Source organism: Tsukamurella asaccharolytica (assembly GCF_007858435.1).
GTDB lineage: Bacteria > Actinomycetota > Actinomycetes > Mycobacteriales > Mycobacteriaceae > Tsukamurella > Tsukamurella asaccharolytica.
Map to the genome: position 1 here is coordinate 111,254 of NZ_VIGW01000004.1, position 56,446 is coordinate 167,699.

Here is a 56,446-nt window from a genome sequence, read left to right on the forward strand (position 1 = left end):
GGGCTGTCGATCCGGCACGTCGGGCCGTCGGCCGCGCGCGCGCTCGCGCAGGAGCTCGGCAGCCTCGACGCCATCGCGGAAGCCGATGTCGATCGGCTGGCCGAGGTCGACGGGGTGGGCCGCACGATCGCCGAGGCGGTGATCGACTGGTTCACGGTCGACTGGCACCGCGAGATCATCGAGAAGTGGCGCGCCGCCGGCGTGCGCCTCGAGGATGAGCGAGACGAATCGGTGCAGCGCACCCTCGAGGGCATGTCCATCGTGGTCACCGGGTCACTGCAGAACTACTCGCGCGACGAAGCCAAGGAGGCGATCCTGGTGCGCGGCGGCAAGGCCGCGGGCAGCGTCTCGAAGAAGACGGCCTTCGTGGTGATCGGCGATGCGCCGGGCTCCAAGGCCGAGAAGGCGGAGCAACTGGGGGTGCCGATCCTCGACGAGGACGGCTTCACCACATTACTGGCGGAGGGGCCGGACGCGGTGCGGCTACCCGCCGCCGACGAGCCTGAGGCGTAATGAACGCCGGGGATCAGGCCAGGTCGCCCGCGACGCGCTCCGCGGCCCCGACGAGCGCGCCGGAGGCGGCGAGTTCGACGACCGCCTCGATCTCGGGGGCGAGGTACCGGTCGGTGCCGGGGCCCTCGACGCGGCTGCGGATGAGGTCGCGGACGGCGCCGGTCGCCGCAGCAGGGTGCAGCGGGGCGCGCAGGTCGATCGCGCGGGCCGCGGTCAGGGCCTCGATCGCCAGGACGCGGGTCAGGCCGTCGATCGCGCGGCGCAGCTTGCGCGCGGCGGACCAGCCCATCGACACGTGGTCCTCCTGCATCGCGGAGGAGGGGATCGAGTCCACCGACGACGGTGCCGCGAGCCGCTTGAGCTCGGAGACGATCGCGGCCTGGGTGTACTGCGCGATCATGTGGCCCGAGTCGACGCCCGGGTCGTCCGCGAGGAACGGGTTCAGCCCGTGGTTGCGCGCCTTGTCGAGGAACCGGTCCGTGCGCCGCTCGCTCATCGACGCCACGTCGGCGGCGACGATGGCGAGGAAGTCCAGGACGTAGGCGACCGGGGCGCCGTGGAAGTTGCCGTTCGACTCGACGCGACCGTCGAGCGTGATGACGGGGTTGTCCACGGCGCTGGCGAGCTCGTACCCGGCGACGGCCTCCGCGTGCGCGACGGTGTCGCGGGCGGCGCCGGCGACGATCGGGGCGCAGCGCAGCGAGTAGGCGTCCTGCACCACTGCGGTGTCGTTGCGATGGCTCGCGACGATAGGCGAACCGTCGAGCAGGCGCGCCATGTTCGCGGCCGCGACGGCCTGCCCGGGCTGAGGCCGCAGGGCCTGCAGGTCGGCGGCGAAGACGCGGTCGGTGCCCAGGAGGCCCTCGACGGTCATCGCCGCGGTGATATCCGCGAGTGTGAGGAGGCCTCGCAGGTCGTGGCAGGCCATGACGAGCATGCCGAGCATGCCGTCGGTGCCGTTGATGAGGGCGAGTCCCTCCTTCTCCTCCAGCACCACGGGGGTGATCCCGGCGGCCGCTAGGGCCTGCGCGGCGGGGACGAGCGCATCGTCGGCCGTGCGAACCGTGCCCTCGCCGATGACCGCGAGCGCGCAGTGCGCCAGGGGCGCGAGATCGCCCGAGCAGCCCAGACTGCCGTACTCGTGCACGACGGGGGTGATACCCGCGGTGAGCAACGCGGCGTAGGTCTGCGCGACCTCCGGGCGCACGCCGGTGCGCCCGGTCGCGAGGGTGGACAGGCGCAGCAGCATGAGGCCCCGGATCACCTCGCGCTCGACCTCCGGCCCGGAGCCGGCGGCGTGCGACCGGATCAGGCTGCGCTGCAACTGCTTGCGCAGTTCGGTGGGGATGTGCCGGGTGGCCAGCGCGCCGAAGCCGGTGGACACGCCGTACACGGGATCGGGACTGTCGGCGAGCGCACGGATGTGCGCGCGGGTGGCGGCCATCGCGTCCAGCGACTCCTGTGACAGCTCCACGGCGGCGCCCTCGCGGGCGACCCGCAGGACGTCCTCGGGGCTGACGGGGCCGATGCCGACGGTGACGGTGGTCATCAGATCTTCTCCAGTTCGACTGTCGGAGTGCGGCGGGTCACACCCCGGTGGATACGGCGCTGTCTATACCAACGCGAAAGACTGTCTCGGCCGATGCCGGCCTCGCTGCACCTAGCGGACCAGCACCGTCGCCACGATGCCTGCGAGGTAGCCCAGCCGTGCCACCTCGGACGGGCGGAAGTCCGGGCCGCCGGGCCGGCCGACGAGCACGACCTTGCCGATCGCGCCCAACGGTGCCGCGGCCAGCTTCGTGTCGACCTGCTGCCAGGCCTCCGGTACCCAATCGGCCTCGGCATCGAGGACGACGGGTCCGTGGAGCGGCAGGAAGTCGAGGTGCGCCGGCGGCGTCTCCGGCAGGCCGGAGGAGCCGAAGACCGGCCAGGGCGTGTCGGAGGTATTGCCCAGCACGGCGCACCAGCCCACCCGCAGCACACGCGGCACTTGGTCTGCGAGCAGTTGCAGCTGGTCGCGGCCCGCCGCGGCGACGTGATCGATGAGTTCCAGCTCGCGATGGGTGTCCAGCACGTCGGCGTACGGGCGGATCGAATCGACGGTGATGCCGTCCAGGGACTCCGCGGCGGTGATCAGGGTGTCGGGCAGCGACTGCGGCCCCAGGTCCACCACGATGTCGTCCACCGCGTAGCCGTCGCCGCGCTCCACGACGTCGAGCGAGAGGATGTCGGCGCCCACCGAGCCGAGGGCCACGGCCAGAGAACCCAGGCTGCCGGGGCGGTCGGTGAGGCGAACGCGCAGGAGATAGGACACTCCCCGATTGTGGCACCCGGGCCATCGCCGCGCTGATCCTGCCCGGTCTCGGTGCGGCAATCCCGGCGCCCCGGCAGGGCGTCGGCAAGATCACACCGCCACGGTTGGTGTCACGGGCCGTCGGCCCCGACACTGGTGCACATGCCCCACACCGAGACCCGGTCGGAGGCAGAAGAGGCTCACAAGGCCTCGCTGACCTCCGTCGCCCGACGTATCGCTCCCGGCCGCGAGCACGAATTCCTGGCCTGGACCGAAGCGGGGATCGCGCTGGCCCGAACCTATCGCGGCTTCCTGGGCGGCGGGTGGGTCCGATCCGCGGACGACCCCGAGCTCTACTTCGTGATCTACCGCTTCGCCTCCGACGAGGAGTTGAACGACTGGCAGCGCTCCCGTGTGCGCAAGCACTGGCTCGAGCGGTGCGAGGGCCTCGCCGTCGAGACCGCCACGCACCGGCTGTCCGGGATCGAGGGCTGGTTCGAGCCGCAGGCCGACGGTGCCGGCCCCGTGGCTTCCCCGGTCACCGCGGTGCCGCCGCGGTGGAAGCAGGCCGTCGCTATCTGGCTCGGCTTCCTCCCGCTGTCGCTGCTGATCAACTTCCTGGTGCTGCCGCACCTGACGTTCCTGCCCGCGCACGGCTGGGGCCTCGTCGGCCGCACCGTGATCGCGACACTGATCAACACCCCGCTCATGGTCTTCCTGGTCCTGCCGTGGGTCACGGCACGACTCAAGCCGTGGCTGGAGCGGCGCTCGCTGACCTGACGAAGTAGCAAGAACGGTCAAGCGGCGGGGCGGCTCCACGGTCGATACTGGTTCCCATGCCCGAACCCGTCGACCCGCTGCGCCGACTCCTCGAGTCCGTCCTCGCCGATGCGCACGACAGCCTCGACGCGATGGCCACCGGCGCGCACAGCTCGCTGCATCACTTCGCCCGGCAGGTACGTGCCCGCGCGGGCGAATCGCCGGTCGCGCTGCGTCGCCGGGTCCTGCTCGAGCGCGCCGCCTGGGAGCTGCAGCGCGGGTCGACGGTGACCGACGCCGCCTTCGCCGCGGGATACGAATCCGTCGAGGGCTTCATCCGTGCTTTCGCCCGCGCCTACGGGCATTCGCCCTCGCAGCTCCCCGCCACCGTCGGGCACTGGCTGCCGTCGCCGAACGGCCTGCACTTCCACTCGCCGACGGTGCTGTACGTCGAGGGCGGGAAGGAGGAATCGACGGGCGACGTGCTCGCGCTGCAGATCCAGCACGACGCCGCCGACATCGGTGCGCTGCTCGATGCGGTGGCGGAGCTGCCGGACGAGGAGTACCGGAGGGTGCGGCTCCCCGGATCGACCCCGCGGCACTGGGACGGGCCGGACGAGTCGCTCGCCCAGGTGATGTGGCACCTCGTGCACAGCACCGGGCCGTGGCTCGCGACGATCGCGGGCGACCCCGAGCCCCGGCGCGATCCCGACGCCGCTCCCGATGTTCTTCGCGCCCACCACGAACGGATCTCGCCGCGGTGGCTGGGACTGATCCGCGACATCGAACGCCGTGGGGCGTGGGGCGATCGGGTGATCGACGCGCTCTGCGATCCGCCCGAGTCCTTCCTGCTCTCGCAGATCGTGGTGCACGAGCTGACCTTCTCCGCGCACCGTCGGCTGCTGGCGCGCTGGATGCTGGCCGATGCCGGCGTCGCTCTCGACACCCCCGAACTGGACCCCGATCCCATCATCTGGCACCGACGCATCACCGGAGGAGCACCATGACCGCCTACTCGTACTACACCGCGTCCACGCTCGACGGCTTCCTCGCCGACGAGAACGACAGCCTGGACTGGCTGCTGAGCCAGCCGATCGACGACGGCGGGCCGATGAACATCGAGGAGTACATGGCCGGAGTCGGCGCGATCGTGATGGGCTACACCACCTACCAGTGGGTGGTCGATCGGGTCGAGGCCGGCGACGAGCCGTGGTACTACGGCGACTACGCGGTGTTCGTCTTCACCCACCGGGAGCTGGAACCGATCCACCCCGGGGTGCGCTTCGTGGCGGGCGCCCCGGCCGAGCTCCGCGGGACGATCGAGGAGGCCGCGGGGGAGAAGGGCGTGTGGGTGGTCGGTGGCGGTGATCTCGCGGCCCAGTTCGCCGAGGCGGGCATGCTCGACGAGGTGGTGATCAGCTACGCACCCGCCACCGTCGGGTCCGGGCGGCCCTTGTTCCCGCGCGCCTTCGACTTCGAGCTCGTCGAGTGGGCGCGCAACAAGTCCTTCCTCTGCGGTCGCTACCGGGTGGTGGGCGCGAGGACGGCCGCGCCGCCTAGGATCTAGGGCATGTCTGCCATCTCCCGGGACGAGGTCGCCCACCTGGCGCGCCTGTCGCGCCTCGCCGTCACCGACGAAGAGCTCGACGTCTTCGCCACGCAGCTCGATTCGATCCTCGAGCACGTCAAGGTGGTGACCGAGGTCGGCGACGCGGACGTCGCGCCGCTCAGCCTCCCGGAGGGCAACGTGAACGTGAACCGCGCGGACAGCCCCGTCCGGAGCCTGACGCCGGAGGAGGCGCTCTCGGGCGCCCCGAACCGCGAGGGCGACCGCTTCGCCGTGCCGCGCATCCTGGGGGAGGAGTGACCGTGACCGATCTGCGTGCATCGAACGAGATCACCGGCGCGAACGCCGCCGACCTGGCCGCGAAGATCGCTTCGGGTGACCTGAGCTCCGTTGAGGTCACCCAGGCGCACCTGGACCGGATCGCCGAGGTCGACGGCGAGCTGGGCGCGTTCCTTCACGTCTCGGGCGAGGAGGCCCTCGCGGCCGCCCGCGCCGTCGACGAGGCCCGCGCCCGCGGCGAGCAGACCGCGTCCGCGCTCGCCGGCGTGCCGCTGGCGCTCAAGGACGTCTTCACCACGACCGACGCGCCCACCACCTGCGGCTCGAAGATCCTCGAGGGCTGGACGGCGCCGTACGACGCGACCGTCACCGCGAAGCTGCGCGCCGCGGGCATCCCGATCCTCGGCAAGACCAATATGGACGAGTTCGCCATGGGGTCGTCGACGGAGAACTCCGCCTACGGCGTCACCCGCAACCCGTGGGCGGCCGACCGCACCCCGGGCGGCTCGGGTGGCGGCAGCGCTGCCGCGCTCGCCTCCTACGAGGCGCCGCTCGCCATCGGTACCGACACCGGTGGCTCCATCCGGCAGCCCGCGTCGCTGACGGCCACCGTCGGCGTGCGGCCGACGTACGGCGCCGTCTCGCGCTACGGCTTGGTCGCCTGCGCCTCGTCGCTGGACCAGGGCGGGCCGTGCGCGCGCACCGTCCTCGACACCGCGCTCCTGCACGAAGTGATCGCTGGGCACGACCCGCGCGATGCCACCTCGCTCGACGCCGCCGTGCCCGGCGTGGTGGCCGCCGCGCGCGCGGGTGCCTCCGGCGACCTGAAGGGTGTCCGCGTGGGCCTGGTCAAGGAGTTCGGCGCCGACGGCACCGAGGCCGGCGTCCAGGCGTCCTTCGAGAAGGCCGTGCAGCAGCTGCGCGACTTGGGCGCCGAGACGGTCGAGGTCTCGCTGCCCACGCTGCAGTACTCGCTCGCCGCCTACTACCTGATCCTCCCGTCGGAGGTCTCCTCGAACCTCGCCCGGTTCGACGCCATGCGCTACGGGCTCCGGACGGGCGACGACGGCACGCACTCGGCGGAGGAGGTCATGGCTCTCACCCGCGAGGCCGGCTTCGGCCCGGAGGTCAAGCGGCGCATCATGATCGGCACCTACGCGCTGAGCTCCGGCTACTACGACGCCTACTACGGCAGTGCGCAGAAGGTGCGCACCCTGCTCGCGGAGGACTTCGCGCGCGCCTACGAGCAGGTCGATGTGATCGTCTCGCCCACCACCCCCACCACGGCGTTCACGCTGGGGGAGAAGGTCGGCGATCCGCTGGCGATGTACCTGTTCGACCTGTTCACGCTGCCGACGAACCTCGCCGGCCACTGCGGCATGTCGGTGCCCTCGGGGCTGTCGGCGGACGACGGGCTCCCCGTCGGCCTGCAGATCCTGGCGCCCGCGCAGGCGGACGACCGGCTCTACAAGGTCGGCGCCGCGTACGAGGCCGCCCGCGGCCCCGTCGCCTGACAGCGCCCTGACCCCGCCCTCCGCGGCACCACTGGGTTCTTCCCACTTCCCGACTTAACAGCGTTAGTCCAGAGGGCTTCCTGCGGAAACGTCTGCACCCGGTGCTAGCTACCTGTCGGTAGCTGGAAGTCGTGGTCGGCGAGAGCTCGGCGGACGCGGCGAAGGAGGACGTCCGGGCGGTTCGTCAGCGGCCCCGAGGTGACGATGATGAGGTTCCAGCCGAGGTCCTTCTCGAGCACGTTCCAACGCTCGACGTCGGCGGCGTGTTGCCTCGCGTCGCGATGGTAGGCGCCGTCGTATTCCACGGCGACCTTGTGCTGCTCGTCGGCGAGGTCGAGGAAGTACTCGCCGTCGAGCACGGGGACCTGCGGGATCATGGTCGTCAGTCCGGCGCGATGGAGCGTCAAGCGGGAGAAGGTCTCCCACGGCGATTGGGCGCGACCGTCGGCCTCGTCGAGAACGGCCCGGATGCGGGTGCCCCGCCACCACTCGCGTCGCGCGAGCTCGGCCTCGATCTGCGCCGCGGTCGCCATCGCCGGGCGCGACACCCAGGCCGGACGGTGCGCCGTCGCCGGCCTGCCGAAAACGCGGAGGCACTGGTCCGCGGCGGCGATGCCCTCGTCGCCGGCGGTGTAGCGAAGGAGGTCCATCGTCGTGCGGAGCGGTGAGGTGCACGGCAGCCCGTAGCGGACGACGATGTCGCCCGCGTCGAATTCGGCGGTGCGACTGATCACGCCGCGTCGGCGGATCTGCTTCGGCCCGAGAATTTCGACGGACTCCCGGGACTTCGCCATCGTGTGCAGGTGCAGTCGGGCCGCCGTCCAGCCGCACAGCACGGATCCGGGGTACTGGCGGATCATCGCCGTCGCGAGGTCTCCGACCGCGCCGCCGGTGCTTCCGCGCGGAACCCGGAAGCCGGGTGTGACGCAGAGGTAGTCCTTCTCCGCCGCATACCGTCCCACGGCGGCGATCAGGTCCGCCGACCGATGCACCTCGCGCTCGAAAGCCCCCATGTTCATTGGACGCGTGAGCCCGTGTCGTGGTTCCTCTTGATCGGTTACCTGCGGGTAGCTAGCGACCGATGCAGGAGAAGTCCCAGGAGGAGACCTGGGCTAACGCTGTTAAGTCAGATATTTGGGAGTGGTGCCGCTGCTCGCGCGACGAGGTCCGCGACCAGCTCAGATCCCTGCCGCTCGTCGTAGCGGTGCCCCAGGCCGGGCGGCGGCGCGGTGGCACCCAGCAGGTCGACGGTCGCCTGGACGAACGAGAGCACGGGCAGCCACGGCGGCCGCGGGGTGGCGCGCCCCGAGCCCGACGCGGCCCGCTCCGGCGGTGCGACCAGCAGCCGCGCCGACCAGATCCCGACCGGATCGGAGGCGTTGAGCTGGGCGGGCCCCGCAAGCGCCACGCCAGCGGGCGTGCCCACCTGCAGCGTCGCGGCGACGGGGGTGCCGAGCTCGGCCGCGCGCCGCTGCGCCGCGAGCACCCCCACCGTTCCCAGGCTCTGCCCGTACACCCGGACCCGGGTCGACGGTGCCCGCCGGTGCAGCTCGTCGATCAGCGCGGCCGTGCTCGCGGCGGCGGCGTCGCGATACAGGACGAACGACTGCCAGCTCGGCATCTCGGTGTACTGCACCGCCACGATCGCGCTGTCGCCGTGCAGCGACTCCTCCACGCCGCGGACGAAATGCGGATCCACCCAGCCGGATCCGGTGGGCACCGCGATCACCACCGCCCGCCGCGCGAGGCCGCCCGCGGCGATGAGCCGGTCCACCGCCACCGCGGCGCGCGCGGAAGGGGTGGCGCCGTCGGTCAGGGAGGCGTACGCCCGCACGCCCGGTGCCGAGGACTCGATACCCGCGAAGCGCTCCGCGTACGACGCGGCCTCCGCCGAGGTCGCCGTTGCGGGCCAGGCGATCCCGGCCGTCACCGCGACACCGGCCAGCACCGCGACACCGGCCAGCACCGCGACGGCGGCCCGGGCGCGCACGGGCCACAGCGCGCCGCCCGCCAACGGCGCCGCCATGACGGCACCGGCGAGCGTGGCGAAGGCAACCGGCCCCACCGGTTCCGCACCGGCCGCGACCCGAAGGTGGTTCTGCCACAACACCCACCCCACCAGCGCCGCCGCCAGCAGGTACATCGCGAGGCGGCCGCCACCGTCGGACGGCTCCCGCCGGCGCACGACCACCCAACCGGCCAGCGCCCCGATGGCGCCGAACAGTAGGCTCACCGCGAATTGGACCGCGACGGCGCGCGGCAATTGGTTCGGGGACAGCGCGCACGCCACTCCCACGGCGTAGCCGGTGAGCACCCCGCCGCGGAGGTGCGGCCGGGCGATCACAGCCGGTCTCCGCCCGTGAGCCAGCTCGTGACGAGCTCGCGTGCGGACTCGGCGCGCGGCGGACCGTCGTGTTGGCGCCAGGTGTTGGCGCGCACCGCCAGCACCGCCAACCCGGCCACCTCGGTGCACTGGCGGCGCTGCGCCACCGGACGCGCCGCACAGGCTGCGGCCAGTCGGTCGGCGAAGGCATCGTCGATCCGGAGGCGGGCCCACCCGCCCAGGGGTCGCCCGGCGGCGTCGGCGTGGCGGAGCAGGTCGTAGCCCAGGTCGTGCGCCTTGCACGGCGCGTCGAAATCCGCGGGCAGCCGCACGACGGACGAGCAATCGCCGTGCGGGTTCACGGCGTAGCCCGGGCCGGCCGCCGCGGCGTACCCCAGGCCGCGCGGCACCGCGCGGACCTGGGCGGCGGCGTCGAGCGCGGGGTCGGTGACGGCGCGGACCGCGGCCGCGGTGGCGGGGTCGTCGCGCTCGGGGGTGTCGCCCGCGGCGGCGGGGAGGGAGATCCCGAACGACAGGGGGACGGCGAGTACGGCTGCGGCGGCGAGCATGCGACGGTTCATGGACAGCGACGCTAGGAACGCCGGACCGGCCTCCGGATCGGCTGCGCGAGGGGTTCGATATCACCCGGAAGTATGAGGACTCCGAGCGTCCTCTGGCCCTAGCGTTGCCTGCCATGAGGACGACCACGAAGAGGATCGAGCGGTTCGGACGGGCCACGGTGCGCGCAGGCCGCTACCTGGACCGGCAGAGCGAGCTGCACATCAAGGCCCCGGACGGGGCGCTGCACGCGACGCCGCTCGGGACTTTCCTGTCCCGGAAGATCAACTGGCTGTTCCTGCTGCTCGCGCTCATCATGTGGGCTGTCGCCTGGCCCACTCTCAACGAGCAGTTCGCGGTGCCGGCGGCGCTGCTCCCGATCATCAGCGGCCTCTCCGTCCTCCCCATCGCCATCGCCTGGTCCCACCCGCGCGCCGCGTGGGGGATCGTCGCCGCGACGGCCGCCGTCTTCCCGTTGCTCTGGTTCGACGCGAAACAGGACTGGCAGTGGAACTGGCAGGTCTCGCTGATCCTGGCGATGCTCATCACCAGCTGGATCGCCTTCCTCAAATGTTCGCCGCTCGACGCGATCGTCATCGCCGCGGCCTCGTCCGTGCTGTTCTGGATCAACGCGCAGGACGGCACCGGCGGCGGCTGGGTCGCGGGAATCATGGTCTCGCTCGTGATCATCCTGCTGCTGCGCCTGGCGCTGCAGTCCCGCAACCGGCTCGAGGCGCAGACCGAGGTCAGTGAGCTCGAGCGGGGCCGCCGCGCCATCCTGGAGGAGCGCACCCGCATCGCCCGCGACCTGCACGACATCGTCGCGCACCGGATGTCGCTCGTCGTGGTCCAGGCCCAGACCGCCCAGTACCGCGTGCCCGACGTGTCCGAGCGGGCCCGCGCCGAGTTCGACGGGATCGCCGTCTCCGCCCGCGAGGCCCTCAACGAGGTCCGCGCCCTGCTCGGCGTACTGCGGCTCGACGACGCCTCGGCCGATCTCGCCCCGGCGCCCGGCCTCGGCGGCGTCGACGAGCTGATCGACGGCGCCCGCGCGGCGGGGGTCGTCGTCGACTATCTGCCGCTGCCCGACCCGACCGCGATCGGGGAGAGCACCGCGCTCGTCGCGTACCGCATCGTGCAGGAGTCCATCGCGAACGCGACCCGGCACGCGCAGGGCGCCGCGATCACCGTCGCCCTCACGCTCGACACGGGAACGCTCCACCTGAGCATCGAGAACGGCCCGCGGACCTCCGACGCCGACCTCGGCGGCCCCGGTCTGGGGCAGGGCATCCCCGGCATGGCTAAGCGGGCGCGCACCGTCGGCGGCTCCCTGTCGGCGACGCCGACCGCGGGCGGGGGCTTCGCGGTCCGCGCCGCGCTCCCGGCCCGCCCCGACGGCGCCACCGCCTAGGGTTGGTGCCGTGCCCATCACCGTGTTCATCGCCGACGATCAGGCCATGGTCCGGCAGGGCTTCGGCGCCCTGCTGGGAGCGCAGCCGGACATCTCCGTGATCGGGGACGCGCCCGACGGGAAGGCCGCGGTCGCGGAGGTCGCGCGGCTGCAGCCCGACGTGGTGCTCATGGACGTGCGCATGCCCGAGATGAACGGGCTGCAGGCCGCCGCCGAGATCCTGCGCCGGCACGACGGCGTGCGGGTGCTGATGCTCACCACCTTCGACATCGACGACTACGTCTACGAGGCGCTGCGCGTCGGGGCGTCCGGCTTCATGCTCAAGGACGCGCCCGCCGAGGAGCTGGTCCGCGCCGTCCGGGTGGTGCACGAGGGCCAGTCGCTGCTCGCCCCGTCGGTCACCCGACGGATGATCGCCGAGGTCACCGCCGCCCGGGCGCACCGTCGGACCGCGCCCCCCGAGCTCGCGACGCTCACGCCGCGTGAGCGCGAGGTGCTCGAGGCCGTCGCCGCCGGACGGTCCAACGCCGAGATCGCCGCGGCCCTGTTCGTCTCCGACCAGACCGTGAAGACGCACGTCAGCAAGGTCCTGCAGAAGCTCGGCCTGCGGGACCGGGCGCAGGCGGTGGTCTACGCCTACGAGACGGGGGTCGTGACGCCGGGGTGACCCCCGACGCGCTGACCCTCGACGCGGTGGCCGTCTCGGTGCGCTGACCGGCGCCCATTAGGCTGGAGGCATGAGTGCCGAGCCCCACGACATCGACCTTCCCGAGTACGCGGACGTCGTCGCCCGCTACGAGCCCGTCATGGGCATGGAGGTCCACGTCGAGCTCGGCACGGCCACCAAGATGTTCTGCGGTTGCCGCACCGAGTTCGGCGCCGAACCGAATACCCAGGTGTGCCCCACGTGCCTCGGCATGCCCGGCGCGCTGCCTGTGGCCAACCGCGAGGCGGTGCGCTCGGCCATCCGCATCGGCCTCGCCCTGAACTGCTCGATCCGGCCGAGCTCGGTGTTCGCGCGGAAGAACTACTTCTACCCGGATCAGCCGAAGAACTACCAGATCAGTCAGTACGAGGATCCGATCGCCTACGACGGCTACCTCGACGTCCCGCTCGAGGACGGCACGACGTGGCGCGTGGAGATCGAGCGCGCGCACATGGAGGAGGACACCGGCAAGTCCACGCACGTGGGTTCTGCGACGGGGCGGATCCACGGCGCCTCGCACTCGCTGCTCGATTTCAACCGCGCGGGCGTGCCGCTGGTGGAGATCGTCTCCCGGCCCATCGAGGGCGCGGGGGAGCGTGCACCCGAGATCGCGCGTGCCTACGTGACCGCGCTGCGCGACCTGCTCGCCTCGCTCGACGTCTCCGACGTCCGCATGGATCAGGGCTCGATGCGCTGCGACTCGAACGTCTCGCTCAAGCCGATCGGTGCCACGGAGTTCGGCACCCGCACCGAGACCAAGAACGTCAACTCGTTGCGCTCGGTCGAGGTGGCCGTGCGGTACGAGATGCGGCGCCAGGCCGCGGTGCTCGACGGCGGCGGCGAGGTGGTCCTCGAGACCCGGCACTTCCAGGAGGGCGACGGCACGACCACTGCCGGTCGGCCCAAGGAGACCGCCGACGACTACCGGTACTTCCCGGACCCCGACCTCGGCCCCGTCGCGCCGCCGGCGGAGCTCGTCGAGGAACTGCGGGCGACGATTCCCGAGCTGCCGTGGCTGCGCCGGGCCCGGATCCAGTCCGACTGGGCGCTGTCCGACGAGGTGATGCGCGATCTGGTGAACCTCGGCGCGATCGACCGGATCATCGCCACCGTCGACGCCGGGGCCACCCCGGATGCGGCGCGGTCGTGGTGGGGCAGCTTCCTGCCGCAGCAGGCGAACACGCGCTCCGTCGAGCTGGACGCCCTGGCCATCACACCGGCCCAGGTCGCCCGCGTGATCGCCCTGGTCGACGAGGGCAAACTCACCAGCAAGCTGGCCCAGCAGGTCATCGTCGGCGTGCTCGACGGCGAGGGCGAGCCCGACGAGGTCGTCGCCGCACGCGGCCTGGAGGTGGTGCGCGACGACGGTGCGCTGCAGAAGGCCGTCGACGACGCGCTCGCCGCCAACCCCGACATCGTGGACAAGATCAAGGCCGGCAAGGTCCAGGCCGCGGGCAAGATCGTCGGCGACGTCATGAAGGCCACCCGCGGCCAGGCCGACGCAGCGCGCGTCCGGGAACTGGTCCTCGCCGCCTGCGAGTGACGGCGCGGTCGACGCCGCTCCGCCGGTCGGACTGACCCGGTCAGCTGCGGGGCCCGGCGGCTCAGTCGTCGGTGGCGGTGGATTCGCCGCTCGGCAGGGGGATCAGGACGACTCGGTCGTCGGTGGGGGCCTGCGGGTTCGGCTTGTTCGTCGTGACGCCCTGCGGCGTGTCCCGCGGACCGGTCGTGAGGCGGCCGAAGATGCCGTACCGCGCGCGGTCGAGCACTTGGATCGGCTCGCCGTTCGCCGTGGTCGGTCCGTCGGGGAGCCTGAGCATCTCGACCTTTCCTGCGCGCGACTCGCTGACGAAGACGCCGCCGGGCACGACCGCGCAGCCCGAGAGGCCCGGCCGGTCGGGCCAGCTCCACACCACGGACGCGGGCGCGTTCGGCGTCAGCACGCGCAGCCGGTCCTGCGTCAGTCCCTGGTCGGCGACGAACAGCGGTCCGCCGCCGGGGGCGCCGCACAGGGACTGCCGGACACCGCCGTCGGTGGCGAGCACTCTGGGGCGGACAGGGGAGATCGTGTCGGGCGCGGGTAGGAGGAGCACCTTTCCGGCCAGCGAGCCCGGGTCGCGGGCCGCGGTCGCATCGCCCGCGTTTCCGGTGGCGACGATCAGGTCGCGGCCCGAGAACAGCAGCGAGCCGGCATTGCCCGTCGCTCCCTTGGGGATCCCGGCGAGGATCACCTTCGGGTCGTCGCCCGGCGTCACCCGCACCACGCGATTGTCCGTGGGCGTACTCACGTAGGCGTAGAACAGGCGGTCCTGGTTGTACGACGGTGACAGCGCGATCGCCGTGAGTCCGCCGTCACCCGCGGTGTCCACGCCGATCCGCAGGACCTCCAGGTTCGGCATGTCGGTAGTGGTGTACATGATCGCCCCGCCCCGCTCGGCGACGTAGGCGTGTTCGAACTCATCGGTCGGGATCAGATCGGTGGGCTCGGTGAGGCACGTGGCGAGCACGTTCGCGTCCTGATCGATGCACGGTCCCGGCGTCTTCGGCGCCGCGCTCGGCCGGGCGGGGCCGGGCGGCTTGGTGGTGGTGGTGGCCTGGCCCGTCGGCGGGCCGGTGAAGGGCGCGGCCTCGCTGCCGGAGAAGTCCGCGCAGCCCGCCAGCAGCGCCGCGGCCGTCGCGACCACGACGGCGCGCCGCACGCCGGAACGCGCACGCCGGGTCCCCACACTCATGCCGCCACCCTACCGATCGGGGCCCGAAGGCGGTTCGCTCCCGGCCCGCGGCGCGTTCGCACTCTAGTGTGGATTGCGTGAGCGAAAAGGACGGAACCGAGAACGAGACCAGCAAGGGTGCGGCCGACTCCCCTTACGACTTCCGGTCCACGGGCGAGCTGCCCCGGTTCGGCGAGCGGCACCCCACGGGCGGATTCATCCTGGACCCCCACGACGATTCGGACACGGGCATCGGGCCCGCGCTTCCCCGCTACCGCGACGAGCCCGCGGGCGCGTCGGCAGATGCGTCGGCGGGCACGACGCCCCCGGCCTCGAGCATGCCCTCGACGTCGAGCATGCCCTCGACGTCGAGCACGCCCTCGACGTCGAGCACGCCCTCGACGGCGGGCAACGAACCGGCGGCCTCCGTGCCGGACACCAGCGACCTCGCGGCCGCGATCGCGGCGGCGAACGCAGCCACCGCGGCGATCTCCACCTCCGGGACCTCCCCGGACGCCGCGACGGAGCGCGCTGACCTGTCGAGCGACGAGCGCGACGAGTTCGGCAAGCGCTACAACCGCCGACTGGGGCGCGAGCGGGCCGCGCAGGCCCGTGCCGAGGCCGAGGGGATCCCTCTGGAGAGCGCGGCCACGGAGCAGATCGCGCCGCAGCCCGGGCGCCGGTTCGGCAAGCCCGTCGCCGACGTTCCCGCCGAACTGGAGGCGGCGCGCAAGGCCGCGCGCCGTGGCACCACGGACCTCGGTCTGCTCGTGCTGCGGGTCGCCGTCGGCGTGATCCTCGCCGCGCACGGCATCCAGAAGCTCTTCGGGATCTGGGGTGGCCCGGGCATCGACGGCTTCGCGGCGTACCTGCAGAACGGGAACGATCCGTCGCTCGGTTTCGAGCGGTTCACCAAGGTGATCGCGATCGCCACCGGTGTCGTCGAGCTGGGTGGCGGCGCGATGCTCGTCCTCGGCCTGCTCACCCCGATCGCCGCCGCCGGCGCGGTGGGCGTGATGCTCTCGGCGACACTGTTCAAGCTGACCACTGTGGGCAGCGGCTTCGTCTTCTTCGCCCAGGACAACGGCGTCGAGTTCGAGCTGCTCCTCCTGTTCGCGGCGGTGGCGATCATCCTGACCGGGCCCGGCAAGATCTCCCTCGACTTCAACCGGGGCTGGGCGCGGCGGCCGCACATCGGTTCCGTCGTGTGGCTGATCGTCGCGGTGGCCGCGGCCGTCACTGTGTGGATCCTGCTCAACGGCGCCAACCCGCTGGTCAAGCAGTAAGGCCCACCTACGCAGACGCCCGGCACTCCCGTGAGGGAGTGCCGGGCGTCGGCGTTGGGGATGTTTACGGGACGTAGCGGACCGCACCCTTGTCCGCGGAGGTGGCCAGGGCGGCGTAGGCGCGCAATGCCGTGGTGACGGTGCGTTGCCGTTCCTTGGGCTGCCACGGGCGCTCGGAGGCGTCCATCTTGGCGCGGCGGCGCGCCAGCTCCTCGTCGTCGACCAGCAGCTCGAGTGCGCGGGTGTGCACGTCGATCCGGATGCGATCGCCGTCCTCGACCAGTCCGATGACGCCGCCGGCGGCTGCCTCGGGGGAGATGTGCCCGATGGACAGGCCCGACGTGCCGCCCGAGAAGCGGCCATCGGTGATCAGTGCACAGACCTTGCCCAATCCACGCCCCTTGAGGAACGAGGTGGGGTGCAGCATCTCCTGCATACCGGGCCCGCCCTTGGGGCCCTCGTAGCGGACGACGACCACGTCGCCCGGCTTGATCTCCTTGCCCAGGATCTTCGAGACCGCCTCCTCCTGCGACTCGACCACGACGGCCGGACCCTCGAAGGTGAACAGGTCCTCGTCGATGCCCGCGGTCTTGAGGATCGCGCCGTCGAGAGCGATGTTCCCGCGCAGTACGCAGAGGCCGCCCTCCACGGTGTAAGCGTGCTCGACGTCGCGGATGCAGCCGTTCACCTGGTCGGTGTCGAGGCTCTCCCACTCGTTCTTGGTGGAAAAGGGCTGCGTGGTGCGCACCCCGCCAGGGGCCGCGTGGAACAGCTGCAGCGCCTCGTCCGTGGCCTTGCCGGAGCGGATGTCCCAGTCGTCGAGCCACTGGTCGAAGGACTGCTCGTGCACGGTGTGCACGTCGGTCTCGAGCAGGCCGGCGCGGCGCAGCTCGCCCAGGATGGCGGGGATGCCGCCGGCGCGGTGCACGTCCTCCATGTGGTAATCGCTGTTCGGCGAGACCTTGGACAGGCACGGCACCTTGCGGCTGATCGCGTCGATGGTCGACAGGTCGAAGTCGACCTCGCCCTCCTGCGCGGCGGCCAGGGTGTGCAGGACGGTGTTGGTGGAGCCGCCCATGGCCACGTCGAGCGCCATGGCGTTGCGGAAGGCCGCCGGGGTGGCGACGTTGCGGGGGAGGACGGATTCGTCGCCGTCGCGGTAGTACCGCGTCGCGGCCTCGACCACGACGGTGCCGGCCCGCTCGAACAGCGCGCGCCGCGCGGCGTGGGTGGCGAGAGTCGAACCGTTGCCCGGCAGCGCGAGGCCCAGGGCCTCGGTGAGGCAGTTCATCGAGTTGGCGGTGAACATGCCGGAACAGGATCCACAGGTGGGGCATGCGGATCGCTCCACCTCGCTGAGCCCGGCCTCGTCGATCGCGTCGTTCGCCGAGGCGGAGATCGCGGTGATGAGGTCGGTCGGGGCCTTGGCGATCCCGTCGACGATGACGGCCTTGCCGGCCTCCATCGGGCCGCCCGAGACGAAGACGGTCGGGATGTTCAGGCGCATTGCGGCGTTGAGCATGCCGGGCGTGATCTTGTCGCAGTTGGAGATGCACACCAGCGCGTCGGCGGTGTGTGCGTTCGCCATGTACTCGACGGAGTCGGCGATGATCTCGCGGCTGGGCAGGCTGTAGAGCATGCCGCCGTGGCCCATGGCGATGCCATCGTCGACCGCGATGGTGTGGAACTCGCGGGCCACGCCGCCCGCCGCGCGCACCGACTCGGCCACGATCTCGCCCATGTCCTTGAGGTGCACATGACCGGGCACGAACTGCGTGTAGGAATTCGCGATGGCCACGATCGGCTTGCCGAAGTCGCTGTCCGTGAGGCCGGTGGCGCGCCAGAGCGAACGGGCGCCTGCGGCGTTGCGGCCGACGGTGGTGGTGCGGGAACGGAGCGGTGGCATGTGCTTCTCGCCTCGGATCTTCGTATCGTGCGGGCTGGTGGAGGAGACGCGCTCCCTCGATACAGGGAAAGGCCTGTCCGGCGGGTTCTATTCCGCGGTGACGTCGGGGATCCGGCCGCCGGAGGCGACCGCGACGCGGGGGAGCTGGCTGATGGTGACGGCGGGTAGTCGCACCTCGGAACCGTCGGTGCGGACTGCGTACACCGCACCGTTGCGGCCGATCCTAATGCCTGCCATGTCGTCCCACCCGATGGTGGTGGTCGAGATGACCCGGACCGAGCGCACCCCGTCGGGCCCGATGACGGTGCGCACGCGCAGGACCCACAGCGCGAGCAGGACCGGGACGATCAGCAGCGCCCAGCCGAGGATCGCGGCGCCGGTGCCGGCCGCGCTGCCGTCGATGGAGCGGCCGACCGTCCACGGCCCGACGATGGGGGCGATGCACACGGCGAAGAGCGCGACGCCGAGCAGCGCGATGCGGGGGTGCTTGAAGACGACGCGGTCGCCGGCGTCGATCGGCACGGCCGTGTCCGCGCTGTGGTCGGTGGTCACGGTGCGGGTGGTGACCGGCTGCTTCGTCGTGCGCTCGCTCATAACATGCATTGTCGCATGCGGCAGCAGAATCCCACTGTGTGAGACGTCGGTGCTCACTGGTTTGACGCGGCTGCACGTCGGGGCCTAGTTTCTCTCGTGTGAAACACAGCAACCAGCTTCTCGTAATCGGTCGGCGCGTCGTCGCCTGAACCGGTTGCCACCGTTTCACACCAGCATCGACGCGCTACCCTCGCTCAGCTACCGCTGACGGGGGTTTTTTGTTGCCCGGATAGCTTCGGACGACCTCCGCACGTCGATATGTCCATTGAGCAGAGCACCGCAAGAGCACCAGAAGGTCACATCGTGAGCGCACCTACAGCTCGGCCCCACCCGGGGCAGAAGCCCGGGGCCCGTAAGCCCGGCGCCGGGATCCCCGGCGCGCATTCCGCCGCCTCGAAGCAGAACGTCGCAATCGACGCCGCACACAGCGTGCTCGAGGGTGCCCGCATCGTGGCCCCCGAGCGGGTCACCGGCGCGCAGTCGGTGGTCCGATCGCTCGAGGAGATCGGCGTGGACACGGTCTTCGGCATTCCCGGTGGTTGCATCCTCCCGGTGTACGATCCGCTCCTCGACTCGAAGAAGGTCCGCCACGTCCTGGTGCGCCACGAGCAGGGTGCCGGCCACGCCGCCACCGGTTACGCGCAGGTCACCGGCAAGGTCGGCGTGTGCATGGCCACCTCGGGCCCGGGCGCGACGAACCTGGTGACGCCGCTCGCGGACGCCCAGATGGACTCGGTGCCGATCGTCGCCATCACCGGCCAGGTCGGCCGGTCGCTGATCGGTACCGATGCGTTCCAGGAGGCTGACATCTCGGGCATCACGATGCCCGTCACCAAGCACAACTTCCTCGTCTACGACGCGGCCGACATCCCGCGCGTCATCGCCGAGGCCTTCTACCTGGCCCAGAGCGGACGTCCGGGCGCCGTGCTCGTGGACATCCCGAAGGACGTGCTGCAGGAGGACACCGTCTTCTCCTGGCCGCCCCAGATCGACCTGCCGGGGTACCGCCCCGTCACGAAGCCGCACGGCAAGCAGATCCGCGAGGCCGCGCGCCTCATCGCCGCGGCCGCGTCGCCCGTGCTCTACGTCGGCGGCGGCGTGCTCAAGGCCGAGGCCTCGGCGGAGCTGCTCAAGCTGGCCGAGCTGACCGGCGCTCCCGTCGTGACGACTCTGATGGCCCGTGGCGCCTTCCCGGACAGCCACCAGCAGCACATGGGCATGCCCGGCATGCACGGCACCGTCGGCGCGGTGGCCGCGCTGCAGCGCTCTGACCTTCTGGTCACTCTGGGGGCGCGGTTCGACGATCGCGTCACCGGGAAGCTGGAGTCCTTCGCGCCCGACGCGAAGGTCATCCACGCCGACATCGACCCCGCGGAGATCGGGAAGAACCGGTTCGCGGACGTCCCGATCGTGGGCGACTGCAAGGAGGTCATCACCGAGCTCATCGCCGCGATCTCCGAGGACCGCGCCACTATCGCCGCGCCTGACCTCAGCGCCTGGTGGGCGTACCTCGACGGCATCCGCGAGACCTACCCGCTGGCCTACAACACCCCGTCCGACGGTGCGCTGAGCCCGGAGTACGTGATCGAGCGCCTCGGCGTCGCCGCGGGCCCCGACGCGATCTACTGCGCGGGTGTCGGCCAGCACCAGATGTGGGCGGCGCAGTTCGTCAAGTACGAGAAGCCGCGCACTTGGCTGAACTCGGGCGGTCTCGGCACCATGGGCTACGCGGTCCCCGCGGCCCTCGGTGCCAAGATGGGCGCGCCCGAGAAGGAGGTCTGGGCGATCGACGGTGACGGCTGCTTCCAGATGACCAATCAGGAGCTCGCCACCGCCGCGATCGAGGGCGCCCCGATCAAGGTCGCCGTCATCAACAACGGCAACCTCGGCATGGTCCGCCAGTGGCAGACCCTGTTCTACGATCAGCGCTACTCCAGCACCGACCTGTCCACGCACTCGATGCGGATCCCCGACTTCGTCAAGCTCGGTGAGGCGATGGGCTGCGTCTCCTTCCGCTGCGAGCGCGCCGAGGACGTCGACGCGATCATCGCGCAGGCGCGGGAGATCAACGACCGCCCGGTGGTCATCGACTTCATCGTGGGCGCCGATGCCCAGGTGTGGCCGATGGTCGCCGCCGGCACCAGCAACGACGAGATCATGGCGGCGCGGGACATCCGTCCGCTGTTCGACGAGGATGAGGCGGCCGACGAGCCGGCCGTGATCCACGCCGTGATGGAGCGTTCGGAGGAGCAGAAGTGAGTACCACGCACACATTGAGCGTTCTGGTCGAGGACCGGCCGGGCGTGCTCGCCCGCGTCTCGTCCCTCTTCTCCCGCCGTGGTTTCAACATCGAATCCCTCGCGGTGGGCGGCACCGAGGTCAAAGGCGTCAGTCGCATGACGATCGTGGTCACGGTCGACGAGCTGCCTCTCGAGCAGGTCACCAAGCAGCTGAACAAGCTGGTCTCCGTGCTGAAGATCGTCGAACAGGATTCGACGACGTCCGTGGCGCGTGAGTTGATGCTCATCAAGGTGCGGGCGGACGCCACCTCGCGGGGCCAGGTGACCGACACCGTCGACCTGTTCCGTGCCAAGATCGTGGACGTCTCGCCCGACTCCGTGACCATCGAGGCCACCGGTACGCCGGACAAGCTCGACGCGCTGCTGGCCGTCCTGGATCCCTTCGGGATCCGCGAGATCGCGCAGTCCGGCGTCATCGCCCTGGGACGCGGTCCGAAGTCGATCACCGCGACCCGCTAGTTTCACTACTGCAGAAAACCGAGAAGGGACCGAACCACAGTGGCAATCGAACTGTTCTACGACGAGGACGCCGACCTCTCCATCATCCAGGGCAAGAAGGTCGCCGTCATCGGCTACGGCTCGCAGGGGCACGCGCACTCGCTGAGCCTGCGCGACTCCGGCGTCGACGTGCGCATCGGCCTCAAGGAGGGCTCGAAGTCGCGCGCCAAGGCCGAGGAGCAGGGCCTCACCGTGGGCACCCCCGCCGAGGTCGCCGAGTGGGCCGACGTGATCATGCTGCTCGCGCCCGACACCGCGCAGGCCGAGATCTTCAAGGCCGACATCGAGCCGAACCTCAAGGACGGCGACGCGCTGTTCTTCGGCCACGGCCTGAACATCCACTTCAAGCTGATCGAGGCCCCGGCCAACGTCACCGTCGCGATGGTCGCCCCCAAGGGTCCCGGCCACCTCGTGCGGCGCCAGTTCGTCGACGGCAAGGGCGTCCCCGCCCTCATCGCCGTGGACCAGGATCCGACCGGCAACGGCCAGGCGCTCGCGCTGAGCTACGCCGCTGCGATCGGCGGCGCCCGCGCCGGCGTCATCAAGACCACGTTCAAGGAGGAGACCGAGACGGATCTCTTCGGTGAGCAGGCCGTGCTCTGCGGCGGCACCGAGGAGCTCGTCAAGGTGGGCTTCGAGGTGCTCGTCGAGGCGGGCTACGCCCCCGAGATGGCCTACTTCGAGTGCCTCCACGAGCTCAAGCTCATCGTGGACCTCATGTACGAGGGCGGCATCGCCCGCATGAACTACTCGGTGTCCGACACCGCGGAGTTCGGCGGCTACCTCTCGGGCCCGCGCGTCATCGACGCCGACACCAAGAAGCGCATGCAGGACATCCTCACGGACATCCAGGACGGCACCTTCGTCAAGCGCCTCGTCGCCAACGTCGAGGGCGGCAACAAGGAGCTCGAGGCCCTCCGCAAGGAGAACGCCGAGCATCCGATCGAGGTCACCGGCAAGAAGCTGCGCGACCTGATGAGCTGGGTCGACCGTCCGATCACCGAGACCGCCTAGGTCCCACCCCGCACCACCTCGAGAGCCCCGTCGGACCCCGCGCCCGACGGGGCTCTTGCGTGTCCGGGCAGCGCCCACTATCATACTGAACATGTTCAATGAACGTGTTCAGTCGAGAGCGGAAGCGAAGGCCGGCACCCGGGCGCGGGTACTCGCCGCCGCGGACCGATCCTTCCGCGCCCACGGCTTCGCGGGCACGACGGTGCGCGGCATCGCCGCCGACGCCGGTGTCAGCGTCGGCACCGTGATGGCGGTCGGCGACAAGGATGCGCTGCTCATCGCGATCGTCGACGACTGGATCGCGGCCGTGCACGCGCAGCGCGAGCCCGCAGACCCCCTGTCGCCGCTGTCGTCGGGCGAGGCGACCCTCCGGCTCGTCGAGACCGTCCGGCCGTTCGTCACGTACTTCAACACCGACGGCGACCTCTCCCGCGAGTACGCGGCCGTTCTTGCGCGCGGAAAGCACCGCTCCCGGACCTTCGGTGACCTCGCCGGTGAGCTGCAGGCCGACTTCGAGGAGGTCTTCGCCGCCGCGGGGTGCGCCGATGCCGGCGCTGCGGCCCGCACCCTGTACTTCGTCTACATCGGCCTGCTGTTCGCCACCTCGGGTGGGGCGGTCACGCAGGAGGCCGCAGCGGAGCGCCTCGTCGAGGCGATCACACAGATCCTGGGAGAAGGAGGTCCGCAATGAGCAACGGTTTCATCGACACGCCGCACTGGCCGTGGCTCACCGTCGCCCTCGCGGTCGTCCTGCTGGGCGACGCGTTGTTGTCGGTGCGCCCGCCCGTCTTCATTCAGGACTGCCTCGACGGGGTGCGGTTCCCGCGCGACTGGTGGTGGACGCTCGTCGTGATCAAGCTGGTCGCGGTCGTGGGGCTGTTCGCCGGGCTGGAGTACCCCGGCGTGGGCGTCGCGGCGAACGCGGGCGTCGTCGCCTACTTCGTGTGCGCCGCGATCGCGCACGTGCGCGCGGGCTTCCTCGGGTCGACGTTCTGGGTGAACTGTCTCGGCATGCTCGCCTTCGCCGCCGGCGTGCTGATCCTGTCCTACGCGTAGTTCTTCGACGAAGAAACCAGCACTGCTGATTGATAGTGATAGAGTCCCATCGAACGGCTATCGCGAGAACGATGGCTGCGGACGGAAGCGAGACGTGGATGCGACTGGCCCTCACGCACATGGGACGCACGCAGGGGAAGCCCTTCGCCGGCCAGGCGGAGTACGAGCAGACGCTGAACGACCTCTCCGAGGCCTCGGTGCGCCGGAATTTCGATCCCTATGTCGACATCGACTGGGACGCCCCGGAGTTGGCGATCGTGCCCGACGATCCGCGCTGGGTGTGCGACTCCCGGTTCGACCCGATCGGCCGCCACCCCTGGTACCAGGAGCAGCCGCTGGCGAAGCAGATCGAGATCGGCATGTGGCGCCAGGCCAACGTGGCCAAGGTCGGCCTGCAGTTCGAGTCGATGCTGATCCGCGGCATCATGCAGTACACCGCCGCGCTGCCGAACAATTCGCCGGAGTTCCGGTACGCCACCCACGAGGCGAAGGAGGAGTGCCAGCACACGCTGATGTTCCAGGAGTTCGTCAACCGCGTGGGTATGGACGTGCCCGGCGGCAACTGGTTCCTGCGCCGCGTCTCGCCGATCGTGCCGCTCTTCGCGACCATGACGCCCCTGTACTTCTACATGATGGTGCTCGGCGGCGAGGAGCCGATCGACCACCTGCAGAAGCAGTTCCTGCGCTCGGGCTCCGAGCAGCACCCGGCGATGAGCTCGATCATGCAGATCCACGTGGCGGAGGAAGCCCGGCACATCGGCTTCGCCCATCAGCTGCTCGAGCACCGGATCCCCGCGCGCGGGGTGCTCCCGCGGCTCGTGCTCTCGCTGATGCTGCCGATCACGATGCGCGTCATGGTGACCATGATCATGATGCCGCCCAAGGAGTTCTGGGAGACCTTCGACATCCCGCGGGCGGTCAAGAAGGACATCTTCTGGCGTTCCGAGGAGTCGCAGCAGATGAAGCGCGACGTCTTCGGTGACGTGCGGATGATGGCCGAGAAGTGCGGCCTCATGAACCCGCTCGCGAAGCTCATGTGGCGGGCCTGCGGCATCGACGGCCGCATCTCCCGGTTCCGCAGCGAGCCCGCGTACGCCGCACAGTAGGCCGTCGCCGCGGCGCGCTGCACCGGGCGGGGCAGGGCGTCAGCGCCCGAGCCGGTCGAGCGCGCGGGTCGCGGCGTGGAATCCGCACATGCCGTGCGCCGCGGGCCCGGGCGGGGTGGCGGCGGAGCAGATGTACATGCCGGGCAAGCCGAGGTCGTAGGGCTGCAGGGTGACTCGTGGGCCGAAGACGAGCTGAAGCGGGTCCTTGGAACCGGTGTTGATGTCACCGCCGACGAAGTTCGCGTTGTACCGCGACAGCTCCGTCGTCGAGCACACGGCGGTACCCACGACGCGCTCCCGGAAGCCAGGGGCGAATCGCTCGATCTGGGCGATGATCGCTTCGGTGGCGTCGCCGGTGTAGCCGCTCGGGACGTGCGCGTAGGACCAGACGGGGTGGACGTCGCCGACGCTGCGGGAGGGGTCCGCGAGGTACTGCTGGCCGACGAGAACGAAGGGACGTTCGGGCATCTTCCCCGCGGCGATGGACCGCTCGGTGGCGGCGATCTCCGCGAAATCTCCGCCCAGGTGGACGGTGCTGGAGCGCCGCGCGTCGGGGTTGGTCCAGGGGACGCCGCCCTCCACGGCGAAGTCCACTTTGAACGCGCCGGGCCCGTACCGGAAGCGTCGGAAGGCGCGCCGTACGCGAACGGGCAGGCGGTCGCCGAGAACCGCCGCGACCTGGCGCGGGTCGAGGTCGAAGAGCGTGACATCGGACGTGGGAAGGTTCGCCGCGGACACCCGCACCCCCGTCTCCACCCGGCCGCCCAGATCCTCGAACTCGGCGAGTAACGCCGCGGCGAGCGCCCCGGAGCCGCCCTCGGCGACCTGCCAGCCGTAGGCGTGGCCGGCCGTGAGCATGCCCTTGCCGATCGCCGAGCTCATCGGCTCGTGCAGCGGCCGGAAGGCGTGCGCGGCTACGCCGCCCCACAGCCCCCGCGCCTGCGGAGTGCGGAAGGCGCGAGCGAGCGCCGCGGCGGGAAGGGGAGTGGGCGCCCCGAAGCCCGCCAGCGCCACCGGGTGCCGCGGCACCCGCAGCAGCGGCCCCAGCATCGACGGACCGATCTTGTCGAAGTTCCGCACGGGCCGGCCGAACATTGCCCGCCAGGCGGCACCGTCGCGCCCGAGTCCCGCGGCGGTGTCGGCGACGTCGCGGCGCAGTACCCCCGCCGAGCCGTCGTCGAGCGGGTGGACGCAGTCGAGTTCGGCGGAGCGCCAGCGTAGCCCGTGCCGCGCGAGGCCGACCGTCGCGAGGAACGGCGAGCCCACGGCCATCGGATGGATCGCCGCGCAGTGATCGTGGATCAGCCCCGGCACGATCGCCTCGAAGGAACGCAGGCCGCCCCCGACGGTGGCGCCGGCCTCCAGCAGGGTGGTCTGGACGCCCGCGCGGGCCAGGGTGATCGCGGCGGCGAGGCCGTTGGGCCCGCCGCCGACGACGGTACCGGTGGTCATGCCCGCGAGCCTAGCCCGGCGCCGAGTGGCGAGCGGTCATGGACCGCTGAGCAGGCGATACCGCACGAGACCTTAGGTGCGCGCCTCCAGGTGGCGGTGCGGCACCGGGAGCCCCAGGTTGCCGCGCAGCGTGCTCGGCTCGGCGTATTCGGCCCGCAGGACACCGCGGTCCTGCAGCAGCGGAACCACGCGGTCGACGAACTCGTCGAGCCCGGTCGGCACCAGGTGCGAGCCGAGGATGAAGCCGTCGGATCCGTCCTGCTGGACGAAGTCGTCGATCTGCGCCGCGACTTGTTCCGGTGTGCCGATCAGCGGGCCCCGCTCGAACTGGTCGATCACGACCTCGCGCAGCGACAGCTTCTTCGCCTCGCCGACCTCGCGCAGCCGCTGCGCCGTCGCGAACCGGTCCTGATGGACGAAGGCGCGGCCATGGATGATCGGCGGCGCATCGGGATCGGGATCGACGGCGGGCACGGGGCCGTCCGGGTCGTAGCCGGACAGGTCGCGATTCCAGATCTGTTCCAACAGGATCAGCGCCGTCTGTCCGGTGACCTGGCCGTGGACCACCTCGCGGTGCTTCTCGGCGGCTTCCGCCGGGGTGTCGCCGAGGACGAAGCTCGCGGACGGCAGGATCTTGATGTCGTCGGCGTCGCGGCCCGCTGCCACGGCGCGGGACTTGATGTCGCGGTAGAAGTCCGCAGCCTCGGGGAGCTTGCCGTAGGGCGAGAAGATCGCGTCGGCGTTCGCGGCCGCGAACTGCCGCCCCTGCGGCGAGACGCCCGCCTGGAGGACCACCGGACGCCCCTGGGGGCTGCGCGGCACGGTGAACGTGCCCTCGATGTCGAACTGCTCGCCGCGGACGGTGAAGTCGCCGGTGTCCGGATCGGAGACGAAGCGGCCACCCGCCTTGTCCGCCAGGGGTTCGTCGCCCGCCCAGCTGTCCCACAGCGTGCGGACGGCGTTGAGGGTCTCCTCGGCCCGCACGTACCGGTCGGCCGGGTCCAGGTAGCCGCCGCGCCGGAAGTTCTGGCCGGTGAAGGCGTCGAACGAGGTGACCACGTTCCACGCGGCGCGGCCGCCGGAGAGGTGATCGAGGCTCGCGAACCGGCGCGCCAGCTCGTAGGGCTCGTTGAAGGTGGCGTTGATCGTTCCCGCGAGACCGAGGTGCTCGGTGACCGCGGCCAGCGACGCCAGCACCGTGAAGGTGTCGGGGCGGCCGATGATGTCCTGGTCGAAGATCTGCCCGGCGCGCTCGCGCAGGATCAGGCCCTCGGCGAGGAAGAAGAAATCGAATCGGCCCCGCTCGGCGGTGCGCGCAGTGTGTTCGAAGCTGCTGAAGTCGATCTGGCTGCCCGCGTCCGGGTGCCACCACGCGGTGTGGTGGTTCACCCCGCCCAGGTAGGCGCCGAGGATGACCTGCTTCTTGTTCTCGCTCATCGGGTTACCTCAGACGGTCGCGTAGCGGTTGGGGACGGTCGACGGCAGTCCCAGCAGGGCGCGGAGCGAGCCGTCGGGGTACTCGGTGCGAAACCGGCCGCGCGCCTGCAGCGCCGGGACCAGGCCACGGGTGATCGCGGTGAGATCGTCGGGGAGCGCACCGGGGCGCAGGCGCACCCCGTCCACGCCGGCGTCGGACCAGACGAGAAGAAGGTCGGCGAGCTCGTCCACGGAGCCCGTGAAGATCGCCGCGTCGGAGTTGAAAGGGGATCCGGCGGCCGCGTCGAGCCGGGCCAGACGCTGGGCGCCGGACTCGGTCGTGCCGTCGAGGAGGACGACCACGTCGGCGTACACCCGCAGCCGCTCTCCGTCGCGCCCCACGCGGCGGACGGCCTCGTCGACCAGGGCGAGGACCGGCGCGGGTCCATCCGCGAGAGTGGGGGTCACGAACAGCAGATCGGCGGCGCGGGCGGCGAACTCGTACGGGATCGGCGCGTGCCCCAGCGCCGCCACCACAGGTTGCCCCTGGGGCGGTCGGGGTGTGATCGACGGACCGCGAACCGAGAAGAAGCGGCCGGAGAAGTCCGTGCGGTGCAGCTTGTCCCGGTCGATGAAGCGCCGCGTCGCGACGTCGCGGATCTCGGCGTCGTCCTCCCAGCTGTCCCAGAGCCCGCGGGCCACCTCGACGACGTCGGCGGCCTCCTCGAAGAGGTCGGCCAATGCCTGCGAGGGCTCCGCTCCCGCGAGCTCCGCCGAGGTCGGGTCCACGATTGTCCGGCGCCCGAAGTGCGCCGCCTCCGCTGCGGTGGGGGAGACCCGCGGCTGCCAGCCGGCGCGACCGCGCGACGTGTAGTCGAGTGTCGCGATCGCCGTCGAGACGTGGAAGGGCTCGGTGTGCGTCGTCGTCACGGTGGGGATCAGTCCGATGTGCGCGGTGGCCGGCGCGATCCGGGCGGCGATCAGGTGCGCGTCGATGCGGCTGCGGACCCGGCCGACGTCGTGCGACGGCACCCGCAGGCTGTCCTCGATCGAGACGAAGTCGAGGAGGCCGGACTCGGCCTCGGTCGCGAGGTCGGTCCAGTATCCGCCGGCGCCGAGGTCGCGCGGCCGCGCGTGAGGTTCGCGCCACGCGGCGGGGTGCCATCCGGCGCCGTCCAGCGCGACGCCGAGATGCAGTTGCGGCCCCTCCGATGTCGGCCGGTCCGCGGAGGCGAACGGGTTCTGCGCCATGTGGTTTCCCTCTCGTGCCGGGTGGTCGTCCGCGGCACCACGCTCGTCCCGCCGGGGTCCGGCGTCAACGGTTCGGATCATCCCGATCCGGGGGAAATGTGCACGGCCCGCACGGCTTTGCATTCGTCGTGGAGATGACTCGAACCAGGGCGCCCGCACCACCGATGCCGCAGGGCCGTGACCGGTGGGAGGTGCTCGTATGCTGCCTCGCGGGATTCGCGACGCTGCTCGACTCGGGCGCGGTGGCGATCTCGCTGCCCGCACTGCGCGCCCAGCTCGGCGCCACCACCGGGCAGACCCAGTGGGTGCTCGCCGCCTACTCGCTCGCCTTCGGGCTGGCGTTGGTGCCGGCCGGACGGCTCGGCGACGTGCTCGGCCGGCGCAGGCTGTTCCTGGGCGGTGTCGCGGTGTTCTCCGCCGCCGCATTGGTGTCCGCCCTCGCGGCCGGCGCGTGGCAGGTCGTCGGCGCGCGCCTGCTGCAGGGCGCCGCTGCCGGTGTCATCAGCTCGCAGGTGCTGGGAATCATCGCCGATCGGTTCACCGGGATCCTGCGCGCCCGCGCGCTCGCCGCCTACGGCGTGGCCATCGGGTTGGCGGGCGTGGCCGGTCCGGTGTCCGGGGGCCTGGTGCTGGCCCTCGCGGGGGAGGAGACCGGCTGGCGATGGGCGCTGGCGCTCAACGTGCCGTTCGGGGTGCTCGCGTTGATCGGGGCGGCGGTGTTCCTGCGGCGCGACGGTGCGCGGCGCGGCGCGGCGCGGTTCGACCTCGTCGGGCTCGTGCTGCTGGCCGCCGCGGTCCTGCTGGTGCTGGTCCCGCTCGTCGCCCGTCTCGGAGCGGCGGGCACGGGCGCTTGCCTGGTCGCGGCCGGCGCGGTCGTCGTGCTCCTCGTGCGCTGGGAGCGCGGCTACGCGCGCAGCGGCGGCACCCCGGTGCTCGTCCCCGACCTGGTGGCCGCGCGTGGATTCACCCTCGGGGCGGGCGTGGCGGCATTCTACTTCGGTGCGGCGCTGGCCGCGAACACCGTACTCACGATGTATCTGATCGAGCGGCAGGGGCTGAGCGCCCTGCAGGCGGCGCTGGTGCTCGTGGGAGGTGGTCTCGCCATGGCGGCGTCCTCGGGGATCGGGTGGCGGGTCGCGGCCCGTTTCGGTCGCGCGACCGTCGTCTGGGCGTTGTTCGCCGAGGCGGTGATCGTCGTGGCGTACGTGAGCGCCGTCGACCTGCTCAGCACCCCGGCTGTGCTGATCGCGGTCGCGTTCCTGTCCACCGCGTCGGGTGTGGCGTCGGGCCTCGTCGACGCCCCCAACCGCGCCCTGACCCTGGAGTACGCCCCGCCCGCGGCGAACGGCGTGGCGGCGGGATTCCTCCAACTGGTCCAGCGCCTGTCGGCGACGGTGGCGCTCACCGCCACGTCGGGCTTGTACCTCGCCCGACCGCACGAGGCGGGCGGGCTGGTTCTCGCGCTGGGTCTGTGCCTGGCCATGTTCGTGGCGGGTCTCTGCTGCGCGGTGCTCGATGCCCGGCGCCGCGCGACCCGCCGGAGATCGGCCGAGCACCAGGTCACTAAGCTGACGGTGCAACCGGCACCGTGAATGAGGAGCGCAAGTGACCCGTCCCGTGGTATTGATCGCCGACAAGCTGGCACCGTCGACAGTGGAGGCGCTCGGTGACGACGTCGAGGTGAAATGGGTCGACGGCCCCGACCGCCCCGCGCTGCTCGCCGCGGTTCCGGAGGCCGACGCGCTGCTCGTGCGCTCCGCGACCACCGTCGACGCCGAGGTCCTCGCGGCCGCCACCAAGCTCAAGATCGTCGCCCGGGCGGGCGTCGGCCTCGACAACGTGGACGTGCCCGCCGCCACCGAGCGCGGCGTCCTCGTGGTCAACGCGCCCACGTCGAACATCCACACGGCCGCCGAGCACGCCGTCGCGCTGATGCTCGCCACCGCCCGGCAGATCCCCGCGGCGGACAAGACCCTCCGCGAGCACACCTGGAAGCGCAGCTCGTTCAACGGCGTCGAGATCCTCGGCAAGACCGTCGGCGTCGTCGGCATGGGCCGCATCGGCCAGCTCGTCGCGCAGCGCCTCGCGGCGTTCGAGACGAAGATCGTGGCGTACGACCCCTACGTCAGCCCGGCCCGCGCTGCGCAGCTCGGCATCGAGCTGCTCACCCTGGACGAGCTGCTCGAGCGGGCCGACTTCATCTCGGTGCACCTCCCGAAGACTCCGGAGACCAAGGGTCTGATCGGCCGCGAGGCGCTGGCCCGCACCAAGAAGGGCGTCGTCATCGTCAACGCGGCCCGCGGCGGCCTCATCGACGAGCAGGCCCTCGCGGACGCCATCACCTCGGGGCACGTCTTCGGCGCCGGCCTCGACGTCTTCGAGACCGAGCCCTGCACCGACAGCCCGCTGTTCGAGCTGCCGCAGGTCGTCGTGACGCCGCATCTCGGTGCCTCCACCTCGGAGGCCCAGGACCGCGCCGGCACCGACGTCGCCAAGAGCGTCCGCCTGGCCCTGGCCGGCGAGTTCGTCCCGGATGCGGTCAACGTCAAGGGCGGCGCCGTCGACGAGGAGGTCGCGCCCTGGCTCGAGCTCACCCGCAAGCTGGGCGTGCTGCTGGGCGGCCTGCCCGGGGGGCAGCTGCCGGAGAAGATCGGCGTCACCGTCCGCGGTGAGCTGGCCAGCGAGAACGTCGACATCCTGCAGCTTTCGGCGTTGCGCGGCCTGTTCTCGGCCGTCATCGAGGACGCGGTGACCTTCGTCAACGCCCCCGCCCTGGCGGAAGAGCGCGGCGTCACCGTCGAGCTGGAGAAGGTCTCGGAGAGCCCCAACCACCGCAGTCTGGTCGACGTCCGCGCCGTGTACGGCGACGGCACCGTCCAGAACGTCGCGGGCACCCTGTCGGGCCTGAGCCGCGTGGAGAAGGTCACCAACATCAACGGCCGCAACTTCGACCTGCGCGCCGAGGGCCTGAATCTCTTCATCGCGTACGGCGATCAGCCGGGATCGCTCGGCAAGATCGGCACCCTGCTCGGCGACGCCGGCATCGACATCCAGGCCGCAGCCCTCAGCCAGGACGCCGAGGGCACGGGCGCGACGGTGCTGCTGCGCGTGAGCCAGCCCGTCTCGGCGGAGGTCCAGCAGTCGATCGCCGATGCGGTGGCCGCCACCACGGTCGCGCAGGTGGACCTCTCGTGAAGCTCGCCGTGATCGGCGGGGACGGCATCGGCCCCGAAGTGACGGCGGAGGCGCTCAAGGTGCTGCGCGCGGTGGTCGGCGAGGTCGACACCACCGACTACGACCTGGGTGCACGCCGCTATGAGCGCAACGGTGAGCTGCTCACCGATGAGGATCTGGCATCTCTGCGCGAGCACGACGCGATCCTGCTGGGCGCCATCGGCGATCCCCGCAAGGTTCCGCCGGGCGTGCTCGAGCGCGGTCTGCTGCTGAAGATGCGATTCGCCCTCGATCACCACGTGAACCTGCGCCCGTCGAAGCTCTTCCCGGGCGTGGAGTCGCCTCTGAAGAATCCCGGCGAGATCGATTTCGTCGTGGTCCGCGAGGGCACCGAGGGCGCGTACACCGGCAACGGCGGCGCGATCCGGGTCGGCACCCCGCAGGAGGTCGCCAACGAGACGTCGGTGAACACGCGGTTCGGCGCGGAGCGCGTGGTGCGCTTTGCCTTCGAGTTGGCGCGCACCCGCCGGAAGAAGCTGACGCTGGTGCACAAGACGAACGTGCTCGTCTTCGGCGGCTCGCTCTGGCAGCGCACCGTCGACGAGGTCGCCACCGAGTTCCCGGACGTCTCCGTGGATTACAGCCACATCGATGCGGCGACCATCTACCTGGTCACCGACCCGTCGCGGTTCGACGTCATCGTCACCGACAACCTCTTCGGCGACATCCTCACCGACGAGGCCGGCGCGATCTCCGGCGGCATCGGCCTCGCCGCGTCGGGCAACATCGACGCGACGGGCGCCAACCCGTCGATGTTCGAGCCCGTGCACGGCAGCGCCCCCGACATCGTCGGCCAGGGTGTCGCGGATCCCACCGCGGCGATCCTGTCGGCCGCGATGCTGCTGCGGCATCTCGGCAACGCGGAGGGCGCGCGGCGCATCGAGGATGCGGTCACCGCGGACCTCGCCTCCCGCGGCGACGCCCCGATCCGCACCACGGAGGTCGGCGACCGCATCGCCGCCGCCCTTACCGCATAACCCGTCGGCCGCTCCTACGGCGGGCACCGTCGCGTCGCCCCCATCCCTGACTTAACAGCGTTAGCAGCAGGCGTTTTCCCAGGAAGCGCCCTGGGCTAACGCTGTTAAGTCATTTCAGGGGGAGCGACGGTGCTTCCTTCACCCGGTCCGCCCGCTGCGCGTCGGAGGGAACCAGAGGGTAGGCGATCAGCGGGGCCAGACCCACGATGGCGAAGGCGGCGCCGAAGCTCGTCGCGTGGATGAGGGCGCCGAGGATCGGGCCGGCGGCGGTCGTCGCGACGAACTGCCCGGTGTTCTGGATGCCGAGTGCGCGGCCGCTGTAGAACGGGCCCGCCTTCTCGGCGATCGCCGTGAACGCCAAACCGTTGTCGGCGACGGTGACCACCGAAGCGATCAGGAAGACCACGACCGCGATGGGGGAGCCGATCGCGGCGAGCGCACCCAGTGCGCCCATCGCTGCTGCGGCCGCCAGCGCGATCCACCTGATCGGTGCGGTGCGCGATCCCAGCCGGTCCGACCACGCACCCGCGGCGATCCGGCCGAGAGCGCCGAAGAGCTGGCTCGCCGACACCAGCAGTCCGGCGGTAGCCGGCACCCAGTGCAGCCCGACGATCAGCCAGGTGATTCCCCAGGTCCAGATCGCGCCCTGCGGCAGCACGAGCAGCAGCGAGACGGCGTGGATGCGGACCAGGAAGGAGTCCTCGCGGTAGGGGTTGGCGCGCGCCTCCGTGGCGGCGGGCCCGGCCTCGGGCCGGGGCGGGTCGACGATGAACGCCCAGACCAGGACGACGGAAACGACGGCCACCGCGAGCGGCACGAGCATCGCCGCCGTCACCCCGGCGCGGTTGGCGAGCAACGGCATCGTCAACGACAGCAGCGCGATGCCCAGGGGCTGCGAGGTCTGTCGGATGCCCATGGCGGTGCCGCGGCTGGAGGCGGGGAACCAGCCGACGACGATGCGGCCGCTCGCGCCGTTCCCGCTCGCAGCCATTGCCGACGCGACGAACAGGCCGGCGGCGCACACGGCGAGGGGGGCGTTCGCGGCGAACGCGCCGACAGTGGCGCCCAGGCCGATGACCGCGCCCGACAGGCTGATCAGCAGGACACGGCGCTCGCCGTAGCGATCGATCATCGCGCCCCAGAAAATGGTGGTCAGCAGCAGGCCGGCGGGCGCGGCGGCGGCGAACAGGCCCGCGCTCTGCACTGAGAGGCCGTCGCGGATGAGCTGCGGGATGAGGAAGGCGGTGCAGTTCACGGCGGCGGTCGTGGTGATCGCGGCGGTCATGGACACCACCAGGATCCACCAGCGGCGGGTGGCCGACATCTCCATGTCAATCCCAATCAGTGGAACGATAAGTTTACATTGTGAGATGAAGCCTAGCTGATCGAAGTATTGCCGTCGAACGGTAGGCTCGTCGCATGCGCCTTGCACGAATCGCCAGCAGTGACGGGGTCGCGTTCGCGGCCATCGAGGGGGACCCGGGGGACGGTGCCCGGGCTCGTGAGATCTCCGAGCATCCCTTCGGCACACCGGAGTTCACCGGCCGCAGCTGGGCGCTCGACGACGTGCGGCTGCTCGCCCCGATCCTCGCCAGCAAGGTGGTCTGCATCGGCAAGAACTACGCCGCCCACGCCGCGGAGATGGGCGGCGAGGCGCCCAAGGAACCCGTGATCTTCATCAAGCCCAACACCTCGATCATCGGGCCGCTGGCGTCGATCAAGCTGCCGCGCAGCTCGGAGCAGGTGGACTACGAGGGCGAGCTGGCCGTCGTCATCGGCCAGCCCTGCCGCGACGTGCCCGCCGCGCGGGCGAAGGACGTCATCCTCGGCTACACCGTGGCGAACGACGTGACGGCGCGCGATCAGCAGCGCCACGACGGCCAGTGGACGCGCGGTAAGGGCTACGACACCTTCTGCCCGCTCGGCCCCTGGATCGAGACGGAGTTCGACCCGTCGGACGCGCGGATCTACACCGAGCTCGATGGACAGATCAAGCAGGACTCGCGGACCTCGTTGATGATCCACTCCGTGGGCGACATCGTGGAGTGGATCTCCTCGGTCATGACCCTGCTTCCGGGCGACGTGATCCTCACCGGCACCCCGGAGGGGGTCGGCCCCATCACTGCGGGCCAGCAGGTGGCCGTCACGGTCGAGGGGATCGGCACGCTGACCAGCCTCGCCGAGGACCGCTGAGTCGGGCCCTTGGGCCCTGCGGTGGGCCCCGCGGGCGCCGGCGAGGTCTCCGCGCTGCAGTCGGAGAGAATCCGGCGACTACCCTGGACCCGTGACCGAGTCTTCCGCCGCACCGTCGAACGCCGCCGCGCCCGGGGCCGTGCGCGTGCGCTTCTGCCCGTCGCCCACCGGTACCCCGCACGTCGGCATGGTGCGCACCGCGCTGTTCAACTTCGCCCACGCGCGACACACGGGTGGCACCTTCGTCTTCCGCATCGAGGACACCGACGCCGCCCGCGACAGCGAGGAGAGCTACGCCGCGATCCTCGAGTCGCTGCGTTGGCTCGGGCTCGACTGGGATGAGGGGCCCGAGGTGGGCGGTCCGTACGGTCCCTACCGCCAGTCCGAGCGCAAGGACCTCCACCTGGACGTCGTGCGCCGCCTCGTCGAGGGTGGATACGCCTACGAGGCCTTCTCGACGCCGGAGGAGGTCGAGGCGCGGCACGTCGCGGCCGGCCGGAACCCGAAGCTGGGCTACGACAACTTCGACCGCGACCTCACCGACGAGCAGAAGGCCGCCTTCCGCGCCGAAGGGCGCAGCCCCGTCGTGCGCCTGCGGATGCCCGATCACGACTTCACCTGGAACGACATGGTGCGTGGCGAGACCACCTTCGCCGCGGGCAGCGTGCCGGACTTCGCGCTGACGCGCGCGAACGGCGATCCGCTGTACACCCTCGTCAACCCCGTCGACGACGCGACGATGAAGATCACGCACGTACTGCGCGGCGAGGATCTGCTCAGCTCCACGCCGCGACAGCTCGCGCTGTACGAGGCGCTGGAGAAGATCGGCGTCGCCGAGCGCACCCCCGAGTTCGGGCACCTGCCCTTCGTCATGGGGGAGGGCAACAAGAAGCTGTCCAAGCGCGACCCCGAGTCGAACCTCTTCCACCACCGCGACCGCGGCTTCCTCCCCGAAGGACTGCTCAACTACCTCGCGCTGCTCGGCTGGGGGATCTCGCCGGACAACGACGTCTTCAGTCTCGACGAGATGATCGCCGCCTTCGACGTGCACCGGGTGAACTCGAACCCGGCGCGGTTCGATCAGAAGAAGGCCGACGCGATCAACGCCGAGCACATCCGCCTCCTCGCGCCGGCGGATTTCGAGGCGCGCCTGCGGGACTTCCTCGTCGAGCGGGGCTTCGTCGACGGCGCGCGCCTCGGCCCCGAGTTCGGCACCGCCGCAGAGCTGGTGCAGACCCGCATCGTGGTCCTCTCGGACGCCTGGGACCTGCTGAAGTTCCTCTACGTCGACGAGGCCGACTTCGCCGTCGATCCCGGAGCCGCCGCGAAGAACATCAAGGCCGACGCCGCGCAGGTGCTCGACGAGAGCATCGCCGCGCTCGAGGCGGTGCCGGAGTGGACCGCCGAGGCCATTGAGGCGGCTCTCAAGGGCCGGCTCATCGAGGAGCTGGAGCTCAAGCCCCGCAAGGCCTACGCGCCGATCCGCGTCGGCGTCACCGGCTCGCCGATCAGCCCGCCCTTGTTCGAGTCGCTGGAGTTGCTCGGCCGCGAACGCACCCTGGGTCGCCTCGCCGCCGCCCGCAGCCTGGTGCCTGCCGACGACGCAGCCCCACAGTAGGGACGACCTGGCGATTTGGCGTTCCCAGTGCGGCTGGGTAAGCTTGATCGCGGCTCAAAACGAGGTCGGAAACGACCTCGGGGAGAGTCATTGGCCTATGGTGTAATTGGCAACACAGCTGATTCTGGTTCAGCCATTCTAGGTTCGAGTCCTGGTAGGCCAGCGTGACAGCGCCCTCCGCGTGCGGAGGGCGCAGTCCTAGCCCCCGTCGTCTAGCGGCCTAGGACGCCGCCCTCTCACGGCGGTAGCGTGGGTTCGAATCCCATCGGGGGTACGTTTCGATGCTGGTGTGATACCTTCATCGAATTGCTGCGTCGCCTCGGCGTCGTGGCACCAGTTCTAGCCCCCGTCGTCTAGCGGCCTAGGACGCCGCCCTCTCACGGCGGTAGCGTGGGTTCGAATCCCATCGGGGGTACAGCGGAAGGCCCGGATCGAGCGATCCGGGCCTTCGTCGTTCGCGGCGTCAGAGCTGATCGATCACGTCGAAATCACAGCCCTCCGCGCGGGCGAGGTACATCCGCTGGTGCGCGTGGCCGTCGCGGAGTGCCATGTTGCCGCGAGCCCCCTCGTACTGCACGCGGCCGGCGCCGGCCATGATGTCGCGGACGTCCGTGCTGCGCACCGTCGACAACAGGGACTCGAGCAGGAGCATGCCCTCGAAGCAGGATTCGCCCATCGACGTCGGTGTGCAGGCGTCGGGGCCGAACCGACCGAAGTAGCGGGCGCCGAACTCCATCGATTCCGTCGTGACCACGGAATCGAAGTAACCGGCCGAGGCGAACAGGTCGCGGGTGGCTTCCGGGCCCGAGGCCATGAGCATGTGCTCGTCCATGAGCGGCGAGTAGCGCACGAAGGCGCCGTCGAGGCCCGCCGCCGCGAAGGACCGGTTGAACTCCACCGCGTCCTGCCCGAGGAGCAGCATCAGGACGCCGTCGGCGTCGGAGCGCGCGATGTCGGTGATCACGGCCGAGAAGTCCTGCGTGCCGACGGGGACGAAGCGTGCACCGACGAGGTCGTCGCCGAGGCTCTGCGCGAAGCGCACGCAGGCCTTCGCGCTGTCGCGTGCCCACAGGTAGTCGCTCCCCACGATCCACCACCGGCGCAGACCGCGCTCGCGGCGCAGCCACCCGAGGGCCGGACGGATCTGGTCCTCCGGCGTCTCCCCCGTGAGGAAGACGCCGGCCGTTGATTCGCCGCCCTCGTACAGGGCGGTATAGACGTAGGGAACGCGCAGATCCAGTCGTGCCGAGAGGGCGCGACGCACATCGGAGGTGTGCCAGCCGACGATGGCGTCGATCTCGCCCGCCGCGAGGAGGGTTTCGACCTCGCGGGTCACGTTCGCGACCCCCGTCGCCGAATCGATGGGCCGCACGACCAACTCGCGCCCGAGGAGCCCGCCCCGGGTGTTGATGTCGTCGGCCGCCAGCGTTGTGCAGCTCAGGCAGGACGGCCCGAACAGCCCCGCGGGGCCACGTCCCGGGTACAACAATCCGACGGTGTACTCGCTCATGGACTCCGCTCGTCTGAAGCCCTCCATCACGGACCTGTGTCGGGACGAGCGTACACGGAGCGCGCTCGCATCGGCTCCGGAACGCGATACAGTAGTGGAGGATTGAGATGACAAGGATCGGGGTGGAGATGGACGCGAGCGCTCACCTGTGGGAGGTGCCCGCGCGCACGGCTTTCGAGGCCGTCTGTAGCGCCGACGACCTCGTCATGAACGTCCTCACTCCCGCGCTCGTGGAGCACGACCTCACCGTCGAGCACTTCCGTGCCCTGCGCCTACTGGCCGCGGTCGACGGCGCCACCGTCGGCGAAATCGCAGCCCGGACCGGAACCACTCCGTCGTCCACCACGCGCCTCGTGGACCGCCTCGTCGAGCGCAATCTCGCGTACCGCCGGCCGGCTCCGGCGGATCGGCGCAGCATCCTGTTGACGTTGTCCGATACCGGTCGCGAGGTCTGGGAGTCCCTCGTCCTGCGCCTCTCGTAACCGTTCTCACTCGCGTTCTCGCTGGTTGCGCTGCGAGTTCTCGACTGCTCGCTAATATTACCGATCAGAGATAGTGCCGAATCGGTAATTACTTGCGAACGGCAAACGACATCAACGAAAGGTCCCACCATGCGTCACGGAGACATCTCCTCCAGCCCGGACACGGTCGGCGTCGCCGTCGTCAACTACAAGATGCCCCGGCTGCACGACCGCGCGGGCGTCATCGAGAACTGTCACAAGATCGCCGAGATGATCGTCGGGATGAAGGCCGGCCTGCCCGGCATGGACCTCGTCGTCTTCCCCGAATACTCCACGCAGGGCATCATGTACGACCCCGACGAGATGTACGCCACCGCCGCCGCGATCCCCGGCGAGGAGACGAAGATCTTCTCCGACGCCTGCCGCAAGGCCGGTACCTGGGGCGTCTTCTCGATCACCGGCGAGCAGCACGAGGACCACCCGAACAAGCCGCCGTACAACACCCTGATCCTCATCAACGATCAGGGGGAGATCGTCCAGAAGTACCGCAAGATCATCCCGTGGGCGCCGATCGAGGGCTGGTATCCCGGCAGTTCCACCTATGTGGTCGACGGTCCCAAGGGCCTCAAGGTCTCCCTCATCGTCTGCGACGACGGCAACTATCCGGAGATCTGGCGCGACTGCGCCATGAAGGGTGCAGAGCTCGTCGTTCGCTGCCAGGGCTACATGTACCCGTCGAAGGACCAGCAGGTCATCATGGCGAAGGCGATGGCGTGGGCCAACAACGTCTACGTCGCCGTGGCCAACGCCGCCGGTTTCGACGGTGTCTACTCCTATTTCGGGCACTCCGCGATCATCGGCTTCGACGGCCGCACCCTCGGTGAGACCGGTGAGGAGGAGTACGGCATCCAGTACGCGCAACTCTCCGTCTCGACGATCCGCGACGCCCGCAAGCACGACCAGTCGCAGAACCACCTGTTCAAGATCCTTCACCGCGGTTACACGGGCATCCACGCCGCGGGTGAGGGCGACAAGGGCGTCGCGGAGTGCCCCTTCGACTTCTACAAGCTGTGGGTCACCGACGCCGAGGCTGCGCGGGAGCAGGTCGAATCCTTCACGCGGGACACGATCGGAGTCGCCGAATGCCCCGTCGGCACCCTGCCCACCGAGAAGACCCGCGAGGCGTAGTCGTGCCCTTCATCACCGATCGCCTGGCCGCCGCGGGGGGCGACGTCGGCGGCCGGGCGTCCGGCCCCTCCGAATCCCGGCCCACCGACGCCGAGTTCGCCAAGGCCGCCGTCGGGCGGGTCGACGCGGCGCGGATCCTGGCGCAGCTGCGTGCCAACGTCTTCGGACAGGACCAGGCGATCGAGTCGATCTTCAGGACCCTCTCGGTGGTGCAGGCCGGCCTCACCGACAAGACCCGTCCGCTCGCGAGTCACCTGTTGGTGGGGCCGACCGGCACCGGCAAGACGGAGATCGTGCGGCAGCTCGCGTCCGCGCTGCGGACCGGGCCCGACGACTTCTGCCAGGTGGACATGTCGGCGATGGCGCAGGAGCACTACGCGGCCTCCTTCGCCGGGGCTCCGCCCGGTTACTCGGGCTCCAAGGAGGGGCTGAGCGTCTTCGACCGGGACCGGATCGAGGGGACGGTCTCGATGCCGGGGATCGTGCTCTTCGACGAGGTCGAGAAGGCGCACACGACCGTGCTGCGGGCGCTGCTGCACGTCCTCGACCGTGGGCGGCTGACGCTCGCGAACGGTCAGCAGCGCTACGACTTCCGCAACTGCCTGGTGTTCATGACCTCCAACCTCGGCAGCCGCGAGCTGCGCGCCGAGCAGGAGGGACCGTGGCACCGCGCCGGGCGTTCGGTCTCGCGGCTGCTGCCCGCGGCGGCGGGGGAGCGGGTGGACCGGGTCCTGGAGGGGCGCCTCGATCGGATCTCCGAGCAGTCGATCGCCCGGTTCTTCGATCCGGAGTTCCTCAACCGGATCGACGAGGTGACGCTCTTCGAGGAGCTCTCCCAGGACACCGCGGTCGAGGTGGCGCGCCACGAGCTGGCGATGTTCGCCGACCGGGCGCGCAAGCGCGGTGTGGACCTCACGGTCGACGACGCCGTGGCCGCACTCCTCGTCGAGACCGGATTCGACCCGGTCTACGGTGCGCGGTCGGTGCGCCGGGCGATCCGGCACGACGTGTGGCCGATGGTCGCCGAGGCGGTGATCACGCACCGGGCGGCGCGCATGGCCGACACCGCGAGCCGCGTCTCCGCTGCCCTCGTGGTCGACGACGGCGCGGTGCGCTGCCGTGTGGACGCGGCGGGCTAGGTGCTCAGATCCGCCGCTGCAGCGCCTCGGCGGCCTGGAGGAGGTCCGCGGCCCAGCGAGCCCCGGGTCGGCGGCCCATGCGGTCGATGGGCCCCGAGACCGAGATCGCCGCGATCACCTCGCCCCGCGGATTGCGGACCGGCGCGGAGACGCTCGCGACGCCGGACTCGCGCTCCCCGGCGCTCTGCGCCCAGCCTCGCTTGCGCACCTCGGCGAGCGCGCGGTCGGTGAAGGAGGAGTCGGCCCGCGGGTCCGCCCACGCGGCGAGCACCTTCGCGCCCGAGCCGGCGGTCATCGGCAGCCGGGATCCCACCGGCACGGTGTCCCGCAGACCCGACGGCGGCTCGGCGGCCGCGACACAGACCCGGTGATCGCCCTCCCGTCGATACAGCTGCACGGACTCGCCGGTGATCTCGCGGAGCCGGGGGAGCACCAGCGCCGCCGTGTCGACCAGAGCGTCGGCCGTGCTGGCCGCGAGCTCGCGCAGCGTGTTTCCGGGCCGCCACAGCCCGTCACCGTCCCGGGTGAGCAGTCCGTGCAACTCCAGCCCTACGGCCAGACGGTGCGCGGTCGCCCGCGGTAGGCCGGTCCGGCCGCACAGGTCGGCGAGGCTCGCGGGCTCCTCCGCGGCCGCGCGCAGCACCGCGACGGACTTGTCGAGCACGCCGATCCCGCTCACCGTGGTCAGACTTTCGGGGGCGTCCGGCAGTGCGGTATCCTTTCCCATAGTTCGATACTAGTCTCTCGCATGGTGGGATTCAACGCGCAGCCCGCGTCCACCTGTCGGGCGAAGATCATGGAGCAGGTGGGAATCATGCAGCCGCGCACAATGGCCGAGAAGGTCTGGGACCAGCACGTCGTCGTCAAGGGGGAGGGCGAGGGTGCCTCGCGCGAACCCGACCTCATCTACATCGACCTGCATCTCGTGCACGAGGTCACCAGCCCACAGGCGTTCGACGGTCTGCGCCTGGCCGGTCGGCGGGTGCGGCGTCCCGACCTCACCATCGCCACCGAGGATCACAACGTGCCCACCGACACGCTGGTCCAGCCCATCGCCGACGAGGTATCACGGACGCAGGTGGAGACGCTGCGCCGCAACTGCGCCGAGTTCGGCGTCCGGCTGCACTCCATGGGCGACGGCGAGCAGGGCATCGTCCACGTGATGGGACCGCAGCTCGGCCTGACCCAACCCGGCATGACCGTGGTCTGCGGCGATAGTCACACGTCCACGCACGGCGCGTTCGGGGCCATCGCGATGGGCATCGGCACCTCCGAAGTCGAGCACGTGCTGGCCACTCAGACGCTGCCGCTCAAGCCTTTCAAAACCATGGCCATCAACGTCTCCGGCGAGCTGCAGCCCGGCGTGACCTCCAAGGACCTCATCCTGGCGATCATCGCCAAGATCGGCACCGGCGGCGGTCAGGGCTATGTCCTCGAGTACCGGGGCAGCGCCATCGAGAAGCTGTCGATGGAGGCGCGGATGACCATCTGCAACATGTCGATCGAGGCCGGCGCCCGCGCCGGGCTGATCGCTCCCGATCAGATCACCTACGACTACATCGAAGGCCGCGAGCACGCGCCCAAGGGTGCCGAATGGGATGCCGCGATCGAGGCCTGGGACGCCCTCCGCACCGACGAGGGCGCGGTTTTCGACGCCGAGGTCGATATCGACGGCAGCGCTATCACCCCCTTCGTCACCTGGGGCACCAACCCCGGCCAGGGTGCGCCGCTGAGCGGGTCGGTGCCCGATCCGGAGTCCTTCGGCTCCGACGGCGAGAAGGAGACCGCCGCGAAGGCCCTGCAGTACATGGACCTCCAGGCCGGTACCCCGCTGCGCGACATCGCCGTGGACGCCGTCTTCGTCGGATCGTGCACGAACGGACGGATCGAGGATCTGCGCGCCGTCGCCGAGATCCTGCGCGGCCGCAGGGTGGCCGCCGGGGTCCGCATGCTCGTCGTCCCCGGATCGATGCGGGTGCGTGCCCAGGCCGAGGAGGAGGGCCTGGGGCAGGTCTTCCTCGACGCCGGGGCGGAGTGGCGCCAGGCCGGATGCTCGATGTGCCTCGGGATGAATCCGGACCAGCTCGCTCCCGGCGAGCGGTCCGCGTCCACGTCCAACCGCAACTTCGAGGGGCGTCAGGGCAAGGGCAGCCGCACGCACCTGGTCTCGCCGGCGGTCGCCGCCGCGACGGCCGTGCGCGGCACCCTCTCCGCCCCGGCCGATCTGGCCCCCGTCCCCGGCGCCTAGCGCCCATCCACAGTCGAAGGAGAACGACCATGGAAGCCATCGTCACCCACACCGGCATCGGTGTGCCGCTGCGCCGCACCAACGTCGATACCGACCAGATCATCCCCGCCGTCTACCTCAAGCGCGTGACGCGCACCGGGTTCGAGGACGGGCTGTTCTCGGCGTGGCGCGCCGACCCGGACTTCATCCTCAACGTCCCGCCCTACGACAAGGGCTCCGTGCTCGTCGCCGGACCGGACTTCGGCACCGGCAGCTCTCGCGAGCACGCCGTCTGGGCGCTCATGGACTACGGCTTCCGGGTGGTCATCTCGTCGCGCTTCGCGGACATCTTCCGCGGTAACTCGGGCAAGGCGGGCCTCGTGGCGGCCCTGGTCGAGCAGGAGAACGTCGAGCTGCTCTGGAAGGCCCTCGAGAACAACCCCGGGCTGGAGGTCACCGTCGACCTGGAGCATCGGACTGTCGTCGCCGGGGACGTGGTGGTCCCCTTCACGATCGACGACCCGGTCCGGCACCGTCTGATGGCGGGACTCGACGACATCGGCATCACCATGCAGCAGGACTCGGCGATCACCGAGTTCGAAAGCCGAAGGCCCGCATACAAACCCGTTACTCTCTAGCGCGAAAACCCTGCAGTGGCGGCACCGGATCGAACCGGTGCCGCCACTTGTCATTCCGACACACCTTCGATCAAATCTGGCGTGGCTCTTGGATTGAATGCAATTGTGCGTTTACGGTGTCCCTAGTTGGCTCAGCGGTGAGCCTCCGACCACAGAGGGAAGATCGTCCATGAACAAGGCAGAACTGATCGAGGCGCTCACCGAGAAGCTGGGCACCGACCGCCGGACCGCCGGCGCCGCCGTCGAGGCGATCGTGGACACGATCGTCCGGGCCGTCCATGCCGGTGAGTCCGTCACCATCACGGGCTTCGGCGTCTTCGAGCAGCGCAAGCGCGCGGCTCGTGTGGCCCGCAACCCGCGCACCGGCGAGACCGTGAAGGTCAAGCCCACCTCCGTCCCCGCGTTCCGCCCCGGTGCGCAGTTCAAGGCTGTGATCTCCGGCTCGGCGAAGCTGCCGGCCTCGGGCCCGGCCGTCCGTCGTAGCTCGGCCACCGCGGCCGCGCCCGCCAAGAAGGCGGCGGCGAAGAAGGCTCCGGCGAAGGCCGCCAAGGCGACCGCCGCCAAGGCGACCGCGAAGAAGGCTCCGGCGAAGGCGACCAAGGCCGCCCCCGCGAAGAAGGCCGCGACCACGGCGCCGGCGAAGAAGGCAGCCACCAAGGCTCCCGCGAAGAAGGCGGCCACCAAGGCGCCGGCGAAGAAGGCTCCGGCGAAGACCGCGCCGGCGAAGAAGGCCGCGACCAAGGCGCCGGCGAAGAAGGCTCCGGCGAAGACCGCGCCGGCGAAGAAGGCCGCGACCAAGGCTCCCGCGAAGAAGGCTCCGGCCAAGAAGGCTCCCGCGAAGAAGGCCGCCAAGAAGTAGACCCACCCGTCGGGCCCGCCGCCCCTGGATGCCTCAGTGCTCCAGGGGCAGCGGGCTGTCGATGTGGTCCATGGTCAGCAGGCGTCCGCCCTCGGTGGTGAGCACCCAGACGCTGGCCTTACGGTTGCGGGCCGCGGGCAGGCGCACGCCGTCTGCCCCGGCCCACCACGCGGTGAGGTCCGGGATCACTCCGCCCTGGCTGCACACCACGGGCACGGTGCCCGATTCCTCGCCCATCCGCGCGATTTCGCGGACCCGGCGATGCGTGGCTGCAGGATCGCGGGCGTAGGCGGTCTCCGACATCGTGGGCTCCTCCACCAGCGGCAGGCCCGTCTCGGCCGCCAGCGGCTCCAGGGTCTGCGTGCATCGCACCGGCGGCGCCGAGAGCAGGCGACCGGGCCGGAAGACCCCCACGAGGTCCACCAGGGCCTCCGCTTGCGCCCGTCCGTTGCGGTCCAACGGTCGCGCGAGGTCGTCGCCCTGGTATCCCTGCTTCCGGCCGGCCTTGGCGTGCCGGACGATCAGCATCGTCGCCGTGGACTGCGGTTGCTTGCCGAAGGCCCGCAGGATCCGCCGGTCGATCGGGTAGCTCAGGAGGGCCGTCGCCGCCCGCACCGGCAGCCAGCGGAGTTCGTCGGTTTCCTCGTTCGGTGCGAAGACGCCGGGCCCCGCCAAGGCCGACCAGTATCCGACACGCTTGCGCGCCGTCTCGCCGCCCCGGCCGTGCCGCTTGCGCCGCGGCACGTCGTACGACACCTGCCCCACGGCCCGCACGAACCGGGCCGAGAATCCCGTCTCTTCGACCACCTCGCGCAGCCCCGCCACGACGGGATTCTCGTCGGGCTCCACATGACCCTTCGGCAGGGACCAGTCGTCGTACCGGGGGCGATGCACCACAGCCACTTCCGGCCCGTCCGGCGAGGGGCGCCAGAGCACGCCACCGGAGGCGCGGACGACCGCGCCCCTGCCCCCGCCGCTCACCGCTGGCTCGCGCGGTGTGCGCGCATGAGTTCCCGCTGGTGGTCACGGACGTCCTCGCCCGGCGCGGGGGAGGCGTTCCAGTTGCCGTCCCCGTCGAGCACCCAGCACCGGGTCGCGGGATCCAGGGCGGAGTCGAATATCTCGCCCAGCTGCCGCGTGAGCCGCGGATCCTTCACCTGCGCCATGACCTCGACGCGCCGGTCGAGGTTGCGGTGCATCATGTCGGCGCTGCCGATCCAGAACTCGTCCGCGCCGCGGAAGTGCAGGATCCGGGAGTGCTCCAGGAACTGCCCGAGAATCGATCGGACGGTGATGTTCTCGCTCACCCCGGGGACTCCCGGCCGCAGGGCGCAGATGCCGCGCACGACGACCTCGACGCGCACGCCCGCCTGGCTCGCCCGGTACAGCGCGTCGATGATCTGCTCGTCCACCACGGCGTTCGCCTTGAGCTGCACCCCGGCGGGCTCGCCCTGGCGCTGCAGCTCGATCTCGCGGTCGATCCGCTCGACGATGCCCGACCGGATGCCGTGCGGCGCGACCATGAGGTTGCGGTACTCCTCCTTGCGGGAGTAGCCCGTGAGCCGGTTGAACAGGTCCGTCAGGTCGGCGCCCAGATCCGGGTCGGCGGTGAACAGGCCGACGTCCTCGTACAGGCGCGCCGTCTTCGGGTTGTAGTTGCCCGTGCCGATGTGGCAGTAGCGGCGGATCGTCGAGCCCTCGCGCCGGACCACCAGGCAGGTCTTGCAATGCGTCTTCAGGCCCACCAGGCCGTACACCACGTGGACGCCCGCTTGCTCGAGCTTGCGAGCCCACTTGATGTTCGCCTGCTCGTCGAACCGGGCCTTGATCTCGACCAGCGCCACGACCTGCTTGCCCGCCTCCGCGGCGTCGATCAGCGCGTCCACGATGGGCGAGTCGCCCGAGGTGCGGTACAGCGTCTGCTTGATCGCCAGCACGTGCGGATCCGCGGCCGCCTGCTCGATGAACCGCTGCACGCTGGTCGAGAAGGAGTCGTACGGGTGGTGCACCAGCACGTCGCCCTCGCGGAGGGTGGCGAAGACGCTCTTCGGGGTCTCCCGCTCGCCGAACGCAGGGTGGGTGACGGGGACGAAGGGCTTTTCCTTCAGGTCCGGCCGGTCCACGCCGTACAGCTCGAACAGGCAGTTCAGGTCCAGCAGGCCGGGCACGGTGATGACGTCCGCCGGGTCCACGTCCAGCTCGCGCAGCAACAGCTCCAGCATGTGCTCGGACATGTCCTCCGCCACCTCGAGGCGCACTGGCGAACCGAAACGACGCCGCGCGAGCTCCCGCTCGAGGGCCTGCAGCAGATCCTCGTCGCGGTCCTCCTCGACCTCGAAGTCGGCGTTGCGCGTGATCCGGAAGACGTGGTGTTCCGAGACCGTCATGCCCGGGAAAAGGACGTCCAGGTGCGCCGAGATCAGGTCCTCGAGTGGGAGCACCGCGTGATCCATCCGCTCGGAGCGCACCGAGACCATCCGGGCGACGTTGTCCGGCACCTTGACGCGCGCGAAATGCTCGCCGCCCGTGCTGGTGTCGACGACGGCCACCGCCAGGTTGAGGGAGAGCCCCGAGATGTACGGGAACGGATGCGCGGGGTCCACCGCGAGCGGCGTGAGCACCGGGAATACCTGCGTGTGGAAATAGCCGGTGAGGTTCTCGCGCTCGGCCGGGTTCAGGTCCGCCCAGCTGACGACCGAGATGCCCTGCGCCGCCAGCTCCGGTCGCACGGCGTCGCTGAAGACCAGGGCGTGCTTGTGCGAGAGTTCCTGGGTGCGCTGGGAGATCAGCCGCAGCTGCTCTCGGGGCGAGAGGCCGTCCGCCGAGCGGACCGACAGGCCCATCTGGTCGCGCCGCTTGAGCCCGGCGACCCGGACCATGAAGAACTCGTCCAGGTTCGATGCGAAGATCGCGAGGAACTTGGCGCGCTCCAGCAGCGGCAGTGAGGCGTCCTCCGCCATCGCCAGCACGCGGGCGTTGAAGTCGAGCCAGCTCAGCTCCCGGTTCAGGTATCGGTCCGCGGGCAGGTCACTGGGTACCTCCGCCGGCGCGGCGGGCGGCGCCGTCGGGATCGCCGTCGGCCTGACCGAGGGCGGCAGTTCGGTGTCGGCGACCGCGGTGCTCGCTGCGGGCGTCGACTCGGCGGAGGGGGCGGGAGGCTCGGTCGTCACCGCTCCATTCTGGCGTATCGGCCGCGTGTCTTCGACGCGAACTCCCGATCCGCCGCGGCGAGCACCGCTGCGGTGCGCTCACCCAGGGCCCCGGCTCCTGCGAGGTCCTGCGGCGTGTCGACGTCCGTGCGCAGCCCGGGCCACGGACCGGCATGCCGCGCGGCCCCGCCGGCTCGGTGCGCCGCCGCGGAATCCGGCCCGAACGCCGCACGCAACGCGGTCCCCGGGGGCGCGTAGAGCGCCGCGGTCCCGGTGCCGGCGTGATCGGGGGCGAATCCCCGCCGACCGGCCGTCGCGGCGAGGAAGGCCGTGAGCTCGGCGGGCGTCACCCCGGGCAGGTCCGCCTGCAGTGCCAGCACCGCCACCCCGGGCCCGTGCTCGGCGCGCGCGGCGCGCGCCCCCGCCTCGAGTGCGGCGTTGAGGCCGCCGGGTGCCGGTTCGTCGACGGTGCGCGCACCGGCCGCCTCCGCCGCGGCACGGACCGCGGGATCGGGGGAGACCACGTGCACGCCGACGACGCCCGGCGTCGCGGCAGCCGTGGCGAGCGTGTCCAATAGCATCGCCAGCACGAGGCCGGGGACGGCCTCCCGGCGTCCGTCGCCGGGCGCGGCGAAACGGGATTTGGCGGCCTCGAGCGACTTCACGGCGGTCACCACAACGACGGCGGGGCCCGCGTCGGCCCCGTGCGGTGAGGTCATGACCACCAATGTAGGCGTGCTGAACCGACCCTGCCGTCTCCGGGCGGGCGATAGGCTCTTCCGGGTGCCCACGAATCCGGTGGGCGGGTGCGCTGCGAGGAAGGGCTCGGATGGTCGACGTTGCGGTCATGGGGGCGGGTTCGTTCGGAACCGCGATGGCGAAGGTCTTCGCGGACGCCACCCGCCCGGAGCCGCACCGGGTGCGGTTGTGGTGCCGCCGCCAGGAGGTCGCCGACCAGATCAACGCGACGAGGATCAACGCCCAGTACCTGCCCGAGGGCGTGCTCCCCGAGAACCTTTCCGCGACACACGATCCGGAGGAGGCGATGCGCGGCGCCGGGCTCGTGGTGCTGGCCGTCCCCTCGCAGTCGCTGCGCGCGAACCTGCGCGACTGGGGCCACCTGATCCCGCCGGACGTGACCGTGGTGAACCTGGCCAAGGGCATCGAGATCGGGACTCTCGACCGCATGAGCGAGGTCGTCGTCGACGCCGCCGGCATCGACCGGGACCGGATCGCCGTCCTCACCGGCCCCAACTTCGCCCGGGAGATCGCCACGGGCCAGCCCACCCTCGCCGTCATCGCCTCGGACAACGTGGACCGCGCCTCCCACGCCCAGTACCTGGTACGCACCGATTACTTCCGGCCCTACACCAGCGACGACGTCGTGGGCTGCGAGATCGGCGGCGCCACCAAGAACGTCATCGCGCTCGTCTGCGGCATCGCCTCCGGCATCAACCTGGGCGAGAACTCGCGGGCCGCGATCATCACCCGCGGCCTTGCCGAGACACTGCGACTCGGCACCGCCCTGGGCGCCCAGCCGCTCACCCTGGCGGGCCTGGCCGGCGTCGGCGACCTCGTCGCCACCTGCAGCTCGCCCCAGTCCCGCAACTTCAGCTTCGGCGCGCGCCTCGGCCAGGGCATGACCGTCGAGCAGGCGCAGGCCGCGGCGCACGGCCAGGTCGCCGAGGGCGCCAAATCGTGCATCTCCATCGCCGACCTGGCGCGACGCGTGGGAGTCGAGATGCCGCTCACGGAGGCGGTGCGCGCGGTCTGCTACGACGGCGTACCCGTCTCCCGCGCCATGGACGACCTGCTCAATCGCGACGTCGGCGGCGAGTGGCGGCCCGAGGACGCTGAGTAACGCCGCGCGGCGCACCGCGTGGCCCTCCGTACGGCCGACCCGTAAGGTGGGCGACCGTGACGGAGCGAATCAGGGTGGCAGTGGTCTTCGGCGGGCGCAGTAGCGAGCATGCGGTCTCGTGCGTGTCGGCGGGCAGCGTCCTCGCGCACCTCGATCCCGAGCGCTTCCAGGTGATCCCGGTCGGGATCACCCAGGCGGGCGCGTGGGTGCTCTCCGACGGTGACGCCGATGCCCTGCGGTTCGCGGACCGCAGCCTGCCGAGCGTCCCCGAGGGCCCGACGGACCTCGCCTTCCTGCCCGGCGCCGAACTGGTGTCCGTGAATGCGGACGCGGCCGGCTCGGTTCTGGGGAGCGTCGACGTCGTCTTCCCCGTCCTGCACGGTCCGTACGGCGAGGACGGCACCCTGCAGGGACTGCTGGAGATGGTCGGCGTGCCCTACGTGGGCGCGGGCGTCCTCGCCTCCGCCGCCGGCATGGACAAGGAGTTCGCGAAGAAGCTGCTCGCCGCGGACGGCCTGCCCGTGGGTGACTTCCACGTGCTCCGCCAGCGCGACACCGAGGTCCCGGCGGATGTGCTGCACCGGCTGGGGCTGCCACTGTTCGTCAAGCCGGCCCGCGGCGGGTCGTCGATCGGCATCACGCGGGTCACGGACCTGACGGAGCTGCCCGGGGCGATCGCCGCGGCCCGCGCCTGGGACCCCAAGGTCATCATCGAGGCGGCCGTGATCGGCCGCGAGGTCGAGATCGGTGTGCTCGAGCGACCCGACGGCACCGTCGCGGCGTCGGCGATCGCCGAAATCGAGATGGCGGCCGACGCCGAGCACTCCTTCTACGACTTCGAGACCAAGTACCTCGACGATCGCGCGCAGTACACCGTGCCCGCGAACCTCACCGAGGAGCAGGCGGCGGCGATCCGCGACCTCGCGGTCCGTGCCTTCCACGCCTTCGACTGCCAGGGCCTCTCCCGCGTCGACTTCTTCCAGACCCCCGACGGCCCCGTGATCAACGAGGTCAACACCATGCCGGGGTTCACGTCGACGTCGATGTACCCCCGGATGTGGGCCGAGTCCGGTGTCGACTACGGCGAACTGCTGACGCTGCTCATCGACACCGCGCTCGCGCGGGGCACCGGCCTGCGGTAGCGACCGACCCCGGGCTACCGGCCCAGGTCGAGCGAGGCCGCCTGCAGGTGCTCGCGGATCGCGTCCGATGTCGCCTGCACCGCCGAGGTGCCGGCGCCGTCGGGCACCCAGAGCGTGACGTAGGGGCGGTGGTCGACGGCCGTCCAGTAGCTGCCGCCATCGGGGGCGGGTGCCCCCGCGGGGACCGCCTGCAGCCACTGCACCCCGTTGATGATCTGCAGCTTCGCGGTCGCGGTCAGTTCGGCGGGCCTGTCGGTGCCGCAGCGCACCTCCACGGCCCCCGACTTCTCGCTGGACCAGCGGGCGAAACCGGCGGGCGCGGTGTCGTCGGTGCGCCGGAAACCGTCGAGGTCGGCGGGGAGCGCGCCGAGCAGCGTCGAGCACGCCGCGTCGCCGGACGACGGTGCCGCGATCGACTTGACGTGCCCGGCCTCCGCCGCTTCGCGAGCGTCGCCCTGCTTCTGCTGCGCCAGCACGAGGAACGCGATGAAACAGGCGATCACCGCCACCGGCAGCGCCACCGCCGTCGCGAGGAAGGCGGGGCTGCGGCGCTCCTTCGCTTCGGGGGCCGCGGTGGTCTCGTCGTCTGCATCGCTCACGTCCGCTACGGTAGCCGCGATGACATCGAAGGAGCCGGACAGCCCTGCGCAGCCCCGCGTGCGGACCGTGGCGGAGCTGGGGGAGGACGGCGTCATCGCGCTGGCGACCGGCGGTGTGCGCCCGGATCCGCGGGTGCCGATCGGCCCGGGGGACGACGCGGCGGTCGTCGCCGCCCCCGACGGACGGGTCGTGATCTCCTCCGACGCGATCGTCGAGGGCCGGCACTTCCGGTTCGACCTCACGACGCCCGATCACGTGGGCCGGCGCGCGATCGCGCAGAACGCGGCGGACATCGCCGCCATGGGCGCAGTGTGCACCGCCTTCACCGTGACCCTGGGCTGCCCGCCCGAGACCGGCGAGGACGTGATCGCCGGCATCGCGCGGGGCACGACCCGGGGCGCCGCGGAGGCGGGCGGCGTGATCGCCGGGGGCGACGTGGTGCGCACCGAGCAGGTGCTGCTCGCGGTCACCGTGCTCGGCGACCTGGAGGGGCGGGCGCCGGTACTGCTGTCCGGCGCCCGGCCCGGCGACGTGATCGCGGTGTGCGGCACGCTCGGGCGGTCCGCCGCGGGGCTGGCCGTCCTGCTGGCGGGGCACGAGGGCTTCGACGGGCTCGTCGAGACCTACCGCTGCCCGGCGCCGCCGCTCGCCGCCGGGCCGCAGGCGGCCGCCGCGGGCGCGACGGCGCTCACCGACGTCTCCGACGGGCTCCTGCGGGACGCGCGGGCCCTCGCCCGCGCCTCCGGCGTGACCATCGCGCTCGACGCCGCGCGGCTCGCCCCGGATGCCGAGCTGGCCGCCTGCGCTGCGGCGCTCGGCGCCGACGCCGAGGGCTGGGTCCGCACGGGCGGCGAGGACCACGCCCTCCTCGCGGCCTTCCCCGCCGGAGCGGTGCTCCCCGCCGGGTGGCGGGAGATCGGTACCGCGGCCGCGCCGGGTGCGCTGGCCGCGGGCACCGTCACCGTCGACGGCGACGCGGGTCCCGCGGCGGGCGGCTGGAACACCTTCACCGAGACCGAGGAGCAGGGGCGATGACGGCGAAACCGTTGACCGACAGCGTCGAGGCCGGGTGGGCGAAGGCCCTCGCCCCCGTGGCCCAGGACATCGCCGCGATGGGGGACTTCCTCCGCGCCGAGATCGCGGAGGACCGCGGCTACCTGCCCGCGGGCGGCGACGTGCTGCGGGCCTTCCGGCAGCCCTTCGCCGATGTGCGCGTACTCATCGTCGGCCAGGACCCGTACCCCACACCGGGGCACGCCGTGGGCCTGTCCTTCTCCGTCGACCCGGCCGTGCGGCCGATCCCGCGGAGCCTGCAGAACATCTACCGTGAGTATTGCGACGACCTCGGACTGCCGATGCCGGCCACCGGTGACCTCGCGCCGTGGTCCGAGCAGGGCGTGCTGCTCCTCAACCGAGTCCTGACGGTGAGCCCCGGCAAGCCCGCCTCGCACCGGGGAAAGGGCTGGGAGAAGGTGACCGAGTGCGCCATCGACGCGCTCGTCGCGCGCGAGGCGCCGCTCGTCGCGATCCTCTGGGGCCGCGACGCCGCTTCGCTCGGCCCGCGGCTGGGCGATGTCCCGCGGATCGAGTCGGTGCATCCGTCGCCGCTGTCCGCATCGCGGGGCTTCTTCGGCTCCCGGCCCTTCTCGAGGGCTAACGACGCGCTCGTGGCGCTCGGTGCGGAGCCGGTGGACTGGCGGCTGCCGCACCTCGCGCAAGTGCGCTGACGCCGAAGGCCCGTGACCTCGGCGAGGTCACGGGCCTTCCGGGAAATTCTCGCGTACTAGCCGCGAACGACCTTGCCGGCCTTGATGCACGAGGTGCACACGTTCAGGCGCCGCGTCTGGCCGGGCGCGACCTGGGCGCGCACGGTCTGGATGTTCGGGTTCCACCGGCGGTTGGTACGCCGATGCGAGTGCGAGACCGACTTACCGAAGCCGGGGCCCTTGTCGCAGACGTCGCAGACGGCAGCCATAGTCGTGTACTCCTCGTATCGTTGAAAACCTGTGCTCGGCCCCGCCGGTCGGAGACGTGTCAAGACACGCTCGGACGCGAGGCAACCCTGCAAGCATAGCCGAGCCCGGCGGCGGAGCCAAACCGCTCCGGGGCCCGTACGGCGTGAGCGCGACCACTAGGCTGACAGCTGTGACGGGACCGAATGCGGAGGACGGCCGCGTGGTGGTGGCCTGGCTGCGGCGTGCCGTCCTCGGACTCGAGCGCTCCGTCGACGAGATCAACACCCTCAACGTCTTCCCGGTCGCGGACGCGGACACCGGCACGAACATGCTGGTCACCCTTCGGGCCGCGTCCCGCTCGGCGGAGGAGGCCGACCGTACCGAGGGACCGCACGCGGTCGCCCGAGCCACAGTCGCCGGGGCGGTGGCGGGGGCGCGCGGCAACTCGGGGGTCATCGTCTCGCAGATCATGCGCGGCGTCGCCGCGCAGCTCGGCCCCGACGGCGACCTCACCGCGGAGGGGCTGGCGACCGGTCTGCGGAACGCGACCGATCTGGTGACGACCGCGGTGGCGGAGCCGATCGAGGGCACCATCCTGTCCGTGCTGCGCGCCGCCGCCGACGGTGCCGGAGCGGCGCTGGCGGGCGGGGGAGACGTCGCGGCCTGCGCCCGCGGCGCTGCGGACGCCGCCTTCGACGCCCTCCTGCGCACCCGGGAGCAGCTCGCCGACAACGCCGCCGCGGGCGTCGTGGACGCGGGCGGGCGTGGCCTGCTCGTGCTGCTGGACGCGCTCGTCGAGGTGAGCACCGGCGCGGTGACCGAGCGCCCGCGCTTCGGGCGGCAGCCCGCACCGCACGTGCAGGTGCACGTCGACGACGGGCACGGCCACACCCACGATCACGGCGCGGCCGGCGATCCGCCGCGCGGCCCGCACGCCGACTACGAGGTGATGTACCTCCTGCCCGCCGCGACCGAGGCCACCGCGAGTCGACTGCGGGACGAACTGCAGGCGTTCGGTGACTCGGTGGTGGTGGTCGCCGCCGCCGATCCGGATCCTGTCGCGACCTGGTCGGTCCACACCCACACCACCGAGCCCGGGGCGGCGATCCAGGCCGGCCTGCGACACGGCAAGCTGCGCAGCATCGCGGTCAACGTGCTGCAGGACGCGGGGCACGCCGAGACGCCGCTGCAGGCGCTGCTCGACGCACCGCGGGCCATCGTGGCACTGGTCTCCGGCGATGGCGCGGCCGAGCTGTTCGCCGCTGCGGGCGCGGAGGTGATCCGCTGCGACACCGGCATGACGCACGCCGAGCTGCTCGCCGCGCTACACCGGTTCGAGGGCCGGGAGGTGCTGCTCATGCCCAACGGCGCGCTGCCCACCCCCGAGCTGCTCGCCGTGGCCGCGCGCTCCCGCGAGTCCGGCGTGCTGGTGACACTGCTGCCGACCTCTTCGATGGTGCAGGCGATCGCCGCGCTCGCGGTGCACGAGCCGGGCGGCCACGCCGCCGACGACACCTATTCGATGGCGGAGGCGGCCGCGGGCGCGCGCTGCGGATCCGTCGTCGCGGTCACGCAGGACGCGCTGACGATCCTCGGGCCCTGCGGCCCCGGCGATTACCTCGGCATGGTCGGCGGCGAGGTGGTGGTGCTCGAGGAGGATCAGTACTCCGCGGGCGAGGCCCTCGCCGAGCTGCTGCTGGCGACGGGCGGCGACATGGTGACGGTGCTCCTGGGCGAGGCCGGCGACGGCGACTTCCCCGACCGGGTGAGCGCCGCACTGCGCCCGGACCGCCCGGAGGTCGAGGTGATCGTCTACCACGGCGGGCAGACCGCCAGTGTGATGGAGATCGGCGTCGAATGACCTCAGCGCGCACCCTCACGCTGCAGACGCCGCTCGCGGAGGCCGTCGACCCCGAGATCGCGGAGGCGGCGACCGCCGAGCTCGGGCTGGTCACCGTCGGCGACCTGCTGCGGCACTTCCCGTTCCGGTACGAGGGCGGCGCCGTCGAGGACGACGGGACCCGGCGCTCCGAGCCGCGCATCGGCGACGACATCGTGGTGATCGGTACCGTCACGGCGATCACGCCCCCGAAGCCGCATCACCGCGGCAAGAAGATGTTCCGGGTGCAGGTCGTCAACAAGGTCCGGGCCTACGAGGTGACCTTCTTCAACTACCTGCCCAAGCCGATCCAGCCGGACCGGCAACTGCTGCTGATCGGCCGGCTCGGCGAGTTCAACGGCAAGCTCCAGCTCACCCACCCGGAGTGGCTCGTCCTCCCGGACACCACGATCACCTCGGCGGAGGCGCTCGCCGCCAACGAGGCGGGCTCGACCAAGGCCGGTTCGAAACGGCTCAAGTTCGCCGACCTGAGCCTGCTGATGCAGCCGACGGTGCCGATCTACCACGGCACCAAGAACATGCCGACGTGGCTGATCCTCTCACTCGTTGACAGCGTCCTCCAACGCCTCGCGCCGGTGCCGGAATCTCTGCCGCCCGCGTTCCTCGCGCTGCACGCCCTCATGAGCCTCGACGATGCCGTGCGCGCCGCGCACAAGCCCGACGGGCGCGCCCAGGCGGACCGCGCACGCCGCCGACTCGCGTTCGACGAGGCCGTCGCCATCGAGACCGCTCTCGCGCGCCGCGCGCACGAGGTGGGCATCGTCGGCGCGCCGCCCCTGCACGCGCCCGACGGTCCGCTGCAGGCCGGACTGCGCGAGCGGCTTCCGTTCTCGCTCACCGCCGGCCAGGAGGAGGTGCTCGCCGAGATCCTCGGCGATCTGGCCCGCGATCACCCGATGACCCGGCTCCTGCAGGGCGAGGTCGGCTCCGGTAAGACCCTCGTCGCGCTGCTGGCGATGCTCGCGGCGGTGGACGCGGGCCACCAGGCTGTTCTCCTGGCCCCGACGGAGGTCCTGGCGACCCAGCATCTGCTGTCGATCACGACGATGCTCGGCGATCTCGCCGAGGCCGGACAGCTCGGCGCCGCCGACGCCGCCACCACGGTGACACTCCTCACCGGCTCGATGACCGTCAAGCAGCGCCGAGCGGCTCTCCTGCGCATCGTGACGGGCGAGGCGGGCATCGTGATCGGCACGCACGCACTGCTGGAGGACACCGTCGAATTCTTCCGGCTGGGCCTGGTCGTGGTCGACGAGCAGCACCGGTTCGGCGTGGAGCAGCG

Annotated in this window: 53 protein-coding genes and 3 tRNA genes (2 of these 56 cut by a window edge); 36 read left to right on the plus strand and 20 right to left on the minus strand. The window is 71.2% G+C overall.

Going from position 1 to position 56,446, the window contains the following annotated elements:
* Positions 1-513, plus strand: the 3' portion of a protein-coding gene (gene ligA / locus FK529_RS09650) for an NAD-dependent DNA ligase LigA (RefSeq protein ID WP_146560778.1). It extends 1,578 nt beyond the left edge of the window; 513 of the gene's 2,091 nt are visible here — the last part of the coding sequence; its start codon lies beyond the left edge, outside the window; the stop codon is at positions 511-513.
* A gap of 13 nt (positions 514-526) precedes the next feature.
* On the opposite strand, the gene hutH is transcribed toward ligA, so the two are convergent.
* Positions 527-2,062: a histidine ammonia-lyase gene (gene hutH, locus FK529_RS09655; protein WP_146560779.1), complete on the minus strand. Its 1,536-nt coding sequence runs from the start codon at positions 2,060-2,062 to the stop codon at positions 527-529.
* 111 nt (positions 2,063-2,173) lie between these two features.
* Positions 2,174-2,827: an ACT domain-containing protein gene (locus tag FK529_RS09660; protein ID WP_146560780.1), complete on the minus strand. Its 654-nt coding sequence runs from the start codon at positions 2,825-2,827 to the stop codon at positions 2,174-2,176.
* Positions 2,828-2,968: 141 nt separating this feature from the next.
* Between FK529_RS09660 and FK529_RS09665 the strand changes: the two genes are divergently transcribed.
* Genes FK529_RS09665 through gatA form a run of 5 tightly spaced genes read left to right on the plus strand, consistent with a single transcriptional unit; the run spans position 2,969 to position 6,925 of the window.
* On the plus strand, positions 2,969-3,586 hold the full coding sequence (locus FK529_RS09665; protein ID WP_146560781.1) for an antibiotic biosynthesis monooxygenase: 618 nt from the start codon (positions 2,969-2,971) through the stop codon (positions 3,584-3,586).
* A gap of 56 nt (positions 3,587-3,642) precedes the next feature.
* The gene (locus tag FK529_RS09670) at positions 3,643-4,572 is read left to right on the plus strand and encodes a helix-turn-helix domain-containing protein (protein ID WP_146560782.1); all 930 of its coding nucleotides are present in this window, start codon (positions 3,643-3,645) and stop codon (positions 4,570-4,572) included.
* The gene (locus FK529_RS09675) at positions 4,569-5,132 is read left to right on the plus strand and encodes a dihydrofolate reductase family protein (protein WP_146560783.1); all 564 of its coding nucleotides are present in this window, start codon (positions 4,569-4,571) and stop codon (positions 5,130-5,132) included. Before FK529_RS09670 ends, FK529_RS09675 begins: the two co-directional genes overlap by 4 nt.
* Positions 5,133-5,135: 3 nt before the next feature.
* Entirely contained in the window at positions 5,136-5,432 is a 297-nt protein-coding gene (gatC, locus tag FK529_RS09680; protein WP_146560784.1) for an Asp-tRNA(Asn)/Glu-tRNA(Gln) amidotransferase subunit GatC, read from the plus strand.
* Positions 5,433-5,434: 2 nt separating this feature from the next.
* On the plus strand, positions 5,435-6,925 hold the full coding sequence (gatA, locus tag FK529_RS09685) for an Asp-tRNA(Asn)/Glu-tRNA(Gln) amidotransferase subunit GatA (RefSeq protein ID WP_193559680.1): 1,491 nt from the start codon (positions 5,435-5,437) through the stop codon (positions 6,923-6,925).
* A gap of 104 nt (positions 6,926-7,029) precedes the next feature.
* On the opposite strand, the gene FK529_RS09690 is transcribed toward gatA, so the two are convergent.
* From FK529_RS09690 to FK529_RS09700, 3 genes are all read right to left on the minus strand, one after another.
* The gene (locus tag FK529_RS09690) at positions 7,030-7,938 is read right to left on the minus strand and encodes a DUF559 domain-containing protein (RefSeq protein ID WP_158635089.1); all 909 of its coding nucleotides are present in this window, start codon (positions 7,936-7,938) and stop codon (positions 7,030-7,032) included.
* Between the two features lie 113 nt (positions 7,939-8,051).
* Positions 8,052-9,269, minus strand: a complete 1,218-nt coding sequence (locus FK529_RS09695; protein WP_146560787.1) for an alpha/beta-hydrolase family protein — start codon at positions 9,267-9,269, stop codon at positions 8,052-8,054.
* A complete protein-coding gene (locus FK529_RS09700) occupies positions 9,266-9,829 on the minus strand; it encodes a hypothetical protein (protein WP_146560788.1) in 564 nt (187 codons plus the stop codon). The genes FK529_RS09695 and FK529_RS09700 overlap by 4 nt, the downstream gene beginning before the upstream one ends.
* Positions 9,830-9,942: 113 nt before the next feature.
* On the opposite strand from FK529_RS09700, the gene FK529_RS09705 reads away from it, so the two are divergent.
* The 3 genes from FK529_RS09705 (at position 9,943) to gatB (ending at position 13,466) form a co-directional block, all read left to right on the plus strand.
* Positions 9,943-11,217 carry a sensor histidine kinase gene (locus tag FK529_RS09705; RefSeq protein ID WP_146560789.1) on the plus strand — a complete coding sequence of 425 codons (1,275 nt, stop codon included), beginning with the start codon at positions 9,943-9,945 and terminating at the stop codon, positions 11,215-11,217.
* Between the two features lie 10 nt (positions 11,218-11,227).
* Positions 11,228-11,884 carry a response regulator gene (locus tag FK529_RS09710; RefSeq protein WP_146560790.1) on the plus strand — a complete coding sequence of 219 codons (657 nt, stop codon included), beginning with the start codon at positions 11,228-11,230 and terminating at the stop codon, positions 11,882-11,884.
* 70 nt (positions 11,885-11,954) lie between these two features.
* A complete protein-coding gene (gatB, locus tag FK529_RS09715; RefSeq protein WP_146560791.1) occupies positions 11,955-13,466 on the plus strand; it encodes an Asp-tRNA(Asn)/Glu-tRNA(Gln) amidotransferase subunit GatB in 1,512 nt (503 codons plus the stop codon).
* Positions 13,467-13,527: 61 nt separating this feature from the next.
* Here the strand turns inward: gatB and FK529_RS09720 are convergent, their stop codons facing one another.
* Positions 13,528-14,655 (minus strand): PQQ-dependent sugar dehydrogenase, encoded by a 1,128-nt coding sequence (locus FK529_RS09720; RefSeq protein WP_146560792.1) that lies wholly within the window; start codon positions 14,653-14,655, stop codon positions 13,528-13,530.
* Between the two features lie 250 nt (positions 14,656-14,905).
* Positions 14,906-15,073 carry a hypothetical protein gene (locus FK529_RS20015; protein ID WP_158635090.1) on the minus strand — a complete coding sequence of 56 codons (168 nt, stop codon included), beginning with the start codon at positions 15,071-15,073 and terminating at the stop codon, positions 14,906-14,908.
* Here FK529_RS20015 and FK529_RS09725 point away from each other — a divergent pair.
* On the plus strand, positions 15,063-15,920 hold the full coding sequence (locus tag FK529_RS09725; protein WP_146560793.1) for a DoxX family protein: 858 nt from the start codon (positions 15,063-15,065) through the stop codon (positions 15,918-15,920). The genes FK529_RS20015 and FK529_RS09725 overlap by 11 nt on opposite strands.
* A 64-nt stretch (positions 15,921-15,984) precedes the next feature.
* Here FK529_RS09725 and ilvD read toward each other — a convergent pair whose 3' ends face one another.
* Together ilvD and FK529_RS09735 are read right to left on the minus strand one after the other, a co-directional pair.
* On the minus strand, positions 15,985-17,826 hold the full coding sequence (ilvD, locus tag FK529_RS09730) for a dihydroxy-acid dehydratase (protein WP_146560794.1): 1,842 nt from the start codon (positions 17,824-17,826) through the stop codon (positions 15,985-15,987).
* 87 nt (positions 17,827-17,913) lie between these two features.
* Positions 17,914-18,420, minus strand: coding sequence for a PH domain-containing protein (locus tag FK529_RS09735; RefSeq protein ID WP_158635091.1), 507 nt, complete (start codon positions 18,418-18,420; stop codon positions 17,914-17,916).
* A 303-nt stretch (positions 18,421-18,723) separates the two neighbouring features.
* Between FK529_RS09735 and FK529_RS09740 the strand changes: the two genes are divergently transcribed.
* The 6 genes from FK529_RS09740 (at position 18,724) to FK529_RS09765 (ending at position 24,394) form a co-directional block, all read left to right on the plus strand.
* Positions 18,724-20,679: an acetolactate synthase large subunit gene (locus FK529_RS09740; RefSeq protein ID WP_146560796.1), complete on the plus strand. Its 1,956-nt coding sequence runs from the start codon at positions 18,724-18,726 to the stop codon at positions 20,677-20,679.
* Entirely contained in the window at positions 20,676-21,179 is a 504-nt protein-coding gene (gene ilvN, locus FK529_RS09745) for an acetolactate synthase small subunit (protein WP_146560797.1), read from the plus strand. The genes FK529_RS09740 and ilvN overlap by 4 nt, the downstream gene beginning before the upstream one ends.
* A gap of 39 nt (positions 21,180-21,218) precedes the next feature.
* On the plus strand, positions 21,219-22,232 hold the full coding sequence (gene ilvC / locus FK529_RS09750; RefSeq protein ID WP_146560798.1) for a ketol-acid reductoisomerase: 1,014 nt from the start codon (positions 21,219-21,221) through the stop codon (positions 22,230-22,232).
* A gap of 91 nt (positions 22,233-22,323) precedes the next feature.
* Entirely contained in the window at positions 22,324-22,923 is a 600-nt protein-coding gene (locus tag FK529_RS20575) for a TetR/AcrR family transcriptional regulator (protein ID WP_146560799.1), read from the plus strand.
* Positions 22,920-23,288 carry a DoxX family protein gene (locus tag FK529_RS09760; protein WP_146560800.1) on the plus strand — a complete coding sequence of 123 codons (369 nt, stop codon included), beginning with the start codon at positions 22,920-22,922 and terminating at the stop codon, positions 23,286-23,288. The genes FK529_RS20575 and FK529_RS09760 overlap by 4 nt, the downstream gene beginning before the upstream one ends.
* A gap of 98 nt (positions 23,289-23,386) precedes the next feature.
* Positions 23,387-24,394, plus strand: coding sequence for an AurF N-oxygenase family protein (locus FK529_RS09765; protein ID WP_146561033.1), 1,008 nt, complete (start codon positions 23,387-23,389; stop codon positions 24,392-24,394).
* 39 nt (positions 24,395-24,433) lie between these two features.
* On the opposite strand, the gene FK529_RS09770 is transcribed toward FK529_RS09765, so the two are convergent.
* The 3 genes from FK529_RS09770 to FK529_RS09780 form a co-directional block, all read right to left on the minus strand.
* Positions 24,434-25,846: a phytoene desaturase family protein gene (locus tag FK529_RS09770; protein WP_146560801.1), complete on the minus strand. Its 1,413-nt coding sequence runs from the start codon at positions 25,844-25,846 to the stop codon at positions 24,434-24,436.
* Between the two features lie 72 nt (positions 25,847-25,918).
* Positions 25,919-27,283: an NtaA/DmoA family FMN-dependent monooxygenase gene (locus tag FK529_RS09775; protein ID WP_146560802.1), complete on the minus strand. Its 1,365-nt coding sequence runs from the start codon at positions 27,281-27,283 to the stop codon at positions 25,919-25,921.
* A 9-nt stretch (positions 27,284-27,292) separates the two neighbouring features.
* Positions 27,293-28,513, minus strand: a complete 1,221-nt coding sequence (locus FK529_RS09780; RefSeq protein WP_146560803.1) for an LLM class flavin-dependent oxidoreductase — start codon at positions 28,511-28,513, stop codon at positions 27,293-27,295.
* A 134-nt stretch (positions 28,514-28,647) separates the two neighbouring features.
* On the opposite strand from FK529_RS09780, the gene FK529_RS09785 reads away from it, so the two are divergent.
* From FK529_RS09785 to FK529_RS09795, 3 genes are read left to right on the plus strand one after another with little or no spacing between them, the layout of a single operon-like run.
* Positions 28,648-30,105 carry an MFS transporter gene (locus tag FK529_RS09785; RefSeq protein WP_146560804.1) on the plus strand — a complete coding sequence of 486 codons (1,458 nt, stop codon included), beginning with the start codon at positions 28,648-28,650 and terminating at the stop codon, positions 30,103-30,105.
* Positions 30,106-30,118: 13 nt separating this feature from the next.
* The gene (gene serA, locus FK529_RS09790; RefSeq protein WP_146560805.1) at positions 30,119-31,708 is read left to right on the plus strand and encodes a phosphoglycerate dehydrogenase; all 1,590 of its coding nucleotides are present in this window, start codon (positions 30,119-30,121) and stop codon (positions 31,706-31,708) included.
* Entirely contained in the window at positions 31,705-32,724 is a 1,020-nt protein-coding gene (locus tag FK529_RS09795) for a 3-isopropylmalate dehydrogenase (RefSeq protein ID WP_146560806.1), read from the plus strand. The genes serA and FK529_RS09795 overlap by 4 nt, the downstream gene beginning before the upstream one ends.
* Before the next feature lie 109 nt (positions 32,725-32,833).
* On the opposite strand, the gene FK529_RS09800 is transcribed toward FK529_RS09795, so the two are convergent.
* On the minus strand, positions 32,834-34,054 hold the full coding sequence (locus FK529_RS09800) for an MFS transporter (RefSeq protein WP_146560807.1): 1,221 nt from the start codon (positions 34,052-34,054) through the stop codon (positions 32,834-32,836).
* An 89-nt stretch (positions 34,055-34,143) separates the two neighbouring features.
* Between FK529_RS09800 and FK529_RS09805 the strand changes: the two genes are divergently transcribed.
* The 5 genes from FK529_RS09805 (at position 34,144) to FK529_RS09825 (ending at position 36,950) form a co-directional block, all read left to right on the plus strand.
* Positions 34,144-34,917: a fumarylacetoacetate hydrolase family protein gene (locus FK529_RS09805; protein WP_146560808.1), complete on the plus strand. Its 774-nt coding sequence runs from the start codon at positions 34,144-34,146 to the stop codon at positions 34,915-34,917.
* Between the two features lie 91 nt (positions 34,918-35,008).
* Positions 35,009-36,535, plus strand: coding sequence for a glutamate--tRNA ligase (gltX, locus tag FK529_RS09810; RefSeq protein ID WP_269432089.1), 1,527 nt, complete (start codon positions 35,009-35,011; stop codon positions 36,533-36,535).
* A 91-nt stretch (positions 36,536-36,626) separates the two neighbouring features.
* Positions 36,627-36,698, plus strand: a tRNA-Gln gene (locus FK529_RS09815).
* Positions 36,699-36,736: 38 nt separating this feature from the next.
* Positions 36,737-36,809: transfer RNA gene (locus FK529_RS09820), tRNA-Glu, on the plus strand.
* 68 nt (positions 36,810-36,877) lie between these two features.
* Positions 36,878-36,950, plus strand: a tRNA-Glu gene (locus FK529_RS09825).
* Positions 36,951-36,998: 48 nt separating this feature from the next.
* On the opposite strand, the gene FK529_RS09830 is transcribed toward FK529_RS09825, so the two are convergent.
* Complete coding sequence (locus tag FK529_RS09830; RefSeq protein WP_205124378.1) at positions 36,999-38,045, minus strand: substrate-binding domain-containing protein; 1,047 nt, start codon at positions 38,043-38,045, stop codon at positions 36,999-37,001.
* Between the two features lie 107 nt (positions 38,046-38,152).
* Between FK529_RS09830 and FK529_RS09835 the strand changes: the two genes are divergently transcribed.
* The 3 genes from FK529_RS09835 (at position 38,153) to FK529_RS09845 (ending at position 40,833) form a co-directional block, all read left to right on the plus strand.
* Positions 38,153-38,527, plus strand: coding sequence for a MarR family transcriptional regulator (locus FK529_RS09835; RefSeq protein WP_146560810.1), 375 nt, complete (start codon positions 38,153-38,155; stop codon positions 38,525-38,527).
* Between the two features lie 129 nt (positions 38,528-38,656).
* Positions 38,657-39,694: an aliphatic amidase gene (locus tag FK529_RS09840; protein WP_146560811.1), complete on the plus strand. Its 1,038-nt coding sequence runs from the start codon at positions 38,657-38,659 to the stop codon at positions 39,692-39,694.
* Between the two features lie 2 nt (positions 39,695-39,696).
* The gene (locus tag FK529_RS09845) at positions 39,697-40,833 is read left to right on the plus strand and encodes an AAA family ATPase (RefSeq protein ID WP_158635092.1); all 1,137 of its coding nucleotides are present in this window, start codon (positions 39,697-39,699) and stop codon (positions 40,831-40,833) included.
* Between the two features lie 4 nt (positions 40,834-40,837).
* Here the strand turns inward: FK529_RS09845 and FK529_RS09850 are convergent, their stop codons facing one another.
* Positions 40,838-41,560, minus strand: a complete 723-nt coding sequence (locus FK529_RS09850) for an IclR family transcriptional regulator (protein ID WP_438947187.1) — start codon at positions 41,558-41,560, stop codon at positions 40,838-40,840.
* 87 nt (positions 41,561-41,647) lie between these two features.
* Between FK529_RS09850 and leuC the strand changes: the two genes are divergently transcribed.
* From leuC to FK529_RS09865, 3 genes are all read left to right on the plus strand, one after another.
* A complete protein-coding gene (leuC, locus tag FK529_RS09855; protein ID WP_146561037.1) occupies positions 41,648-43,081 on the plus strand; it encodes a 3-isopropylmalate dehydratase large subunit in 1,434 nt (477 codons plus the stop codon).
* Between the two features lie 29 nt (positions 43,082-43,110).
* Positions 43,111-43,698 carry a 3-isopropylmalate dehydratase small subunit gene (gene leuD, locus FK529_RS09860; protein WP_146560813.1) on the plus strand — a complete coding sequence of 196 codons (588 nt, stop codon included), beginning with the start codon at positions 43,111-43,113 and terminating at the stop codon, positions 43,696-43,698.
* A gap of 169 nt (positions 43,699-43,867) precedes the next feature.
* Positions 43,868-44,557 carry an HU family DNA-binding protein gene (locus FK529_RS09865; protein ID WP_146560814.1) on the plus strand — a complete coding sequence of 230 codons (690 nt, stop codon included), beginning with the start codon at positions 43,868-43,870 and terminating at the stop codon, positions 44,555-44,557.
* Positions 44,558-44,590: 33 nt separating this feature from the next.
* On the opposite strand, the gene FK529_RS09870 is transcribed toward FK529_RS09865, so the two are convergent.
* From FK529_RS09870 to cofC, 3 genes are all read right to left on the minus strand, one after another.
* Positions 44,591-45,538, minus strand: coding sequence for an NUDIX hydrolase (locus FK529_RS09870; protein ID WP_146560815.1), 948 nt, complete (start codon positions 45,536-45,538; stop codon positions 44,591-44,593).
* Entirely contained in the window at positions 45,535-47,655 is a 2,121-nt protein-coding gene (locus FK529_RS09875; protein ID WP_231703036.1) for an RNA degradosome polyphosphate kinase, read from the minus strand. Before FK529_RS09875 ends, FK529_RS09870 begins: the two co-directional genes overlap by 4 nt.
* Positions 47,656-47,723: 68 nt before the next feature.
* Complete coding sequence (gene cofC, locus FK529_RS09880) at positions 47,724-48,425, minus strand: 2-phospho-L-lactate guanylyltransferase (RefSeq protein ID WP_146560817.1); 702 nt, start codon at positions 48,423-48,425, stop codon at positions 47,724-47,726.
* 110 nt (positions 48,426-48,535) lie between these two features.
* Here cofC and FK529_RS09885 point away from each other — a divergent pair, with 110 nt between their 5' ends.
* Together FK529_RS09885 and FK529_RS09890 are read left to right on the plus strand one after the other, a co-directional pair.
* A complete protein-coding gene (locus tag FK529_RS09885) occupies positions 48,536-49,567 on the plus strand; it encodes an NAD(P)H-dependent glycerol-3-phosphate dehydrogenase (protein ID WP_146560818.1) in 1,032 nt (343 codons plus the stop codon).
* A gap of 56 nt (positions 49,568-49,623) precedes the next feature.
* Positions 49,624-50,709, plus strand: a complete 1,086-nt coding sequence (locus FK529_RS09890) for a D-alanine--D-alanine ligase family protein (protein ID WP_146560819.1) — start codon at positions 49,624-49,626, stop codon at positions 50,707-50,709.
* Positions 50,710-50,723: 14 nt separating this feature from the next.
* Here FK529_RS09890 and FK529_RS09895 read toward each other — a convergent pair whose 3' ends face one another.
* Positions 50,724-51,308 (minus strand): DUF3515 domain-containing protein, encoded by a 585-nt coding sequence (locus FK529_RS09895; protein WP_158635093.1) that lies wholly within the window; start codon positions 51,306-51,308, stop codon positions 50,724-50,726.
* A 19-nt stretch (positions 51,309-51,327) separates the two neighbouring features.
* Here FK529_RS09895 and FK529_RS09900 point away from each other — a divergent pair, with 19 nt between their 5' ends.
* Together FK529_RS09900 and FK529_RS09905 are read left to right on the plus strand one after the other, a co-directional pair.
* On the plus strand, positions 51,328-52,344 hold the full coding sequence (locus FK529_RS09900; protein ID WP_146560821.1) for a thiamine-phosphate kinase: 1,017 nt from the start codon (positions 51,328-51,330) through the stop codon (positions 52,342-52,344).
* Positions 52,341-53,036, plus strand: a complete 696-nt coding sequence (locus FK529_RS09905; RefSeq protein ID WP_146560822.1) for a uracil-DNA glycosylase — start codon at positions 52,341-52,343, stop codon at positions 53,034-53,036. The genes FK529_RS09900 and FK529_RS09905 overlap by 4 nt, the downstream gene beginning before the upstream one ends.
* A gap of 56 nt (positions 53,037-53,092) precedes the next feature.
* On the opposite strand, the gene rpmB is transcribed toward FK529_RS09905, so the two are convergent.
* Entirely contained in the window at positions 53,093-53,284 is a 192-nt protein-coding gene (rpmB, locus tag FK529_RS09910) for a 50S ribosomal protein L28 (protein ID WP_068521417.1), read from the minus strand.
* A gap of 170 nt (positions 53,285-53,454) precedes the next feature.
* On the opposite strand from rpmB, the gene FK529_RS09915 reads away from it, so the two are divergent.
* Together FK529_RS09915 and FK529_RS09920 are read left to right on the plus strand one after the other, a co-directional pair.
* Positions 53,455-55,125, plus strand: coding sequence for a DAK2 domain-containing protein (locus FK529_RS09915; protein ID WP_158635094.1), 1,671 nt, complete (start codon positions 53,455-53,457; stop codon positions 55,123-55,125).
* Positions 55,122-56,446, plus strand: the 5' portion of a protein-coding gene (locus FK529_RS09920) for an ATP-dependent DNA helicase RecG (protein WP_146560824.1). It continues 1,033 nt past the right edge of the window; only the first 1,325 of its 2,358 coding nucleotides appear in the window; the start codon lies at positions 55,122-55,124; its stop codon lies beyond the right edge, outside the window. The genes FK529_RS09915 and FK529_RS09920 overlap by 4 nt, the downstream gene beginning before the upstream one ends.

Coding starts and splice junctions, on each gene's coding strand:
- hutH (WP_146560779.1), bottom strand. CDS start 2,062: ATGACCACCGTCACCGTCGGCATCGGCCCCGTCAGCCCCGAGGACGTC.
- FK529_RS09665 (WP_146560781.1), top strand. CDS start 2,969: ATGCCCCACACCGAGACCCGGTCGGAGGCAGAAGAGGCTCACAAGGCC.
- FK529_RS09670 (WP_146560782.1), top strand. CDS start 3,643: ATGCCCGAACCCGTCGACCCGCTGCGCCGACTCCTCGAGTCCGTCCTC.
- FK529_RS09675 (WP_146560783.1), top strand. CDS start 4,569: ATGACCGCCTACTCGTACTACACCGCGTCCACGCTCGACGGCTTCCTC.
- gatC (WP_146560784.1), top strand. CDS start 5,136: ATGTCTGCCATCTCCCGGGACGAGGTCGCCCACCTGGCGCGCCTGTCG.
- FK529_RS09690 (WP_158635089.1), bottom strand. CDS start 7,938: ATGGGGGCTTTCGAGCGCGAGGTGCATCGGTCGGCGGACCTGATCGCC.
- FK529_RS09700 (WP_146560788.1), bottom strand. CDS start 9,829: ATGAACCGTCGCATGCTCGCCGCCGCAGCCGTACTCGCCGTCCCCCTG.
- FK529_RS09705 (WP_146560789.1), top strand. CDS start 9,943: ATGAGGACGACCACGAAGAGGATCGAGCGGTTCGGACGGGCCACGGTG.
- gatB (WP_146560791.1), top strand. CDS start 11,955: ATGAGTGCCGAGCCCCACGACATCGACCTTCCCGAGTACGCGGACGTC.
- FK529_RS09720 (WP_146560792.1), bottom strand. CDS start 14,655: ATGAGTGTGGGGACCCGGCGTGCGCGTTCCGGCGTGCGGCGCGCCGTC.
- ilvD (WP_146560794.1), bottom strand. CDS start 17,826: ATGCCACCGCTCCGTTCCCGCACCACCACCGTCGGCCGCAACGCCGCA.
- FK529_RS09735 (WP_158635091.1), bottom strand. CDS start 18,420: ATGAGCGAGCGCACGACGAAGCAGCCGGTCACCACCCGCACCGTGACC.
- FK529_RS20575 (WP_146560799.1), top strand. CDS start 22,324: ATGTTCAATGAACGTGTTCAGTCGAGAGCGGAAGCGAAGGCCGGCACC.
- FK529_RS09760 (WP_146560800.1), top strand. CDS start 22,920: ATGAGCAACGGTTTCATCGACACGCCGCACTGGCCGTGGCTCACCGTC.
- FK529_RS09765 (WP_146561033.1), top strand. CDS start 23,387: ATGCGACTGGCCCTCACGCACATGGGACGCACGCAGGGGAAGCCCTTC.
- FK529_RS09770 (WP_146560801.1), bottom strand. CDS start 25,846: ATGACCACCGGTACCGTCGTCGGCGGCGGGCCCAACGGCCTCGCCGCC.
- FK529_RS09775 (WP_146560802.1), bottom strand. CDS start 27,283: ATGAGCGAGAACAAGAAGCAGGTCATCCTCGGCGCCTACCTGGGCGGG.
- FK529_RS09780 (WP_146560803.1), bottom strand. CDS start 28,513: ATGGCGCAGAACCCGTTCGCCTCCGCGGACCGGCCGACATCGGAGGGG.
- FK529_RS09785 (WP_146560804.1), top strand. CDS start 28,648: ATGACTCGAACCAGGGCGCCCGCACCACCGATGCCGCAGGGCCGTGAC.
- FK529_RS09800 (WP_146560807.1), bottom strand. CDS start 34,054: ATGGAGATGTCGGCCACCCGCCGCTGGTGGATCCTGGTGGTGTCCATG.
- FK529_RS09805 (WP_146560808.1), top strand. CDS start 34,144: ATGCGCCTTGCACGAATCGCCAGCAGTGACGGGGTCGCGTTCGCGGCC.
- FK529_RS09830 (WP_205124378.1), bottom strand. CDS start 38,045: ATGAGCGAGTACACCGTCGGATTGTTGTACCCGGGACGTGGCCCCGCG.
- FK529_RS09835 (WP_146560810.1), top strand. CDS start 38,153: ATGACAAGGATCGGGGTGGAGATGGACGCGAGCGCTCACCTGTGGGAG.
- FK529_RS09840 (WP_146560811.1), top strand. CDS start 38,657: ATGCGTCACGGAGACATCTCCTCCAGCCCGGACACGGTCGGCGTCGCC.
- FK529_RS09850 (WP_438947187.1), bottom strand. CDS start 41,560: ATGGGAAAGGATACCGCACTGCCGGACGCCCCCGAAAGTCTGACCACG.
- leuC (WP_146561037.1), top strand. CDS start 41,648: ATGCAGCCGCGCACAATGGCCGAGAAGGTCTGGGACCAGCACGTCGTC.
- leuD (WP_146560813.1), top strand. CDS start 43,111: ATGGAAGCCATCGTCACCCACACCGGCATCGGTGTGCCGCTGCGCCGC.
- FK529_RS09865 (WP_146560814.1), top strand. CDS start 43,868: ATGAACAAGGCAGAACTGATCGAGGCGCTCACCGAGAAGCTGGGCACC.
- cofC (WP_146560817.1), bottom strand. CDS start 48,425: ATGACCTCACCGCACGGGGCCGACGCGGGCCCCGCCGTCGTTGTGGTG.
- FK529_RS09885 (WP_146560818.1), top strand. CDS start 48,536: ATGGTCGACGTTGCGGTCATGGGGGCGGGTTCGTTCGGAACCGCGATG.
- FK529_RS09900 (WP_146560821.1), top strand. CDS start 51,328: ATGACATCGAAGGAGCCGGACAGCCCTGCGCAGCCCCGCGTGCGGACC.
- FK529_RS09905 (WP_146560822.1), top strand. CDS start 52,341: ATGACGGCGAAACCGTTGACCGACAGCGTCGAGGCCGGGTGGGCGAAG.
- rpmB (WP_068521417.1), bottom strand. CDS start 53,284: ATGGCTGCCGTCTGCGACGTCTGCGACAAGGGCCCCGGCTTCGGTAAG.